The organism is Pedobacter borealis DSM 19626 (assembly GCF_000708285.2).
Taxonomy (GTDB): Bacteria; Bacteroidota; Bacteroidia; order Sphingobacteriales; family Sphingobacteriaceae; genus Pedobacter; species Pedobacter borealis.
Genome location: NZ_JAUG01000017.1, coordinates 1 through 57671 on the forward strand (window position 1 = coordinate 1; position 57671 = coordinate 57671).

At 37.7% G+C, this 57671-nt stretch carries 49 protein-coding genes (1 of these 49 running past the window's edge); 28 read left to right on the plus strand and 21 right to left on the minus strand.

Going from position 1 to position 57671, the window contains the following annotated elements; genetic code table 11:
• The first annotated feature begins 431 nt into the window (after positions 1-431).
• The gene (locus tag AW17_RS07130) at positions 432-3197 is read left to right on the plus strand and encodes a bifunctional aconitate hydratase 2/2-methylisocitrate dehydratase (protein WP_029275437.1); all 2766 of its coding nucleotides are present in this window, start codon (positions 432-434) and stop codon (positions 3195-3197) included.
• A 195-nt stretch (positions 3198-3392) separates the two neighbouring features.
• On the plus strand, positions 3393-5672 hold the full coding sequence (locus AW17_RS07135) for an aconitate hydratase (protein WP_029275438.1): 2280 nt from the start codon (positions 3393-3395) through the stop codon (positions 5670-5672).
• A 634-nt stretch (positions 5673-6306) separates the two neighbouring features.
• Here the strand turns inward: AW17_RS07135 and AW17_RS07140 are convergent.
• Both AW17_RS07140 and AW17_RS07145 read right to left on the minus strand, forming a co-directional pair.
• Positions 6307-6738 (minus strand): putative signal transducing protein, encoded by a 432-nt coding sequence (locus tag AW17_RS07140; RefSeq protein ID WP_029275439.1) that lies wholly within the window; start codon positions 6736-6738, stop codon positions 6307-6309.
• Between the two features lie 54 nt (positions 6739-6792).
• The gene (locus tag AW17_RS07145) at positions 6793-8130 is read right to left on the minus strand and encodes a GH1 family beta-glucosidase (RefSeq protein WP_029275440.1); all 1338 of its coding nucleotides are present in this window, start codon (positions 8128-8130) and stop codon (positions 6793-6795) included.
• A 100-nt stretch (positions 8131-8230) separates the two neighbouring features.
• Here AW17_RS07145 and AW17_RS07150 point away from each other — a divergent pair, with 100 nt between their 5' ends.
• Positions 8231-10774: a T9SS C-terminal target domain-containing protein gene (locus AW17_RS07150; RefSeq protein WP_029275441.1), complete on the plus strand. Its 2544-nt coding sequence runs from the start codon at positions 8231-8233 to the stop codon at positions 10772-10774.
• Between the two features lie 26 nt (positions 10775-10800).
• Here AW17_RS07150 and AW17_RS07155 read toward each other — a convergent pair whose 3' ends face one another.
• The 4 genes from AW17_RS07155 to AW17_RS07170 all read right to left on the minus strand — a co-directional run bounded on the left by AW17_RS07155 (position 10801) and on the right by AW17_RS07170 (position 17514).
• Complete coding sequence (locus tag AW17_RS07155; RefSeq protein ID WP_029275442.1) at positions 10801-12195, minus strand: c-type cytochrome domain-containing protein; 1395 nt, start codon at positions 12193-12195, stop codon at positions 10801-10803.
• A gap of 1 nt (position 12196) precedes the next feature.
• Positions 12197-13129 carry a sugar phosphate isomerase/epimerase family protein gene (locus tag AW17_RS07160; protein ID WP_029275443.1) on the minus strand — a complete coding sequence of 311 codons (933 nt, stop codon included), beginning with the start codon at positions 13127-13129 and terminating at the stop codon, positions 12197-12199.
• A 123-nt stretch (positions 13130-13252) separates the two neighbouring features.
• Positions 13253-14764: a DUF1501 domain-containing protein gene (locus AW17_RS07165; RefSeq protein ID WP_029275444.1), complete on the minus strand. Its 1512-nt coding sequence runs from the start codon at positions 14762-14764 to the stop codon at positions 13253-13255.
• 11 nt (positions 14765-14775) lie between these two features.
• Positions 14776-17514, minus strand: a complete 2739-nt coding sequence (locus tag AW17_RS07170; RefSeq protein ID WP_029275445.1) for a DUF1553 domain-containing protein — start codon at positions 17512-17514, stop codon at positions 14776-14778.
• A 220-nt stretch (positions 17515-17734) separates the two neighbouring features.
• Here AW17_RS07170 and AW17_RS07175 point away from each other — a divergent pair, with 220 nt between their 5' ends.
• A complete protein-coding gene (locus AW17_RS07175; protein ID WP_029275446.1) occupies positions 17735-18619 on the plus strand; it encodes an AraC family transcriptional regulator in 885 nt (294 codons plus the stop codon).
• A 290-nt stretch (positions 18620-18909) separates the two neighbouring features.
• On the opposite strand, the gene AW17_RS07180 is transcribed toward AW17_RS07175, so the two are convergent.
• On the minus strand, positions 18910-20724 hold the full coding sequence (locus AW17_RS07180) for a MutS-related protein (protein ID WP_029275447.1): 1815 nt from the start codon (positions 20722-20724) through the stop codon (positions 18910-18912).
• Positions 20725-20837: 113 nt separating this feature from the next.
• Here AW17_RS07180 and rlmH point away from each other — a divergent pair, with 113 nt between their 5' ends.
• Positions 20838-21311, plus strand: coding sequence for a 23S rRNA (pseudouridine(1915)-N(3))-methyltransferase RlmH (gene rlmH, locus AW17_RS07185; RefSeq protein WP_029275448.1), 474 nt, complete (start codon positions 20838-20840; stop codon positions 21309-21311).
• Between the two features lie 62 nt (positions 21312-21373).
• On the plus strand, positions 21374-21502 hold the full coding sequence (locus AW17_RS25100) for a hypothetical protein (RefSeq protein WP_256449212.1): 129 nt from the start codon (positions 21374-21376) through the stop codon (positions 21500-21502).
• A gap of 61 nt (positions 21503-21563) precedes the next feature.
• Here the strand turns inward: AW17_RS25100 and AW17_RS07190 are convergent, their stop codons facing one another.
• Both AW17_RS07190 and AW17_RS07195 read right to left on the minus strand, forming a co-directional pair.
• A complete protein-coding gene (locus tag AW17_RS07190; protein WP_029275449.1) occupies positions 21564-22106 on the minus strand; it encodes a DUF5606 family protein in 543 nt (180 codons plus the stop codon).
• 72 nt (positions 22107-22178) lie between these two features.
• The gene (locus AW17_RS07195; protein ID WP_029275450.1) at positions 22179-22640 is read right to left on the minus strand and encodes a peptidylprolyl isomerase; all 462 of its coding nucleotides are present in this window, start codon (positions 22638-22640) and stop codon (positions 22179-22181) included.
• Positions 22641-22873: 233 nt separating this feature from the next.
• Between AW17_RS07195 and AW17_RS07200 the strand changes: the two genes are divergently transcribed.
• Positions 22874-24055, plus strand: coding sequence for an asparagine synthetase B (locus AW17_RS07200; protein ID WP_083488645.1), 1182 nt, complete (start codon positions 22874-22876; stop codon positions 24053-24055).
• A 283-nt stretch (positions 24056-24338) separates the two neighbouring features.
• Complete coding sequence (locus AW17_RS07205) at positions 24339-25079, plus strand: porin family protein (RefSeq protein ID WP_029275452.1); 741 nt, start codon at positions 24339-24341, stop codon at positions 25077-25079.
• 68 nt (positions 25080-25147) lie between these two features.
• On the opposite strand, the gene AW17_RS07210 is transcribed toward AW17_RS07205, so the two are convergent.
• The 3 genes from AW17_RS07210 to lpxK are packed head-to-tail and all read right to left on the minus strand — an operon-like array spanning position 25148 to position 29004.
• Entirely contained in the window at positions 25148-27154 is a 2007-nt protein-coding gene (locus AW17_RS07210) for a putative porin (RefSeq protein ID WP_029275453.1), read from the minus strand.
• A 1-nt stretch (position 27155) separates the two neighbouring features.
• Complete coding sequence (locus tag AW17_RS07215; protein ID WP_029275454.1) at positions 27156-27971, minus strand: purine-nucleoside phosphorylase; 816 nt, start codon at positions 27969-27971, stop codon at positions 27156-27158.
• Positions 27943-29004 carry a tetraacyldisaccharide 4'-kinase gene (gene lpxK / locus AW17_RS07220; protein WP_029275455.1) on the minus strand — a complete coding sequence of 354 codons (1062 nt, stop codon included), beginning with the start codon at positions 29002-29004 and terminating at the stop codon, positions 27943-27945. Before lpxK ends, AW17_RS07215 begins: the two co-directional genes overlap by 29 nt.
• Positions 29005-29596: 592 nt before the next feature.
• Here lpxK and AW17_RS07225 point away from each other — a divergent pair.
• Genes AW17_RS07225 through AW17_RS07255 form a run of 7 tightly spaced genes read left to right on the plus strand, consistent with a single transcriptional unit; the run spans position 29597 to position 34926 of the window.
• Positions 29597-30724, plus strand: coding sequence for an NAD(P)/FAD-dependent oxidoreductase (locus AW17_RS07225; protein ID WP_029275456.1), 1128 nt, complete (start codon positions 29597-29599; stop codon positions 30722-30724).
• Between the two features lie 3 nt (positions 30725-30727).
• A complete protein-coding gene (locus tag AW17_RS07230; protein WP_029275457.1) occupies positions 30728-31441 on the plus strand; it encodes a methyltransferase domain-containing protein in 714 nt (237 codons plus the stop codon).
• A complete protein-coding gene (locus AW17_RS07235) occupies positions 31438-32490 on the plus strand; it encodes a type III polyketide synthase (RefSeq protein ID WP_029275458.1) in 1053 nt (350 codons plus the stop codon). Before AW17_RS07230 ends, AW17_RS07235 begins: the two co-directional genes overlap by 4 nt.
• Positions 32491-32508: 18 nt before the next feature.
• Positions 32509-32949: a 3-hydroxyacyl-ACP dehydratase FabZ family protein gene (locus AW17_RS07240; RefSeq protein ID WP_029275459.1), complete on the plus strand. Its 441-nt coding sequence runs from the start codon at positions 32509-32511 to the stop codon at positions 32947-32949.
• The gene (locus AW17_RS07245) at positions 32942-34219 is read left to right on the plus strand and encodes a beta-ketoacyl-[acyl-carrier-protein] synthase family protein (RefSeq protein ID WP_029275460.1); all 1278 of its coding nucleotides are present in this window, start codon (positions 32942-32944) and stop codon (positions 34217-34219) included. The genes AW17_RS07240 and AW17_RS07245 overlap by 8 nt, the downstream gene beginning before the upstream one ends.
• Positions 34212-34472 carry an acyl carrier protein gene (locus AW17_RS07250; protein ID WP_029275461.1) on the plus strand — a complete coding sequence of 87 codons (261 nt, stop codon included), beginning with the start codon at positions 34212-34214 and terminating at the stop codon, positions 34470-34472. Before AW17_RS07245 ends, AW17_RS07250 begins: the two co-directional genes overlap by 8 nt.
• Positions 34462-34926: a 4'-phosphopantetheinyl transferase family protein gene (locus tag AW17_RS07255; RefSeq protein ID WP_029275462.1), complete on the plus strand. Its 465-nt coding sequence runs from the start codon at positions 34462-34464 to the stop codon at positions 34924-34926. Before AW17_RS07250 ends, AW17_RS07255 begins: the two co-directional genes overlap by 11 nt.
• A 43-nt stretch (positions 34927-34969) precedes the next feature.
• Here AW17_RS07255 and AW17_RS07260 read toward each other — a convergent pair whose 3' ends face one another.
• From AW17_RS07260 to AW17_RS07285, 6 genes are all read right to left on the minus strand, one after another.
• A complete protein-coding gene (locus AW17_RS07260) occupies positions 34970-37159 on the minus strand; it encodes a peptidase domain-containing ABC transporter (protein WP_051691677.1) in 2190 nt (729 codons plus the stop codon).
• A 97-nt stretch (positions 37160-37256) separates the two neighbouring features.
• Entirely contained in the window at positions 37257-38417 is a 1161-nt protein-coding gene (locus AW17_RS07265; RefSeq protein ID WP_029275464.1) for an HlyD family secretion protein, read from the minus strand.
• A 183-nt stretch (positions 38418-38600) separates the two neighbouring features.
• Entirely contained in the window at positions 38601-40310 is a 1710-nt protein-coding gene (locus AW17_RS07270) for a hypothetical protein (protein WP_029275465.1), read from the minus strand.
• Positions 40311-40410: 100 nt separating this feature from the next.
• Entirely contained in the window at positions 40411-40644 is a 234-nt protein-coding gene (locus AW17_RS07275; RefSeq protein WP_029275466.1) for a hypothetical protein, read from the minus strand.
• 492 nt (positions 40645-41136) lie between these two features.
• The gene (locus tag AW17_RS07280) at positions 41137-41634 is read right to left on the minus strand and encodes a CPBP family intramembrane glutamic endopeptidase (protein ID WP_029275467.1); all 498 of its coding nucleotides are present in this window, start codon (positions 41632-41634) and stop codon (positions 41137-41139) included.
• A 92-nt stretch (positions 41635-41726) separates the two neighbouring features.
• Positions 41727-41957 (minus strand): hypothetical protein, encoded by a 231-nt coding sequence (locus AW17_RS07285; protein WP_029275468.1) that lies wholly within the window; start codon positions 41955-41957, stop codon positions 41727-41729.
• A gap of 259 nt (positions 41958-42216) precedes the next feature.
• On the opposite strand from AW17_RS07285, the gene AW17_RS07290 reads away from it, so the two are divergent.
• The 10 genes from AW17_RS07290 (at position 42217) to AW17_RS07325 (ending at position 51395) form a co-directional block, all read left to right on the plus strand.
• Positions 42217-42540 (plus strand): hypothetical protein, encoded by a 324-nt coding sequence (locus AW17_RS07290; protein ID WP_029275469.1) that lies wholly within the window; start codon positions 42217-42219, stop codon positions 42538-42540.
• 195 nt (positions 42541-42735) lie between these two features.
• Positions 42736-42909, plus strand: coding sequence for a hypothetical protein (locus tag AW17_RS24105; protein WP_157280234.1), 174 nt, complete (start codon positions 42736-42738; stop codon positions 42907-42909).
• A 135-nt stretch (positions 42910-43044) separates the two neighbouring features.
• Positions 43045-44445: a S41 family peptidase gene (locus AW17_RS07295; protein ID WP_029275470.1), complete on the plus strand. Its 1401-nt coding sequence runs from the start codon at positions 43045-43047 to the stop codon at positions 44443-44445.
• Between the two features lie 3 nt (positions 44446-44448).
• Complete coding sequence (locus AW17_RS07300; RefSeq protein WP_157280235.1) at positions 44449-45492, plus strand: sensor histidine kinase; 1044 nt, start codon at positions 44449-44451, stop codon at positions 45490-45492.
• 368 nt (positions 45493-45860) lie between these two features.
• Positions 45861-46625, plus strand: coding sequence for a sensor histidine kinase (locus tag AW17_RS07305; protein ID WP_167343647.1), 765 nt, complete (start codon positions 45861-45863; stop codon positions 46623-46625).
• Positions 46622-47347: a LytR/AlgR family response regulator transcription factor gene (locus AW17_RS07310; protein ID WP_029275473.1), complete on the plus strand. Its 726-nt coding sequence runs from the start codon at positions 46622-46624 to the stop codon at positions 47345-47347. Before AW17_RS07305 ends, AW17_RS07310 begins: the two co-directional genes overlap by 4 nt.
• Positions 47348-47645: 298 nt before the next feature.
• Complete coding sequence (gene pruA, locus AW17_RS07315) at positions 47646-49280, plus strand: L-glutamate gamma-semialdehyde dehydrogenase (RefSeq protein WP_029275474.1); 1635 nt, start codon at positions 47646-47648, stop codon at positions 49278-49280.
• Positions 49281-49499: 219 nt separating this feature from the next.
• Positions 49500-50132 (plus strand): sulfatase-like hydrolase/transferase, encoded by a 633-nt coding sequence (locus AW17_RS24865; RefSeq protein WP_245235019.1) that lies wholly within the window; start codon positions 49500-49502, stop codon positions 50130-50132.
• Positions 50059-51021 carry a sulfatase-like hydrolase/transferase gene (locus tag AW17_RS24870; protein ID WP_245235020.1) on the plus strand — a complete coding sequence of 321 codons (963 nt, stop codon included), beginning with the start codon at positions 50059-50061 and terminating at the stop codon, positions 51019-51021. The genes AW17_RS24865 and AW17_RS24870 overlap by 74 nt, the downstream gene beginning before the upstream one ends.
• A 113-nt stretch (positions 51022-51134) precedes the next feature.
• Positions 51135-51395 carry a hypothetical protein gene (locus AW17_RS07325; protein ID WP_029275475.1) on the plus strand — a complete coding sequence of 87 codons (261 nt, stop codon included), beginning with the start codon at positions 51135-51137 and terminating at the stop codon, positions 51393-51395.
• Between the two features lie 65 nt (positions 51396-51460).
• On the opposite strand, the gene can is transcribed toward AW17_RS07325, so the two are convergent.
• The 3 genes from can to AW17_RS07340 all read right to left on the minus strand — a co-directional run bounded on the left by can (position 51461) and on the right by AW17_RS07340 (position 54217).
• The gene (gene can, locus AW17_RS07330) at positions 51461-52117 is read right to left on the minus strand and encodes a carbonate dehydratase (RefSeq protein WP_029275476.1); all 657 of its coding nucleotides are present in this window, start codon (positions 52115-52117) and stop codon (positions 51461-51463) included.
• Between the two features lie 2 nt (positions 52118-52119).
• On the minus strand, positions 52120-53727 hold the full coding sequence (locus tag AW17_RS07335) for a SulP family inorganic anion transporter (protein WP_029275477.1): 1608 nt from the start codon (positions 53725-53727) through the stop codon (positions 52120-52122).
• A gap of 145 nt (positions 53728-53872) precedes the next feature.
• Positions 53873-54217, minus strand: a complete 345-nt coding sequence (locus AW17_RS07340; RefSeq protein ID WP_029275478.1) for a hypothetical protein — start codon at positions 54215-54217, stop codon at positions 53873-53875.
• Positions 54218-54758: 541 nt separating this feature from the next.
• Between AW17_RS07340 and AW17_RS07345 the strand changes: the two genes are divergently transcribed.
• The 3 genes from AW17_RS07345 to AW17_RS07355 all read left to right on the plus strand — a co-directional run.
• On the plus strand, positions 54759-56300 hold the full coding sequence (locus AW17_RS07345) for an acyl-CoA carboxylase subunit beta (protein WP_029275479.1): 1542 nt from the start codon (positions 54759-54761) through the stop codon (positions 56298-56300).
• Positions 56301-56391: 91 nt separating this feature from the next.
• A complete protein-coding gene (locus tag AW17_RS07350; protein ID WP_036669268.1) occupies positions 56392-57564 on the plus strand; it encodes an MFS transporter in 1173 nt (390 codons plus the stop codon).
• Between the two features lie 59 nt (positions 57565-57623).
• Positions 57624-57671: the 5' portion of a GNAT family N-acetyltransferase gene (locus AW17_RS07355; protein WP_029275481.1), read on the plus strand. Its footprint extends 360 nt past the window's final position; the window shows 48 of its 408 coding nt (coding positions 1-48); it begins with the start codon at positions 57624-57626; its stop codon lies off the right edge, out of view.

The window sequence follows — 57671 nt, forward strand, 5'->3', positions numbered from 1 at the left end:
TTTTGTGGCGTTTTAATCAAGTTTTCTGTTAAGACGGTCGTCACCCTGAATTTATTTCAGGGTCTTTCACGCTAAAAAGATGCTGAAATAAATTCAGCAGGACGATAAAGCGGGATTAGGCGTAAATAAGATATAATTTTCAGCAAATAATTATCGAACTCAGGTTAATTGATAAACCCAGCCATAACTTATGTGTTTTTATGACCTTTAATCCCCCTCTTTTTTACTATTTAGAATAATTCCAAATTACTTAATCGCCTGCCCAAATTACAATTAAGGGTTGTTTTTTGCTATTTTTGTTTAAACCAAAAAACTCGGCCCTATTGGCTCAGTAAACGCAAATTAATATACAAAAACAGTATTCTTTTTTGTAAAAAGCGGGTGTAGATTTTGTTGCACAATCTTATAACAAAAAGAATAAAATAGCTAAGATGAGTATTTATAACGATTATATCCAGGAGATTGAAGACAGAAAAGCTCAAGGTCTTCATCCCAAACCTATTGATGGAGCAGAATTACTGAGTGAAATCATCGATCAAATCAAAAATGTAAATAATTTTAACAGGGCAGATGCTGTTAATTTTTTCATATACAACACCTTGCCGGGCACTACCGGAGCTGCTGGTGTAAAAGCAGAGTTTTTAAAAGAAATTATTTTAGGTGGAACTATCGTTGCAGAAATCACACCTGATTTTGCTTTCGAACTGTTATCGCATATGAAGGGCGGATCTTCTATCAAAGTTTTGTTAGACATTGCACTGGCCGATAATGGCGACAAAGCCCATAAAGCTGCAGATGTACTTAAAACACAGGTTTTCTTATACGATGCCGATACCGATCGTTTAAAAGATGCTTACAACAATGGCAATGCCATTGCTAAGGAAATATTAGAAAGTTATGCCAGGGCTGAGTTCTTCACTAACCTTCCCGAAGTACCAGAAGAAATCAAAGTGGTAACTTTTATTGCTGGTATTGGCGATATTTCTACAGATTTATTGTCTCCTGGTAACCAGGCACACTCTCGTTCAGATCGCGAGTTGCATGGCAAATGCATGATTACGCCAGAGGCTCAGGAGGAAATTAAAGCGTTACAGGCGCAACACCATGATAAAAGTGTAATGCTGGTAGCTGAAAAAGGTACCATGGGTGTAGGTTCTTCACGTATGTCGGGGGTAAACAATGTTGCACTTTGGACGGGTAAAAAATCTAGCCCTTATATTCCATTTGTGAACATAGCCCCAATTGTAGGTGGTACCAATGGTATTTCTCCAATTTTCTTAACAACAGTTGATGTAACAGGCGGTATTGGTATCGACCTTAAAAACTGGGTAAAGAAAACGGATGAAAATGGCAATGTTATCCGTAACGAAAATGATGAGCCGGTTTTAGAGCAGGTTTATTCTATAGAAACGGGTACAGTACTTACCATTAATACAAAAACTAAAAAATTATACAATGGAGATCAAGAGCTGATCGACATTTCAAAAGCGTTGACACCGCAAAAAATGGAATTTATCAAAGCTGGTAGTTCTTACGCTATCGTTTTTGGTAAAAAAATCCAAACTTTTGCAGCTAAAACTTTAGCTATCGAACCTTCGCTAGTGTTCGCCCCTGCTAAAGAGGTATCTATTGAAGGGCAAGGTTTAACGGCTGTAGAAAAAATCTTCAATAGAAATGCGGTGGGTTTAACACAGGGCAAGGTTTTACATGCTGGCTCTGACGTTCGTGTAGAAGTAAACATTGTAGGTTCTCAAGATACAACAGGTTTGATGACCGCTCAGGAATTAGAAGCGATGGCTGCTACAGTTATTTCTCCTATTGTTGATGGCGCTTATCAATCTGGCTGTCATACTGCATCTGTTTGGGATAAAAAAGCACAGGCAAACATCCCTAAATTGATGAAGTTCATGAACGACTTCGGCGTAATTACTGCCCGCGACCCTAAAGGCGAATATCATTCAATGACAGATGTTATTCACAAGGTACTGAACGACATTACTATTGATGAGTGGGCAATTATCATCGGTGGTGATTCGCACACGCGTATGTCTAAAGGTGTAGCTTTCGGTGCAGATTCTGGTACGGTGGCATTGGCATTGGCAACTGGTGAGGCTTCTATGCCGATTCCTGAGTCGGTAAAAGTAACATTCAAAGGTCAAATGAAAGAACACATGGATTTCCGTGATGTAGTTCATGCGACGCAATTGCAAATGTTGCAACAATTTGATGGCGAAAACGTATTCCAGGGCCGTATCATCGAGGTACACATTGGCACTTTATTAGCTGATCAGGCTTTTACCTTTACAGACTGGACAGCTGAGATGAAAGCAAAAGCATCTATCTGTATTTCGCAAGACGATACTTTAATCCAATCGTTAGAAATTGCTAAAAACCGTATTCAAATCATGATAGACAAGGGTATGGACAACCATAACCAGGTTTTACAAGGATTGATCAATAAAGCAAACAAACGTATTGAAGAAATTAAAACCGGTATCAAGCCAGCTTTAATGCCAGATGATAATGCCAAATATTATGCAGAAGTAGTTATTGACCTGGATATCATCAACGAGCCAATGATTGCCGATCCGGATGTAAACAATGCAGATGTTTCTAAACGTTATACGCATGATACCATCAGAGACTTAACCTTTTATGGTGGCGATAAAAAAGTAGACCTTGGTTTCGTAGGTTCTTGTATGGTACATAAAGACGATTTGAAAATCGTTTCTCAGATGTTGAAAAACGTAGAGACACTAACTGGTAAAGTAGAGTTCAAAGCACCGTTGGTAGTTGCAGCCCCTACTTACAACATCATCGATGAGTTGAAAGCAGAAGGCGATTGGGAATATTTACAAAAATACTCTGGATTTGAGTTCAGCGATGCTTTACCTAAAGCTGCAGCGCGTACCGAATATGAGAACATCATGTACTTAGAACGCCCGGGCTGTAACCTTTGTATGGGTAACCAGGAGAAAGCGGCTAAAGGCGATACTGTAATGGCTACGTCAACCCGTTTATTCCAGGGCCGCGTAGTGGAAGATAAAGATGGTAAAAAAGGAGAGTCTTTATTGGCATCAACACCGGTAGTGGTTCTTTCTGCTATTTTAGGTCGTATTCCAAGCATTGAGGAATATAAAGTAGCGGTAGAAGGCATCAACTTAACCAAGTTCACGCCTATTTCTACAAAACAATAAGAAACAAATAAACATATTTTTTGTTAATAAAGCACAAAGGCTGTCCCATAATAGGATAGCCTTTTTATTTACACTAACAATTGAATAGAATGGTTTTAAATAACATAATTTGACAAATCTTAAAAATAAGTATATTAAAAATTGTTTAATTTAGTTAGTGTTGTTATTGACAATAATTTTTAAAAAAAATAAAGTATGGCTTTTGATATAGACATGATTAAAAAGGTTTATGCAAGCTTTGGCAGCCGCGTTGAGGCTGCGCGTAAAGTGGTTGGCAGACCTTTAACATTATCTGAAAAAATATTGTATACACACCTTTGGGATGGAGATCCTAAAACGGCGTTTAAACGTGGCTCTGACTACGTAGATTTTGCACCAGATCGGGTTGCGATGCAGGATGCAACAGCTCAAATGGCATTATTGCAATTTATGCAGGCTGGTCGCCCACAAGTGGCTGTGCCTTCTACAGTTCATTGCGATCACTTAATTACGGCTAAAGAAGGTGCTGCAATAGATTTACCTCATGCTAAAACCGAAAGTGCCGAAGTTTTTGATTTCTTATCTTCTGTATCGAACAAATACGGTATCGGTTTCTGGAAACCAGGTGCTGGTATTATTCATCAGGTCGTTTTAGAAAATTATGCTTTTCCAGGTGGAATGATGATCGGAACCGACTCGCATACCGTAAATGCGGGTGGTTTGGGTATGGTTGCTATTGGAGTTGGTGGTGCTGATGCCTGCGATGTAATGGCGGGTTTACCTTGGGAGCTTAAATTCCCTAAATTAATCGGCGTAAAATTAACAGGAAAATTAAACGGCTGGACTGCCGCTAAAGATGTAATTCTTAAGGTTGCGGGTATCCTTACCGTAAAAGGTGGTACAGGTGCAATTGTAGAATATTTTGGCGATGGTGCTATTAACTTAAGCTGTACGGGTAAAGGTACCATTTGTAACATGGGTGCCGAAATTGGTGCTACTACTTCTACTTTTGGTTATGATGACAGTATGGAACGTTATTTACGCGCAACAGGCAGAAATGAAGTTGCTGATGAAGCAAATAAAATAAAGGAATATTTAACAGGTGATGCTGAAGTTTATGCTGATCCGGAAAATTATTTCGATCAGGTTATTGAGATCGATCTGGATACTTTAGAGCCTTACCTAAATGGCCCTTTCACACCAGATTTAGCTACTCCGGTTTCGCAGATGAAAGTTGAGGCAGAGAAAAACGGCTGGCCTTTAAAAGTAGAATGGGGATTGATCGGTTCTTGTACCAACTCTTCTTACGAGGATTTATCAAGAGCAGCCTCTATCGCAAACCAGGCTATTGCAAAAGGTTTGGTAACCAAATCGGCATTCGGTATCAACCCCGGATCTGAGCAGGTACGTTATACTGCAGATCGTGATGGTTTCCTAAAAACTTTCGAAGATTTAGATGCAACAATTTTCACCAATGCCTGCGGACCATGTATTGGGATGTGGGACCGTACCGGGGCAGAAAAAGCAGAAAAAAATACGATCGTACACTCGTTTAACAGAAACTTTGCTAAACGTGCAGATGGGAACCCTAATACTTTCGCTTTCGTGGCTTCACCAGAAATGGTTGCTGCAATTGCAATTTCAGGTAATTTAGGCTTTAATCCATTAACTGACACTTTAACAAACGATAAAGGCGAACAGGTTAAATTAGATCCACCTACAGGTTTTGAACTGCCAACAAAAGGTTTCGCTGTAGAAGATGCAGGTTATCAGGCGCCAGCAGCTGATGGTTCATCCGTTCAGGTTTTGGTTTCCCCAACTTCACACCGTTTACAATTGTTAGATCCATTTACCCCTTGGGAAGGCACCGACTTAAAGGGTTTAAAACTTTTAATCAAAGCCAAAGGTAAGTGTACAACAGATCATATCTCAATGGCTGGTCCATGGTTAAAATTCCGTGGTCACTTAGATAACATTTCTAACAACATGCTCATTGGGGCGGTTAACTATTTCAACGATAAAACAGATAACGTTAAAAATGAATTAACGGGTGAATATGGCCCGGTTCCTGCAACGCAACGCGATTATAAAGCTGCTGGCATAGGCTCTATTGTTGTTGGTGACGAAAACTATGGCGAAGGTTCATCACGTGAACATGCCGCTATGGAACCTCGCCATTTAGGTGTTCGTGCTGTATTGGTAAAATCTTTTGCCCGTATCCACGAAACTAACCTGAAGAAACAAGGTATGTTAGGTTTAACCTTTGCAGATAAAGATGATTATGATAAAATCTTAGAGGATGATACCATCGATATCGTAGGCTTAACAGAATTTGCTCCAGATAAACCATTAACATTAGTATTACACCATGCTGATGGTACCCAGGAGCAATTCGTGGTTAACCACAGTTATAACGATCAACAAATCGAGTGGTTTAAAGCTGGTGGTGCGCTAAATATTATTCGGGCTGAAGCAGCGGCTAAGGCATCGCTTTAGTAGACTGAAGTCCGAAATTTGGATAAAAACAATATCAATCCCGTTCTGTTAAATCAGAACGGGATTTTTTTATTACTAAAATTCATCACTCCAGTTTACAAAGTATATTAGAGACGTCACCCTGAATTTATTTCAGGGTCTATATTGCAGGAAAGATGCTGAAATAAATTCAGCATGACGATCGTATTAGGCAGCGTAAGGATATAGTGAAGCATGAGAACAAACCTTAATAGCTTTACTGGCCCTGCGCTTCAAAAGATCAAATAAGCATTTTCTTTTTTTCGGAAAGCAGTTGCAGCAGTTCTTGGGTTGGGGTTAGTCCCGCTAATGCTGCTGCTGGTTGAAGGAACCAGCATTCGCGTATATCGGGGTTTAGATGGCAGAGACAGAGGTGCTTTTCACACAAAGATTCCCTGGATGCCATGAGGGGAAGTTTGCCTTCCTTGCAGGAAATGAGCTTTCTAGCCCTGGGTGGAGCGGCATCCCTGAAGCGCAGCTTAAGGATACAGCGAAGCACGGGAGCAAACTTTTAATAGCTGCTACTGACCCTGCGCTTCAAGAAAAGACTTGTATAATTAGATTGCTTCACACCATCACAAAAGCCCCTTCTTCGTTCGCAATGACGAGCTTTGTATTATTCAAACTCATAACCGCAATTGTAGCAATGATGACATTTATTGGCCTTAATGGGTGTAGTTAGGGTTAAAAAGGCAAGTATGGTTGCCCAAATACTATATTTTTTATCGGTAGCCATTCCATAATCCACATTGGTAGATCCACATTTTTCACAAACTGTTTTATCTTCCACTGGTTCTTCTTCACCAACAATTTCATCTGATGATTCAAAAGCCAAACTATTGTCTTCAGCTAGTAAAGCATTAATGGCTTCTACATCTCTTTCAAAAACAATGAGTTTTACCCCGCCAATGGCCTGATTGTAATTTAAGGTTGCAACATTTTCATCCGCAAGGAAACAGGCAAATCCACTATCTTCCAATTTAGCTTTAATAATATTGGCCTCCATTGGATTGTAATAGGTGCTGTAAACTACTGTTCTATCATTCATCAACCAAACTTAAGAATTTGTTTAATAATGAAGAAGAAAACAGCCATATATCAACTAACTTTTTAGGAAATTTTGCCACCAATAGCCCGAATCTTTAATGCTGCGCTCCTGGGTTTTAAAATCGTTATAAATCAATCCAAAGCGGGCAGTAAATCCTTCAGTCCACTCAAAATTATCCATTAATGTCCAGGCCATATAACCGGTTACATTTACACCTTCCTTTTTGAGCTTTAGCAGTGCATTTAAATAAAGTTTAAAATATTCGATCCGTTCAGGGTCTTCTACCCTACCATTGATCAATTTATCATGATAAGCAGCACCATTTTCGGTGATTAGGATATTTTTGACATTGGGGTAAGCGGCAAACTGTTTCACGATATTATAGAAACTATCAGCATTTACCTCCCATCCCATTGCGGTATGGGGCTTTTTTCTGCTCTTGGCTTTTACCTCCCAGGCCTGAATAACCGGAATAAAGGCATTATACTTAACCACCAAAGGGAAATAATTTTGAAGACCAATAAAGTCAAAATCAAATTTCATCCGTTCGTGAAGCCGCCAGGTACCATATTCGATCTGAAATTTCTCTAACACATCCCAATTGGCAGTGGGAAACCCCATGCCCTGTGTAGGTTCTACAAAAAGGCGGTTCATTAGGCAATCTACCCGTTTTGCAGCAAGGATATCGCTATCACTCTGGGTACTTGGAACTACTTCCGAGCAAGAAAAAGTAGTTCCGATATTAGCCTTGCTAATTTCTGCACGTAAAATCTTGCCCCCATCTGCCTGGGCCAGTGCAGTATGTAATACTGCTGAAAAGAAATTACCTAACCCTGTTTTCCCCGGGGCATGAACGCCTAACATATACCCCAAAGAAGTATAACCGAAAGGCTCATTCAACACAATCCAGTTTTTTACCTTATCGCCGTATTCTAGCGCACAGATACTCACAAAAGCATTAAATGCAGCATTGATGCTAAAGCTTGTCCAGCCGCCCTCATCTTCTAGTGCCTGCGGCAAATCCCAATGATAAAGGGTAATATAGGGGATAATTCCATGGGTTAAACATTCATCGATAAGATTGTGATAAAAACGGATGCCTTCCTGGTTAATCTCTCCCCTACCTGCAGGTAAAATGCGCGACCAGGCAATAGAAAACCTAAACACTTTAAAGCCCAGCAGTTTAACTAAAGCTACATCTTCAGCATACCGGTGATAAAAATCGCAAGCAGGATCTAATTTGTGATTCTTTTTTATTTTTCCATTTTTCGCCGTAAAGGTATCCCAAATGGAAGGGCCTTTACCATATTGGGTGGCTGTACCTTCTATTTGAGCCGCAGCGGTAGCCACACCCCACAAAAAATTCTGACCAAAATCGCTTGCATTAATCATTCGTTATCAATTAATTGCCATAAGTTGCGAGTTTAATATTAATAAATCGTTAACAATTGAAATGATTCGAAATGAAAACATTTTTTAATATTTTTACGCTATGCGCTACTCCTCATTAATTCCTTTCCTATTAGTATTGTTAAGCCTCTCTGCCTTTGCAAAATTTAGCCCTCCTGTTAATGATGAACTGATAAACGCCATAAATATTACCAATACAAGTGCGTATTGCAGTGGCGATGCCGAATTTAATAATTTAGAAGCTACCCCGAGCAATTATAATAAAGGTTTAAACTGGCCAGCTATTGGAAAAGATGTTTGGTTTAAGTTTACGGCATCTAAATTTGATGTAAACATTTCTGTTAGTGGAAAAATTAACGCCAATAGTACAAACACTTTAATTGATCCGTTGGTTGCCTTATATTCATTTGATGCAGCAACTGGTTCTATAAGCGAGTTACCCGGCACGCTGGCCACCTCAAACAATGTTAATTCTTTATACAAGGGCGCTTTAACGGTAGGACAGATTTACTATGTCAGGGTAAGCGCAGCAAACGATGTTACGGGCACTTTTAAACTTTGTATCGATAATTATTTTCCACCCATAAAACCAGGGCAAGATTGTGGAACATTTTCGGTACTATGCACAAAAGAAACATTTACCCAGTTAAATGTAACTGGCTCCGGAGCAAACAATCACGAATCGGCTGGAACCTGCTTAGGTACAGAATCTAACTCTGCCTGGTATATGTTTAAAGCCTCTGCACCCGGCAACTTCACTTTTGTAATCACACCTACAGTAACCACAAACGACATTGACTGGATTTTTTACGATTTAGGTGTGAACGGAGATTGTAGTAAAATAAATGCGGCGAATGCTATCCGATGTGCATCGGGCAGTGGCGTAACCTGTAGCCCCACCTATTATAAAACCGGCTTGAGCATGACTGAAACTGATTTGTCTGAATCGGCTGGTTGTCCGCCTGGTCAAAATGGCTTTGTAAAATATGTAGATCTAGAAAAGGATCATGTTTACGCGCTACTAATCGATAATTACACTGGAGGGAATAATGGCTTTACGCTAGAATTCGGTGGTACGGCAGATTTTGCTGGTCCAACTGCCGAGATTGATGTTAAGAAACTAAATCCATGTACCGATAGCCAGGCATATATCTTCGAAAGCAGAGCACAGAATTTCGCTGCTTTAAAATGGTCTTTTGGTGAAGGTGCAAGCTTGGCTTCGGCCACAACGGCTGGGCCATTTACGGTAACATACAATACCCCTGGAGAGAAAGTTGTGGTTTTAGAAGCAAAAGGCACAAACGGGTGCAATGTTGTAACTACACAAACTTTTATTGTAGCAAACACACCTGAAAAACCTGCTATAATGGCTTCAAATGTTAATTTATGCCAGGGAGATGTATTAAAATTATCAACTCCTTTTTTAAACTTAGCAAGCTACCACTGGTCAGGACCGAATGGTTTTAGTTCAACACAACAAAATCCCGAAATCCAAGTAAGCGGAACAGAAATAGTTGGAACGTACAAACTTTATGTTCAGGTTGGAGATTGTGTGAGTGAGGTAAATTCGGTCGATATCTTGTCGGTCGATTTAAAACCTGAAGCAATGTTTTCGATTGAGGTTAATAATAAATGCGAAGCAAACCAGTCCTTTTCGTTTATCAATGCTTCTAAAAATTACACAAAGCTCACCTGGGATTTTGGCGCGGGTGTAAAAAGTCAGGTTGCCATCAATAACGACAGTAAAATATTAACTTTCAATGAGACAGGGCTTAAAACAATCACGCTGACAGTTGAAACCAATAATGGTTGTGTTTCTACTTTTACAAAAGATATTTTGGTAGAATTGAAGCCGGAAAAACCAGAAATCAGCATCAATCAGGCATTGTTTTGTTTAAAAGACATCATAAAATTAGCTGTACCGGCACAAGAAGGTGTCACTTATGCGTGGAGCGGGCCAAACAATTATAACGCAACTACAAATGCCATTGAAATTCCGGTAACAGATCTTAATCTGGCAGGTACGTACCAGGTTGTGTTAACATCAGGCTCTTGTAGCTCCGAACCAGCAATTATCGTTGTCCCGGCCATTGCCAGAATTCCTGTAGCTAAATTTTATACCGAACCTACCTTTAAGGTTAAGTTTTCTGCTCCAGTACCCATAACATTTACCAATGCATCGCTTTACGGGGATTTTTATGAATGGAATTTTGGCGATGGTTTTACCTCTGCAGAACAAAACCCCACCCATATTTATCAAACCGATGGATTATTCAGAATTACTTTAACTGCATTTTCTAAAAACGGCTGTGCAAATTCAATTACCCAAGGCGACCTGATTATCAAAAAAAATGCATCTACATTTGTTCCAAATGCATTTTCGCCAAATGGCGATGGGATTAATGATGAATTGGTTGTTGGTGTAACGAACCTCAAGAAATATAACATTCATATTTACAACCGCCTGGGCACCCAGGTTTTCTTTACCAATAACATATTTGAAAACTGGAACGGCACTTTTAAAGGTAATGAACTCCCTGTTGGTGTGTATTATTACGTAATATTAGGCACTAACATAGCGAATAATATTGTTAAATATTCGGGTTCAATAACCCTCCTCAGGTAATTCAATAATGTATCCCGTTATAAACTTTAAGGTGCCTTAAATACTGTAGTGTCTTGAGCAACTTTAGGTACCGTGTAATTTCCGGTATCTAAACTAACTTTAGGCAATAGTTTCTTTATGCTGGCTAAATCTGCTTTACCTATCCCGGTATGATATACGTACAGAAATTTTAAATTTTTTAGTTTCTTTAATTGATTAATCCCTTTTGCAGTAATTTTTGTTCCAACCAAACTCAATGATTGTAACTGATCTAAATCTTTCAACGATGCTAAACCTGCATCTGTGATCTGGCTATTATTTAGGTTTAACCTGGTTAGGTTTTTGCAATCCTTTAGTGCAGTTAAAGTTTGATCGTTTACTTTATTATTTTCTAGCTTAAGCCAAAGGAGCTGTTTTTCGATTGATTTTATCAGATCCAAAACATCTTTACCCATCGATTGTGCATTGATAAAATTGGCCGAAAGGTAATTGGTATGCTGGGCAACCGGGAATATGGTAATCCCTGCATCAGTAAACTTTTTCAATACTTTATTATCAACTGCCGAAACCTCTTCAGTTGGAATTTCGCTGGCTTTGATTTGTTCGGCCCCACTTTCGCCTTTTTGTAGGCTGGCTAAAATTGTTTTTATATTTTCTGGCTGAGGAAGATCTTTAAACTTCTTTTTAAAATCAACACCGGTATCAATCCACCATTTTAACAAGGCAATCTCATTGGTGGTAAGTTGTGGTTTTTCTTTAGGTGCCATATGGTCTTCATCACTTAATGGCAATAAAATCCGTTTCATCAACTCACTATCGTCGGCTTTACCCTTTACAATAGTATGTCCGTCTTCTCCACCTTTTAAAATATATTCTTCCTGGTCTAACCTTAGCTTGCCTTTCTGCTTTTCGCTGCCATGGCAACTATAACACCTATTTTGAAAGAGTGGTTGAATAGCATTTTGGTAAACAAAGGCTTCCTGAACATTAGGAATTGGTGGAATAGCTGCACCGCCTTTTGTACTGCCCGATTTTAACGGTGCGGTTAAATAATCAGAACCATGGGTTAAAGAACCTCCTAAATGCCCTGTAATTGAAATGAGCGCTATGAGAACCACCGCTATTGTACCTAGTATGGCATTTGATTTAACCTTTTGGTAAATAATCCATAATATAAAAGATAAAACAGCAACACTGATTCCCATCCATTGGTGATTACTCACGAGTTTACCGTCATAATCGCCACCATTGGCCAATAAATAACCAGTAATGCAAGATACTACAGCACTTAACGCACCTAAAAGCAGCATAATAGGAATGGCTGGTTTTAGGTTGATAAACTTTGCAGCAGATGATAAGAGAATACAAATACAGCCAAGCAACAAAATTCCGATAGGAAGGTGTACAAAAACTGGGTGAAAGCGGCCGAAGAACTCTAACATCTTATTGATATCTCTTTCTTAATAAATTCATCATGTAAACATTTATTGCCCATTGATCGGCAAGGGGTTGGCGCGTATAAGGCAGGGTAGGCATATAATCAGCCGGACCAAATTCGGTAAGAATAGTCATACGTTCGCCGTTTTTCTTTTTACGTGCTATAATTTTATCCCACCAGGCCAGGTGCGCTTCTACCACTTTTGTCCATTCTGGTGCCCGTGGATCATTTACCTGTGGCCCTTCGGGGTGCCCAACCCGCGAGTGGATATGTTCTGCCTTTTCTAAAATAAAATCGATGGTTTGTTTCTGATCAGATAATAAACTTTCGTGCACATTGCACCAATGCGAAATATCTAAAGTGAATTTCAATTCTGGATTTTTCTCAGCAAAATTTTTAGCAACATGTGCAGCAAACATCATACGGCTACGATGCGTTTCGTGATAAACCGGTATGCCCGACGATTTGCTCTTGGCCGTTGCGTAATCGATGATCTGTTTATTTTCTTCGTAAGTGAAATAATCTTTTCCCGAATGGCAATTGATGTAAACAGGTTTTTGATAAGTATTGGCACAAATAGCATCTAAACTTTTTTTGAAAGAAGCTAAGTGCTCAGTTATGTTCGACTGTGATCCGGCGCATAAAAATCCGATTTCCAGTTTATATTTCTTAACCGCATCAAAAAGTTCTTTTATCGCTTTGTCCTCACCAGGCCACCATACTTCAATGCCTTCATATCCTTCTTTTTTGGCTGCTGCGCAAAACTCATCTCTTGTACCTCCAAAACCCCAATCGGTTTGCATAAATAATAATTCGTAACCCGCTTTTGCTTTAATACTTTTAAGTTCGTTGGCGCTCATGTTTTGGATGGGGGCTAAAATTGATGCCGCCGTTACAACAGCTGTATTTTGTAAGAATTTCCTTCTGGTTTGGTTCATTGGTTCACTTGTTGTTGGTTCATTTGTAGATTGGGCATTAGTTTATTGGTAACTGCCAATTGAAAATTGGTCATTGGGTTAATCGGTTAATAGACTGTAGACTCAGGACTTCCGACTCCTGACTTAAGCTACAATCTCTGATATGACCTTACCTGCTACATCAGTTAACCTAAACGGTCGTCCCTGGAAAGGATAGGTAAATTGTTCGTGATCGAAGCCCAACTGGTTTAAAATAGTGGCTTGAATATCAAAAGCATCAACTTTTCCGCTTACGGCACTATAGCCAATTTCATCTGTTTCGCCGTGTGTAAATCCTTTTTTCACACCTCCGCCGGCCATCCATATGGTAAATGCTTCTGTATGGTGATCTCTACCTTTAAATGGATTTTGAATACCATTTCTGTTTTCCATCATTGGCGTACGCCCAAATTCGCCACCCCAAACTACCAGGGTTTCTTCTAATAAACCGCGTTGTTTTAAATCGAGCAATAAAGCGGTAATTGGCCTGTCAATGGTTCTGCATTTATTCTTCAGTCCGATATTAAGTGAATTGTTTGGGCTATCTCCGTGTGCATCCCAGCCCCAATCGAATAACTGAATATAACGTACGCCTTTTTCTACCAGTTTACGGGCAAGTAGTACATTATTGGCAAAACAAGCTTTACCAGGTTGCGTACCATACATTTCGTGTATGTAGGCAGGTTCATCATTGATATTCATCACCTCTGGTGCCGAAATCTGCATGCGGTAAGCCATTTCATACTGTGCTATCCGCGATAAAATCTCGGGATCGTTATACTCCTGATATTGTTGCTCGTTGGCTTTATTAATGGCATCGATAGAGGCTTTTCTCAAATCGCGGTTCATTCCATCGGGATCTTTAATAAACAGTACCGGATCTCCTTCACTCCGGCATTGTACACCTTGATAAACAGAGGGTAAAAAGCCACTTCCCCAAACGCTTTTTCCGGCATCCGGGAAACTTCCCCCACTGGTAAGCACTACATATCCTGGTAAATTCTGGTTTTCTGATCCTAAACCATAGGTTACCCAGCTTCCCATACTTGGCCTGCCCAATCGCGGTGAACCTGTATGCACCAAGAGCTGCGCCGGAGCATGGTTAAATTGATCTGTTTTTACAGCTTTCAAAAAGCTTACCTCATCTACCATGGTAGAAAAGTGCGGTAAATTATCACTCACCAAGGCTCCTGACTGGCCATATTTGGCAAAATTAGCCTGTGGACCCAACATTTTAGGTACCCCGGTTATAAAAGCAAATTTTTTCCCGGCGAGTAATGATGGAGGGCAGTCCTGGCCGTCCATTTTCATGAGCTCTGGCTTAAAATCAAACAATTCTAATTGAGATGGAGCACCTGCCATGTGCAAATAAATTACACTTCGGGCCTTACCTACAAGTGGTGGCGATTTAGGCAATAACGGGTGTGCAGGATCGTAAGCGATCTTTGTTTGTGGACTCGAAAAAAGATTACCGCAGCTACCCAATAACGAACCCATTGCCAAAGCACCCAAACCCATCGCACTTTCTTTTAAAAAATGGCGTCGCGAGTGCAGGCGTGCATTTGCTTCATGTGCTTCTTTAATTAACCTATGTGCGTTTAATTCGTCTCTTGTCATAACCGATCAAATCAATTTTTGGTAACCACTTCATCCAGGTTAAGCATTGCATTGGCTACCAGTACCATTGCTGCTTCTTCTGGCTTAAATTTCTTTTGTTTATCGCCCATAAATGCCGATACACTTGCCGAATTTTTTCTAAACTCGCCAAAAGCCTTGTCATACAGGTCTTCGAATACTTTTAACCTATTTTGAGGGATCGTTTTATATAAGATCAATTCATAGCCCTTGGCAATTTTAGATCTGCTGGTGCTTCCTCCTACTTTTTCCATGCGTAGCGCCAGTTTTCTTGCCAAATCGATATAAACACTATCATTTAAGGTTACCAGGGCCTGTAATGGGGTATTGGTTCGTATACGGCGCGGACTACAAACCACTCTCGATGCTCCATCAAAGGCAATAGCTGATGGATATGGGGCTGTTCTTTTCCAATAGGTATAAATTCCCCTGCGGTATTGTTCTTCCCCACCACTTAGCACCCATTTAGCGCCACTATAAGGCGAAAACCAAATTCCTTCAGGTTGCCAGGGCATTACTGGTGGTCCGTACATTTTATTACTTAATACCCCGCAAACGGCAAGACTCTGATCTCTGATTTGCTCAGCACTTAACCTGATCCGCGAACCCCTGGCGTAAAACTTATTAAACAGATCTTTTTCTTTCAGCTCTTCGGTTACCTTACTATCTTGTCTGTAAGTAGCCATCATCACCAGTTCCTTCAACATTTTTTTAACGCTCCAGTTGTATTTGTACATAAACTGATAAGCCATAAAATCTAAAAGTTCCTGGTGGGTAGGCGCCATTCCCTGGGTGCCCATATCTTCTAAAGTTTCTACCAAACCGGCGCCGTATAACTGCTCCCATAATCGGTTCACCATTGTTCTCGATACAAGAGGGTTTCTTTTATCGGTAAGCCACATGGCTAAACCCATCCTGTTATTAGGTGCATTTTTAGGCATAGCAAAAGCCAAAGAATTAGGTACACCAACTTTAACTTCTTTGCCTTTCGAAGTCCACGCACCGCGCTCAAACACATAGTTTTTGCGCTGCATGCTCAATGGATTTTCGACCATAATCGGCGTTGTTGGCACTTTTGCATTCATTAAATCAGTAAATCTTTTTTTATTGGCCACATACTCAGGCTTGCCTTTTCCGGGAAACTGTTTGGTAAAATAAAACCAATCGAAGTACACCATAAATTCGTCAGGATTTTTTACCGAAGGATTGGTGTACTTTAAATACACATCCTTTACCCCGCTTTGCTTTGCAAAATCTACTTCTACATTTTCATAATCTTTAGTTTGGGCGAGTTTCCACGATTTTACAACAGGGCCGTTTGGTGAGCCTAAATGTAAACTCATTGTACCATCAGGTTTACTGCAGTTGTAGCGGAAAATCAATTGGTCAACATTTTCAAGGTTTACAGATTTTAACCTTGCAGATGAGCTATTTTTAAAATAAAGTGCAATGTTATGATTACCGATTACTGAATTCACCAATTCATCGGCCGTTGTAGAGTTTATTGCCGGCTGACCAGTTTTTAAGAATAAATCAACTTCGGCAGCTCTTTCTTTACCCGCAACAGTTTTAACCCAGCTGGTTAAATGATTGAGCTCGTTTTTAAGACTATCATTAAAATCTTTAAGTAATGGGTATTCTGCAGAAACGTCTTCATCTCTTGTATTATTAAAATACGACATGAATTTATAATACTCATCATGTTTAAAGGGATCGTATGGGTGGCTATGGCATTGTACACAAGAGAAAGTTGTACTCATTAACCCTTCCCACGTGGCATTTACACGATCTAAAACCGCCGCCGTTCTAAATTCTTCATTATTGGTCCCCCCCTCATCGTTGGTTGGCGTATTTCTGCTAAAAGCCGTAGCAATATATTGGGCATCGGTTGGATTTGGAAATAAATCTCCGGCAATCTGATCGGTAATAAATCGATCATATGGCATATCGCGGTTAAAGGCTTTAATCACCCAGTCGCGATAACTCCAGATATTTCGGTTAGGATCACTCTCGTAGCCTTTAGTATCAGCATAACGTGCTATATCCAGCCACATCGATGCCCAGCGCTCGCCAAATTTAGGCGAAGCCAGCAAACTATCAACCAGCACATTGTAGGCTGCCTGTTCGTCTTTACTGCTTAAATAAAATTTGGCCAGTTTATCTGATGGGTAAGTACCGATCAGATCTAAACTTACCCTTCTCAATAGGGTAGCCTTATCAGCAGTTTTAGATGGCTCAAGTTTATTTTCCTCAAGCTTTGCAAAAATAAATTTATCCAGATCGTTGCGTATCCAATCATTATCCACATCTGGCAATTCAGTCGGCTTTACACTAACATAAGCCCAATGGTTGCCCCATTTTGCGCCTTGTTTTATCCAGCCACTCAAAATATCAATTTCATCATTATTTAAAGCGGGGTGCTTATATGGCATCCTTTCTTCAGGATCGTTTGATTTTAAGCGTTTGATAAATTCACTATCCTCCGGATTGCCTGGAATAATTGCCGGTTTGCCGCTTTTGGTTTTAGCCAAAGCCTCTTCCCTAAACAACACGCTAAAACCGCCTTGTTGTTTAACCCCACCGTGACAGGAGATACATTTTTTATTTAAAATGGGCTTAACCTGCGTGTTAAAATCGATCGGTTTCTCCGACGAGAAAAGCGAAAAGGCTATTAAGGTAATCACAACCAGCACAAAGCCTGTTGCAAATAATATTTTCTTTTTCAATAACATTTTGGTTAGAATAAATTTAAGCTAATCTTTAGGCCTCTTAACTTGTACACTAAGTTAAATTATGCTAAACATTTATCAAAAATTACAACAGAGGCGACTGTTAGACTTAAATCGATAAGATTTCGCTTCCTTTAAACCAAATATCAATAAAAAAATAAAACACAAAAATGTATTAACTTGCTCAAAAAATGGATTATCTTACTTTTTATTAAGATTAGCAATGGAGAAACGCCAAGTAGGACAGAAAAATAGTTTTGATTTTCAAAAAGCCTTTATCATTCCCAGGAATGTACTTATAAAACAGTGCACTAAAAATGAAATCATAAACAATTTATTTATTACAGATATTGGTTATTACCGTAAGGCATTGAATCACTATATAAAAAGAAATAATGGTTCAGAACAGCATATTTTGATTTATTGCGTAGAAGGAAAGGGAAACGTAGAATTTCAGGATACTAATTATCATATTGAAGCGGGTAATTTTATTATTATTCCGAAAGAAACAGCACATACTTACCAAGCTGACCCAGCGTTACCATGGACTATTTATTGGTTCCATTTTTCAGGAACTGGTGCTGATCAATTGGTTGCTTCGTTACAGAATTATAAGGCTTATGCGGGTTTTAGTGAAGAACGGAACATGTTATTCGATACTATTTACAACCGATTAGAAAGAGGTTTTAGTAGAGAAAATATAATTTATGCCAATTTATGTTTTCACCAATATATTGCTGAAGTTGTTTATACCGATAAACATCTCGTTAACGATAAAATTATGGAACCGGATAAAGTTGAAGAGGTTATAGATTTTATGCGGAAAAATATTGAAAAGATGCTTAGTTTAAAGGAAATGGCACTGGCTGTTTACCTTTCACCTTCCTATTTATCGGCCATTTTTAAAAAGAAAACCGGAACCTCACCAATCGATTATTTTAACCAGCTCAAAATTCAGAAAACAACACAATATTTACTGTTCACCAACCTGCGGATTAACGAAATTGCACAAAAAGTCGGCATTAACGATCCTTATTATTTTAGCCGGCTCTTTTCAAGTATCATGGGCATTTCGCCGAAACAATACCGTGATAATAGGTTTAATTGATGTTCTTTTTTGTGGGCAGTCGAATCTTAGATGTGCAGTCGGATGTTACCATCCGCCTGAACACTCATATCATATTCATCATTTCAGTCCTGGCAGATGGTAACATCTGCCAGGATACTTATTTATAAACCTGAGTTCGATAATTACCTGTGCAGTCAGATGTTACCTGTTACCATCTGACTGGCAGTAAATACATGCGATTTAAAGCCTTAAACTTAGCATCAGTGTCAGATGGTAACATCTGACACCACGAAAATAGCAATATCCGACACTATGGAATTTATTAAAAATTAATCCAAGGTTAAACCAATTTCCTTCAATAAAATAGCTGCATTAAAGGTTTTACAAGGCCCTTGTTTTAATAAATAATCAAATTTCATTTCACCTTCGGTGATCTGGATATCAAAATGGAAATTACGGACGGTTTCGGGGTGATCGACAATCAGATCTGCCAGTTGTAAATCGTGTGTAGCAAAAAGTGCAGGAGTTTTTTCGGTAATCAGCTTTTGTATAAAAACCTTCGAGCCCAAATATTTATCCCTACTGTTTGTACCCCGCAGCATTTCATCAATCAATACAAAAGTATCTTTGTCTTTAACTACATTATCTAAAATCATTTTCAGGCGGTTTAACTCTGCCTTAAAAGTTGAGGTACTTTCGTTCAGCGAATCTTTAATCCGCATATAAGTATTGATCGAAAAAACCGATAATTGCATGGTTTTGGCACAAACCGGTGAACCAGTATAAGCCAATATCATATTAATACCCAAAGTACGTAGAAAAGTGCTTTTGCCGGCCATATTAGAGCCCGTTACAATATCTACAGTTGGTTTGGCTTCTAAATGAAAATCGTTATCCACCCGGACCTGCTCGTTAATAAGCGGATGGCCAATATGGGTGGTGGCTAATGCAAATTGATCGGTTACCACCGGAAAAACCCAATCTGGCTGATTATAGGCTGTTGTGGCCAATGATATCAGCTCTTCAAAATCGCCTAAATGGTCAAGGGCCGAAATCACATCCTCTGATGAAGATTTATACCAAATGTCTAAACTGATGCAGCATTTTAAATCCCAAAGTAAAAGTGCGTTCAATATACCACCAACCAGGATATTCAGCCTGGCATCAAAATTCTGGATAATTTTGGATAAGCCCTTAATTTCTTTGCTTACCGGGATTTTTGAATCTAATAAACTTAAGGTGTATGAACTTTGCCAGTTTTGATTCTCTGTCCATAAAATAGCGCTGGCATAACCATTTAACAGATTCGAACTTCCACCAAAGGTGTAAAAAACCTTATTAATTTTTGAGCCTAATAAAACGTTCCACCCGGTATGTATTACAAATAGAAGTGCCAGTATTTTCCAAAAAGCAGCGCTAATAAGAAGTGCCGCTAAAATTAAACCAACAGAAATATAAGGCACCAGCTTTACATAAAACCTCAAAAAACTGCCCTTTAAAAACTCCAACTGTGCACCCAATTGGTGTTTAAGCTGTATTTTAATCTGCTCTATTTTATCGGGGTCGTAACCATGCAGATTAGCCCTGAAACTATAAGTTTCTGCTATCTTATCTGTTATTTCTTTTATGGCTTCCTGGCGGAGTAATATCTGATCCCTCGTCGGTTTTTCTGCGAATTTTTTAGCCAGGAGGTTATTTCCGCTTTTGGTACTACAACGGTTGATCAGTGCAAACAGAGATGCGCTTCCAAAAATATCAAGATCGGAGGTATAGGGATGCAGTTCAGATTCGAAAGCCTTACCATGATCGTAACCATTCGCTGTTCCGTTTAAAACATTCCATTCATTCTGATAAACCCACAAGAGTTGCTTTTTAAAATCGATTTCGCGGTCTAGCTTACTTTGCCTACGTACAATAAAGGCAAAGGCAATAATGGGCACCAATAATGCAAGTTGAATTAATGTACGTAAATCATCATCTGCAGAACGTAACAGTAGAACAAAAAATAAAATTTCGGCCAGGAACAGGCCTATCCGGATGAAGGAAAGTTGATCGATTATTTTTTTGGTCTCTGCTATATCAGCAGTAACCTGCTTAATTTTTTGGTCGTAATCGGCTATTATTTCTGCTTGTTGTTTTAACATGATATCGCTTCCGTGTATATATTTTCGAAGGTATAAGATCGATAGATTGTCTTTTTTGTTACAATTTTCTCTAAGTTTGAATCTCGAAATTCTAAAGATAGGCAAAATATTAAATGAAGATTACACTGATCGCCATTGGCAAAACAGAAGATAAATATCTAATTGAAGGAATTGATAAATACATCAACCGTTTAAAACACTATATTAATTTTAGTTTTGTGGCTTTGCCAGATGTAAAGAATGTTAAAAACCTAAGCGAGGCCCAGCAAAAGGCAAAAGAAGCAGAGTTGCTGCATAAACAAATTAACAATGGCGATGTTGTTATTTTATTGGATGAAAAAGGAAAAAAATATTCATCCGTAGAATTTTCAAACTACTTAAATAAACAGATGGTTGGTAGTATACAGCATTTAATTTTTATTATTGGCGGGCCTTATGGATTTGATGAAACCATTTACAAAAGGGCAAACGGGTTAATTTCGCTGTCTGACATGACCTTTTCTCATCAAATGATCAGATTATTTTTTGTAGAGCAGCTTTACCGGGGATTTAGCATTTTAAAAGGAGAACCTTATCATCACGCTTAGAGATGGACAATGTAAATGATATGGAAAAGGCGAATAAAAATCATCATTAAATAAAAGAAATTATGCTATTAGATAAATATAAACGGGAATACAGATATAAAAGCAATCAGAACGGCAACAATAAATACCTATGGATCAGCATTATTGCATCATTGGTTATTATAGCTTTGCTTTATTATTTCTTCGATTAAACCCCACAAAAAAACACCAGACAAATTGCCTGGTGTTCGCTATAATTTGGGTAAATAAAGCTTAAACGCCTTTTTTACTGGTCATACTTGCTTTTTTAGCTGGTGCTGAAGTTTTAGTAGTTGCTTTAGCACTTGCTGATGCCTTAGATCCTGTAGTTTTTTGTTTTTTATCTGAAGCTGCTTTTTCTTCTGATAACTTAACCTCTGCTGGTGTACCCGGAGTTTCCGGAGTTTCTTCAGTAAACAATGGCAGGTCTTTTAATAAGTTATACCAAGTGATAATTTTCTTCATATCAGAAGCATAAACTTTCTCCTGATCGTGGCCTGGTGCTACTTCAAGGAAATAAGCGCGTAAATCACCTTTCAAATCCGGAGTAGATCCTTTTGCTGAAATTTTAGCAAAAATATCTGCCAATTTAATTTCCTCATCTTCGCCATACACGGTAATATCTTCTAACGAAGCTAATTTTGTGTTGGTGATGTTGGCAACAACTTTAGTTTTTTGAGCATCTAAGCCTTCTAAAATGTAACCTACTTTATTTTGTCCAACCAGTTTAAATAAACCCGGTCTGCCAGATACGGCAACAATTCCTCTTAAATTCATATTATGTGTGTTTAGCGGTTAGTGTTTGGCGTTTAGCGTTGTAATACGCTCACCGCCAAACGCATCGCGTTCTTAATCTTCTAAAACTTCTATGTTTAAAATTTTATCACCTTGGCGAATATCATCTACAAGGTCTACATTCTCAACTACTTTGCCAAAACAAGTATGGTTACGGTCTAAGTGAGCGGTATTTGTTCTGCTGTGGCAGATAAAAAACTGTGAACCACCAGTGTTGCGGCCAGCGTGAGCCATAGATAAAACCCCACGATCGTGATATTGATTTTCTCCGTCCAGTTCGCAATCAATTTTGTAACCTGGGCCACCAGTACCTGCTAAATGTGCTTTAGCCGGGTCTTTTGAATTTGGGCATCCGCCCTGAACCATAAAGTTAGGAATTACACGGTGAAAAGTTACACCATCATAAAAGCCTTCTTTAGCTAATTTTTTAAAGTTTGCAACGGCTTTCGGCGCATCATTATCGTAGAATTCTACAGTCATTTCGCCTTTTTCTGTTTTTATTATTGCTTTACTCATATCAATATCGGTACTAATTTTAAATTGTATTCACCAAAAAAACAATCGTATTTTTTTAGTAGAGGGCAAAAATAACAAAATTGTATAACTTATAACATCATTAAATTTTTCTATACAGTTTAAATGCGGTATTTTAGTGTTTTAAGCATACCGATTTGACAAAGAAATATTATATCCTGCTCATTTGCCTGCTTTGCTCTCTGGGGCTAAGGGCTTCTTCTTTGTTAATTTACATGGATGAAGACCAAAAGAACCACCTTAAAGCATATGGTATTGCCTATTGGACAATCAGCAAACAACTAGAGGTTGATTGGCTTTTAAACTATCGCGGCGGAAGTTTTTTAATTAAATACAATAAAACAGTTGAAGACGAGCTTAAAATCCGTGGCGTATCTTACGAAGTAATGGCCGATGGAAAGGTAACCAACCTTTTAAACGAAATCAGCGACCCTGCGGTGAATATGGAGATGGTTAAGCTGGAGAAAACACCAAAAATTGCGGTTTACTCTCCAAAAAGCAAATTACCCTGGGACGATGCCGTTACACTCGTTTTAACCTACGCCGAAATCCCGTACGATGTAATTTATGATGATGATATTTTACAGGATAAATTAAGCAAATACGATTGGCTACACTTGCACCATGAAGATTTTACCGGACAGTACGGCCGTTTCTGGGCCAATTTCAAGCACGCAACCTGGTACCAGGAAGATGTTAAAAACCAGGAAACCTTAGCTAAGCGCATGGGTTATAAAAAGGTTTCTGAAATGAAATTAGCCGTTGCCAAACACATTAAAGAATACTGTGCTGGTGGAGGCTTTTTGTTTGCGATGTGCTCAGGCACCGATAGTTTCGACATTGCCCTTGCTGCTGATGGGGTAGATATTTGCGCCCAAATGTTTGATGGTGATGCTGCAGATCCAAATGCACAAAGTAAACTGGATTTTAATAAAACCTTAGCCTTCCAGAATTTCAAGTTAGATAACAACCCAATGAACTATGAATTTTCGGATATCGACGCTACTCAAACCCGGACACTGAACCAAACCAACGATTACTTTACTTTATTCGATTTTTCGGCCAAATGGGATCTTGTTCCAACCATGCTTACCCAAGATCATGATAAGGTGATTAAAGGTTTTATGGGGCAAACCACAGCTTTCAGAAAGAGTTTAGTTAAAACAAGTGTAACTGTTTTGGGTGAAAATAAAGGTGCTGCAGAGGTAAGGTATTTACATGGAGAAATTGGCAAAGGTCAGTTTACTTTTTATGGCGGGCACGATCCGGAAGATTATCAGCATGCTGTCGGCGATCCTCCAACAGATTTAAATCTACATCCTAATTCACCTGGCTATCGTTTGATCTTAAATAATGTTCTTTTTCCGGCCGCGAAAAAGAAACCACAAAAAACATAATTTTAGCGTAATCGCCTTTTGGCATCTTTTCTTTTAGGGTTAAAAAACAAGTAATTATACTGGATATTCCTATTATGTAGACAGTAAATCACATCTATCGGCATAACTAATTGCTATCGTAATTATACTCAAACCGATCAAAAAATCCCCTGTAAACCAGCAGGTTACCAAACAAACTGTAACAGACTTGATACTTTGGCACAGCTTTTGGAATTGAGGCTTGTAATTAACAACAGGTTTAAGCCTGAAATTTTAAACAAGATTCTTCTAAAAGAAAAATATTATGAAAAAGTTACTATTAAGTGCATCAGTTTTATTATTAGCAACAGGTGCATTTGCACAAACAAAAATGACTAGTGAAACTGCTCGCTTCGGAATAAAAGCTGGCGTTAACCTTTCTAAGTTTCATGCCGGGGGCGATGATGCCGCAGCCAATAATTTTAATGATAATGCAAAAAACAATGTTGGCTTTAATGTGACCGCATTTGGTGATTTTGGTGTAGGAAATAATTTCTTCATTCAACCAGGCGTATCATTACAGAACAAGGGTAATAAATTCGAATCTGTAAATACTACAACGGGTGCGAACAGTACTGTTACCACTACATCTTCGATTAAAACCAATTTAATGGCTATTGAAGTACCCGTAAATGCGGTTTTAAGAATTCCTACTGGTGATGCCGGCGCAGTTCAGATCAGTGCTGGTCCGTATATCGGTTTTAACATCTCAGGTAAAGACAAAGGAGAAAACACGGTTACAACAGTGAACAACTCCAACAATACCAGTGCTACCGTTACGACTTCTAATGATAGAGACTTATCGTTTGGTAGTGCCAGCGATAAAAATTATAACAGTACCGAATTTGGTGCAAACTTTGGTTTAGCATACCGCACAAATTCAGGATTTTTAGTAGGTGCTAACTATGGTTTAGGTTTAACAGATTTGACTCCGAAAGACAGACAGGCTAATAGCAATAAATTAACTAACCGTGTGTTAGGTTTCTCAGTTGGTTATTCTTTCTAATCGCAAAGCCTTAAAAACAAAAAACCTTCCCGATGTAAAATCAGGAAGGTTTTTTTATGCTTTATTATTTAGTCGTAAAAGTTCCAGCTCACGCCAAATTTTAATAGGGCATCTTGCATGGGGTATCTATTAACCGTGTAATAACCCGGTTGGAATAAACCCTGATTCACAAAATCATATTTAACAAAAATATTGGCCCTTTTTAAATTTGCTTTAAAAAAGACATCAATTACTGGTTTTGATACCAGGTTGGTTGGATTGCGCTCATCAATATAAAACTGCGCTGTTGCAGGTGAATATAAGTAGTTTGCATATTCAGAATTGTACCTCACATCAAATCCCACGTTAGCCTTTAATACTTTAAAAAAAGTATTATCAAAATAAATACTGTTATAAGTATAAAGTTCAGGTGTTCTTAACACTGCATTTTTATCTGTTTTTTGATAAGCGATATAATTTTCCATCACAAACTTACCAAACCTCGATTTCTTTGATACATCCAACCTGATTAAGCTAATATCGGCAGTAGCCTGTTTTGGTAAAATGGCAGTTGTACCATTGGTATGGTCGGCGGCAAAATAAACGTAGCTACTGGTTAAAAAATATTTGGCTCCGGCAGTAAAACCATACTTATCATTGATATAGTTAAATGATAAATTGGCAATTTTAGTGTTCTTAAAATCGCTGTTTGTCCATTGGTAATGGTTGCCATGATAGTAATTAAAAATAGCCGCTGGCGATTGGTTTTGTACATAAGCACCCAACTCGATCCTTCCTATGGTTTTACCTAAAAGGATTTTACTTTTTGCTTCATATAAGTAATCGCCTGCATTTTCACCTTGCAAAATTTGCTGTACATCTAAATTGAAATCGATATTATTAGAGAACCGATAGCCCGCTGCACCTAAAATGGTAATGTTTTGATAAGCAAACCTACTGCGCTCGTAATTGGTTGCATCTTGTTTTATACCAAGATATTCGTGTTTATAATAATCGTGTTTAATCCCCGCATCAACCTTCAGTTCATTTTTTATAACCGAACTATTTTTTGGTCTTAAAAAGAAACTATAAATAAATTCATTTTTGATATGTTTTACATGGGTCGAATCATTCGTAAATATTGTGCTCGCAATTCCAGGAGGCAGTACATGATTAACATCCGTTCCATTTTTGTAGAAATCGAAACTGTCGTTATTATACTCAAACGTATACGAAACCTTGTTGGTTGGTAAAACAGCATTGTTAACATTTGCAGAGGTATCTATCCTTCCTACATAATAAGTTTGCTTTAAGAAAACGGTGTTTTTACGGTACAAATTTCTTGAGTCTGATAAATTTACCGGTTCTGCCTCTCTTGCAATTTTGGCATAATCAGGGTCGAATAAACCTGTAGCTACGGTAGAGCCATTCTCGTAGGCACGCATGGTATTAAAAATTGCCGATGCCCACATATTGTAACGTTTGCTTGGCGATTGATACCATGAAAATACGGCAACGTTCAAATTATCGCCACGTTGTCTGGCGTAAAAGCCTCTGGAATCGCCACGGTTAAAATTAACGCCGACGTTCCAGTTTTTTTTAATATTCTGTGTGTGGATGGCTCTAAAAAGCTGCTCTTTTTGTCCGGCACTAACAAAATACAAGCTGGTAAAAGGGGTTCTGGCCTGATAGTAAATAATATCTTCAGGCGTTAAAGCGTAATAATCAAGCGAATGAAATCCTGCGTCAAAGCCAATCCTTTTACTAGGCTCGTATAATAATGGCCTTGCTGCCAAGCCCATATTACCATTGTTTATGGTTGGGTGCAAGGGCTGTAAAAGCGGGCTGTAATTCTGGATATTCGTAGTTGAGGTATCTAAAGGCAGCAGTACAATACTATCTTTAGTTAACGACAGCTTGGTAAACCTGATATATTTTGCGGTAAAAACGACAGAATCCTTCCCCGAGTCTAGTTTCTTCCGAACAGAATCCAATTCTTTGTTGGTACCAACACTTGTTTTTAAATCTTGTGCAAAGGTTTTGTTAATGCCTAACAGCAGTAAGAGAAAAAAACAGATTTTAACGACTTTATGCATTTTATAGTTCAGAAATTAAGCGGGTTAAAATCTCCGTCATTTTAGGCTCGGCTTTGGCGGCTGCTGCTAAAATTTCTTCTAAATTAAAAGGTTGCAGATCTTCCGGAAAACCCTCATCCGTTAACACGGAGATGGCAAAAACAGGTAAACCAGCGTGGTTGGCCACAATAACCTCAGGCACGGTACTCATACCAACGGCATCAGCGCCAATTAAACGCAGGTATTTATACTCAGCTTTGGTTTCTAAATTCGGTCCGGAAACGGCAACGTATACCCCTTTATGACAGTTAATATCTACATCTTTAGCTATTTCCAGCGCTTTAGCTATGATATCGCGTTTATAGGGCTGGCTCATATCCGGGAAACGGGGCCCTAATTCACTTTCGATTAAACCACGCAATGGGTTATCTGGCTGCAGATTAATATGATCGTCGATAATCATTAAATCACCCTTTTTAAACTCAGGATTTAACGAGCCCGCAGCATTAGATACAATTAAGTTTTCTATACCCAAACCTTTCATTACCCTAACCGGGAAGGTAATCTGTTGCATGCTGTAACCTTCATAATAATGTAGGCGCCCTTGCATGGCAATAATTTTCTTCCCGTTCAATGTTCCAAAAATCAGTTTCCCACTATGAAATTCTAAAGTAGAAATTGGAAAATTTGGAATATTAGAATACATCAATTGATGCTCAACTTCGATTTCTTTTACCAAGCCACCCAAGCCAGTACCTAAAATAATCCCTATTTCTGGCTTAAAATTCTCTGTTTTACGTTTTATATATTCAACGGTTTCTTCTATTGCTCTTAACATAGTTTAAAATGAGTTCGTCAAAGGTAATCTTATCTTCTTCAAATAATTCAACCTCTATGGGTAAATAATATACAGGTAAATCTACCAGTAAATCTTCAAATCCGGTAGCTCTTAAACGCTTGCTATCCTTTTCTGTTGTGATAATGATTTTATCTTTTTTAGCACCGGCCATAAAAACCGATTTAAACTTCTTAATATCGTCATTTTTAAAAGCATAATGATCCCGAAATTCCTGGTGTTTAATGGTTTTAGTATATTTTTCAAGCTCTTCTATTAACGGAGCGGGGTTTGCAATTCCGGTGAGCAGGAAAATTTCGAAATCTCTAATCGACCCGAGCGTGCGACTTTCGTTACGGTATAAATGGATAAGATTGCCATACTTGAGATAAGAATGTAATACCGGTTGATTGGCATTTGGCTGCAGTTCATTTATAGCGGCCTGCTGGGCAACATGTAACAAAGGAACCGGCGATTTTGTGACCAATAATATATCGGCCCTTTTACGCGAGGAGAAAACATCTCTTAAATTTCCCGCCGGCAATAAAAACTGTAAAGTACCCAACTTGCTAAATTCGAAAAGCAAAATATTAAAACCTGCTCTTACTGCGCGGTGCTGAAAGGCATCATCAAGGATAATTAAATCATGACTCTCTTTCAATTGCTTAATCCCATTCACGCGGTCTTCGCAAACAGCAACGGTAACATTTGCAAATTTTTGATGGTACTGTAAAGGTTCATCCCCTATCGTTTCGGCAGTTGCTGCGCTATCAGCTACAATGAAGCCTTTTGTTTTCCGGCCATATCCCCTACTGAGTATGGCGATTTTATAACCGGCCAGCAACTTCACTAAATATTCTGTTGTTGGTGTTTTGCCCGATCCGCCAACGGCTAAATTGCCTACACAGATTACCGGCAAATCGAACTTTACAGATCGCATCAATCCCCAATCATAAAGTTTTTTACGGAGGAGAATAGCCATTCCATAAATGATCGAAAAAGGAAGTAGTAAAAGGCGTAGATAGTTCAGTAGCATATCGTGGCTTCAAAAATACTGATTATTTAAAAAAGAAAGGCATGGCCCAGTTAAGCAACCGTTAACCAGATGAAATGGTTTGCCGGAATTTTATGTTAATGAGCATAATTGCAAACCAGGTAGCTAAATTTTTAAAGATTTTTTAGAAAAGCTTGTCAGTAGTATAATTAATGATAGTCGGGCTTTCCGCTAAACCTTTTGTTATAGAAAAACAAAAGTGTATCGCTGCAATCCCGTTTAATTAGAAGCAACCGTGCTACTATTAAAGGTTTTGAACCTTCTAAAAGAAACAATCATCGTTTACAAAGGATAAAATCGTGTAGTTATTTTCAGCTAACGCTCGTTTCTAACGAGTGTTGAATATATCATCGTTTTAAACGATGGAATCGTATAGCTATTTCTGCGCTCGTTTGGAAACGAGCGCAAACGAAACTGTCAGATGGTAACATCTGACAGCACCTTGTTCGGACAGCACATTGCACACCCAACTCGGTGCCCTCTGTGTTTTTCTCTCCATGATCTCAGTGGTTAAAGAAGCTTAAATGGAACAAACCCGAATTTTAAATGTTATATTGGGATTCCATCTTATCATATGCAGGCCGAAACAGAAATTTTAATTATTGGTGGTGGATTGGCAGGTTTAACAGCTGCACTTCACCTGAATAAGGCGGGTTTAAATGTTACGTTGATCGAAAAAGATACCTATCCCCACCATAAAGTTTGCGGCGAATATATTTCGAATGAGGTGCTCCCTTATTTTGAATGGCTCGGTTTGGATATTGAAAATCTGGCACCCACATTAATAAGCGAATTGCTTTTCACTTCCCTTTCTGGCAAAAGCATAAAAACTAAATTATCCCTTGGCGGCTTTGGTTTAAGCAGATACACCATCGATCATTATCTCTATACCGAACTGATCAGGAGAAAAATAAACATAATTCATAATCGCGTAGTACAGATTAACTTTGCCAACAATCAATTTACGGTAACAACTGCTAAAAACGCTTTTGTTGCAGCTTACGTTATTGGCGCTTATGGAAAAAGATCAGCAATTGATGTTAAGCTAAACCGGAATTTCATCAATAAACAATCACCCTATCTGGCAGTTAAAGCACATTATAAAGCCGATTTTCCCAATAATCTGGTAAGCCTTCATAATTTTGAAGGTGGCTATTGTGGCGTTTCGAAGGTTGAAAATGACCGATTGAATATCTGTTACCTAGCTAACTATGAGCGTTTCAAAAAACACAAAAACCTGCTTGCCTTCCAGGAAAACGCACTCTATAAAAACAGGCATTTGAAAGCTATTTTCGAAAATGCTACCTGTTTATTCGATGCACCATTAACCATCAGTCAGATTTCTTTCGAAACTAAAGAACCTGTGTATAACCATATTTTAATGATTGGCGATACTGCCGGATTAATTCATCCACTTTGTGGCAATGGTATGGCCATGGCCATTCACAGTGCCAAAATTGTTTCAGAACTTTTACATCAAAGAATGGAGGGAAAAATTGGTTCGCGTGTAGCATTGGAAAAAACTTATACTTTACACTGGAACAAGGAATTTAAAAGCCGCTTAAAAATGGGCAGTGTATTATCTTCTTTATTGAGGAACAATAAATTCGAGAGTTTGGCCATGAATGCGTTAACTAAAATGCCCTTTCTTCTCCATAAAATAATTAAACAGACACATGGTAAACCGATCAATATTTTATAATAAATGCCAGTAGATACCACATATAGAAGTACAGCGCCTGAGATTATGGATGACTTTGCCATGGAAGGTGAGATATTACGCGATGCACTTGATAAAATAGCCAGCATCAATCAGCTCCTTGGTGGTAATAAAGTTACACTAGAAGGGATTAAAAGCTTAATCAACAGCAAACCAAAGGACGAGGTTATTCGTATTACTGATATTGGTTGTGGAAATGGCAATATGTTGCGCACTTTGGCAGATTATGCAAATAAACAAGGTTTACGTTTTATTTTAAAAGGGATAGATGCCAATAGCTTCACCATCAATCATGCGCAAAGTTTATCTAAAAACTACCCCAATATAACCTATGCCTGTAACGATATTTTTGATGACTTAAGTAAAACAGAACCGTGCGACATTATGCTTTGTACTTTAACCCTACATCATTTTAAAGATGAAGAAATTATTGATCTGCTTGAGAATTTTAAAAGGTTGGCAACAATGGGCATTGTAATAAACGACCTGCAAAGAAGTGCAGTGGCATATTACCTGTTTAAAGCATTGTGTTATGTATTCCGTTTAAATGATATGTCGAGAGAAGATGGGTTAGTATCAATTATGCGTGGGTTTAAAAGGGCAGATTTGCTTAATTACAGCAAACAATTAAAGCTAAAATCGAGTTCAATAAAATGGAAATGGGCTTTCCGCTACCAATGGATAATTAAAACAATATGAGCGTAACCGTAAAAGCAGTAAGTAAAGCCTTGCCCGAATTTTGGCGGTCAACCGATGAGATTTTGCCATTTCTAGATATTTGGCTAAAAAATCAGGATGATCGCTTGATCCGAAAGGTAAAAAAGATTTTTGAAAGTGCCGCAGTAGATAAAAGATACTCGATCATGTCGCCCGAAGAGGTTTTTAGTGATTTAAGTTTTGAGGAGCGAAACAACATTTATGTAAGGGAAGGGATAAAGCTGGGTGCCAAATGTTTGGAAACCGCACTCGAAAAAGCCAACTGGCAAGCTCAAGACCTAGATTATATCATCACGGTGAGCTGCACCGGTATCATGATCCCTTCTTTAGATGCTTATCTGATCAACTTACTTAAACTCCGCCAGGATATCGTGCGCCTGCCGGTTACCGAAATGGGCTGTGCCGCTGGTGTATCAGGCATGATTTATGCCAAGAATTTTCTAAAAGCCAATCCCGGTAAACGGGCCGCGGTTGTTGCGGTAGAATCACCAACGGCAACCTTTCAATTAAACGATTTTTCGATGGCCAACATTGTAAGTGCAGCAATATTTGGCGATGGTGCCGCCTGTGTACTGTTAAGTTCGAATGAAGAAGATAGTGGGCCAGAGATTTTGGCTGAAGAAATGTACCATTTTTATGATGCTGAAGAGATGATGGGATTTAAACTTACCAATACCGGATTGCAAATGGTACTGGATGTGGCAGTTCCAGAAACCATTTCGAATCATTTTCCAGCTATTATTCATCCTTTTCTTTCCAAGAATGGACTCGACATTAATAATATAAACCATTTAATCTTCCATCCGGGTGGAAAAAAGATTATCCAGATTGTTGAAGAATTATTCGGCCAGCTAGGCAAAAATATAGACGAAACGAAAGAAGTTTTAAGGCTTTATGGAAACATGAGCAGCGCAACGGTTCTCTATGTTTTAGAACGGATTATGGATAAAAAGCCAATACCTGGAGAAAAAGGACTAATGTTAAGTTTTGGTCCTGGATTTTCGGCACAACGCATACTTTTACAATGGTAATCATTCAACTAATCACTAATGAAAAAAGAGATCTTAGCTAAACTCCCTTACGGCAAATCTTTTCTATTTGTTGATGAGTTGCTGCATGTTGACGAAAACGGCGTAACCGGGACATATACCTATCTTGAAAACCTTCCATTTTACGAGGGTCATTTTAAAGACCGTCCGGTAACGCCCGCGGTGATCCTCACTGAAACCATGGCACAGATTGGATTGGTTTGTTTAGGTATTTACCTGTTAAAGAATGATACAAGTCAAAATGTAGCCATAGCCATGACTTCAAACGCTATTGACTTTTTAAAACCGGTTTACCCTGGTGAGCAGGTTACGGTAACGAGTGAGAAAGTTTATTTTAGGTTTAATAAACTGAGTTGCAAAGTAAAAATGGAAAATGCAGCAGGCGAAATGGTTTGCAAAGGAAATATTTCTGGAATGTTAATTTCGAAAGAAAATGGATAACAGGGTTGTAATTACCGGCTTAGGCGTATGCGCACCCAATGGCACCACCATTGATGAGTTTTCTGAGGCCATAAAAAAAGGGCTTTCAGGCATCCGCCATCAGCCCGATCTGGAAGCCTTAAACTTCTCTTGTCAGATAGCAGGCAAACCAGTACTTAGCGAAGAGCGGATCAGCCAATATTTTACACCGCTTGAATTACGAAACCTAAACAGTACAGGAATTATATATGGTGTTATTGCTGGTTTGGATGCCTGGAAAGATGCGGGCTTAACCATCGAAAATAATGAAGCGCCCGACTGGGACAGCGGTACTATTTTCGGAACAGGCACTTCGGGTATAGATAAATTTAGATGGGCAATTAATAAAATAGATGCGCTCGAAATCAAAAAGCTAGGAAGTTCTGTAGTGATACAAACCATGGCCAGCGGCGTAAGTGCATTTATCAGCGGCAAGCTCGGCTTAGGTAATCAGGTAAGCACCAATTCATCTGCCTGCGCAACAGGAGCAGAAAGTATATTGCTGGCTTACGAAAGAATTAAGACAGGTCAGGCGATAAGAATGTTAGCAGGAAGTACCAGCGATAGCGGCCCTTACATCTGGGGCGGTTTTGATGCCATGAAAGTTTGCACCTTTAAACACAATGATGAACCTGAAAAAGGTAGCCGCCCTATGAGTGCAACGGCAAGTGGTTTTGTACCAGGAAGCGGCGCGGGTGCTTTGGTATTAGAATCGCTCGAAAGCGCGGTGGCTAGAAAAGCCAAAATATATGGCGAAGTACTCGGAGGCCATATCAATTCTGGCGGTCAGCGGGGCTTAGGTACGATGACTGCACCAAATCCTACCGCTGTACAGCGATGTATCCAAACAGCATTAAAAAATGCGGGTATTGAAGCCCGGGAAATCGATGTGATTAATGGCCATCTTACTGCAACAACCAAAGATGCCCTGGAAATAGAAAACTGGAAAGCAGCACTACAACTACCTGCAGATGATTTTCCGTACATCAATTCTGTAAAAGGTCTGATTGGCCATTGTATTGCAGCATCAGGGAGCATAGAATGTGTAGCCTCAATGCTTGAGCTTTCAGAAGGATTTATTTTTCCCAATATCAATTGCGAAGACCTAAGCCCCGAGATTACCGCTTTAATTGATGCGAAATGCATTCCACAAACCTTAATTCATAAACCATTTAATATCTTAGCTAAAGCCAGTTTTGGTTTTGGTGATATTAACGCCTGCATTATTTTTAAAAAATATACCCATGAATAAAGAAGAGATCATCGAAGCCTTAAAAACAATAGTTGAACCTTATAGCGAGGAGGTATTAGCCTTGGCACATATTGACGAAAACACCGATTTTATAAACGATTTAAAAATAAATTCGGCCAACCTGGTTGATATTGTTTTAGATATTGAAGAGAAATTCAATATCGAAATAGACAACGATTCGATGGCTAAAATGCTTACAGTAAAAGCCACCACCGAAATTATAGCTCAAAAACTGGAAGCGCATGCTGGGTAACGATATCGTAGATCTGGATCTGGCTAAAATCCAAAGTAACTGGAGGCGTAAAAATTATCTCGATAAAATTTTCACCGCCGAAGAACAGTTATTGATTTCATCAGCAAAAAGGCCTGATGAAATGGTATGGCTGTTATGGAGTATGAAAGAATCGGCTTATAAAATTTATAACCGTAAAACCGGAATCAGAAATTTCGCCCCTAAAAGTTTAGATTGCACTATTTATCCAAATATCGATCAGATAAAAGGCACAGTAAGTATAGACAACGATACCTATTTCACTAAAAGTGATATACAGCTACAATATATTCATACCATTGCTGCTCCTGTTTATAATAAGCTAGAAAAAATCAAAGTAACCATTTACACATCACCAAATCATCCAAGTGATTATAAATGCACTAAACCAGGTTGTGTGAGTCACCATGGACAATATTTGGCTTTGGTGTATTAATTCCAGAGTTGACAACTTACTAGCAAGGAGGCAAGAAAAGTTGTCAACTCTTATAGAAAGAGGGTATCATTAAGCTCGTTAGGTCATCATCACCAAATTGCTGTTTCCATAAATTGGCGTAATGGCCATTTGCCATCATCATTTCAGTATGACTCCCCTCTTCCACAACCTTTCCTTTATCTAATACAATAATCTGATCAGCCTTTCTAATCGTAGGTAACCGATGCGCAATGATGATGATTGTTTTCTTTTGCATCCTCAACAAATCTATTGTTCGCTGCACATACTGCTCAGAAGCCGAATCTAAAGAGGAAGTGGCTTCATCCAGAATTAAAATTTCAGGATTGCGGTACAGTGCCCTTGCTATTGCAATCCTTTGTTTTTGTCCGCCTGATAAAGAGGCTCCGTTTTCACCTAAATATGTCTGAAAACCTTCTGGCAAAGCTTCAATAAAATTGATAATCCCCAGTTGTGTACAAATACTAATAATCTGTTGCATATTTGGTTCATAATCGCCAATGGCAATATTTTCGATTACATTTCCTGCAAAAAGGTCAATTTTTTGTGGCACAACGCTTAGTAAATTTCTTAAAGAGGCATTGTTCAAATACTTAAGCGCATGATTTCCGATAAAAATATTGCCTGATTGTATGGGATAAATATTTTGAAGTAACGACATTAAGGTAGACTTCCCAGATCCGCTCTCTCCTACAATTGCGGTAAAACTTCCAACCTTAATTTTTAGGCTTAAATCATCAAACACATTTACACGACTGCCATATCTAAAAGCTACATGTTCAAACCTGATATCGCCCATTAATTCTTTCGTAAGGAAAATGCCCGACGAATTTTGTTCAATCTCCAGATCCATAATTTCGAATAAACGATCAGAGGCGATCATGGCATCCTGGATAGATTTATTTGCTCCAATTAAGGAAGTAGCCGGGCCAGTAAAGTAACCAATAAGGGTATAGAAAGAAAATAATTCCCCAGGGGTAATTTCGCCATCTAAAACATAACCTGCACCTACCCAAAGCAAAATGATAGTGAGCATACGGGCAATAACCTCGGTAGATGTTCCGGAAAAAACAGAGTTTAATCCTGATTTATAAATTGTTCTGAGCAGGCCAATAAAATGAGTTTCTGTTTTTTCGTTGGTAAACCTTTCAAGGCCAAATCTTTTAATTGTGGCTACATTATTTAAGCCCTCAACCAATTGCGATTCCAACTCGGCCGATTCCTCCATCAACTTCCTTTGCATTTTCTTGTTTAGTTTATTGCTGATGAAATAAATCAATAAATACAATGGAATAACAGCCAACATCATTAAGGCGAGTTTCCAATAGTAACTGAACATTAAAATAAAAGAGAATACAACAATAAAGCCGTTTACAACCAGGTTAATGGAAACATCGTTTATAAATGCCCTTATTTTAACGGCATCGTTTACCCTCGAGATAATTTCGCCCACCCGCATGGTATCGAAAAACTGCTGAGGCAGTTTTAAGAGGTGCTTGTAGTAGCCCAATATCAACCGGGCATCTATCTGCTGCCCCGTGCGGATGGTAAAAATAGTTTTAGCCGTTCCAATAAATAATTGCAACGCTAAAATAGCCACCATCATTAAGCTCATTAAATTAAGCAGGTTCCGATTACCTTCTACCAGAACATGGTCGGTTATTTTTTGAACAAAAATTGAGGTAGATAGTCCAAGTATGGTATAAATTAAAGCACCAAAAAGTGCTTGTGTTACAATACTTTTATGCGGTTTAATCAGGTTCCAAAAACGGCTTTTGGTATCAACCTTTTCATTGCCTTGCTTAAAACCCTCATCAGGCAACAACAGCACCAGTACGCCTGTCCATTCGCTTGTAAATTCATCAATAGTTTTGCGGTGCTTTTTCCCATCACCCGGGTCCATTACTTCAATGTATTTATCGGTTACTCCATAAATAACTACATAATGCTGTAATTGTTTCTTTACCACCACATGCACAATGGCTGGCAATGGAATTTTAGAAAGACTATCTAAACTGCCCTTTACGCCTTTTGCTTCAAACCCCAGTTTATTTGCAGCTTCTATCAAACCTAAAACATTGGTTCCTTTTTGATCGGTGCTGGCCAATTGGCGGATGCGTGCAACAGGCATTTTTAATTTATAAAACGCAGCTATAGATGCCAAACAAGCGGCGCCACAATCGGTAATATCGCGTTGTTTTATTAGTGTAGACATTAGAAGAGAGATATGAGATTTGAGACTGGAGAACTGAGATTGGTGATTTGCGCGTTTTCGGCTTTGGCCCTTAAGCTGATCTTAAACCCTACGCCTTTTACCCTACACCTTTTAACGGGTTTAACCAATCGTCAACTTTATCATAAAGCAACTGATACAAGTTTCGTTCTGCAATAGTAAAGTGTGCATTAAAGGTCATCCCCTTTTTTACCATTCCTTTATAACCGTTTTTTAACTTTAAATAATCCTTGTCCAATTTACACTTCACTTTAAAATAAGGGCTTTGGTTAATCAATATAATATCGTCGGAAATGTCGGCTACTACACCAGCAAGCAAGCCCCATTGGTTATAGTTAAAAGCATCGATCTGAAACCTGACGGTTTGGCCAGCTTTAATTAAACCGATATCTGCAGGTTTAATATAACAGATGGCCAGCAAAGCACTATCAGGCGATATCTCGCCGATTTTCTGATTGGCGGTAATGAACGAACCCAATTGTAAACCTGACAGGTTTTGCACCGTTCCGGATACCCCTGCGTTTAAATGATATAATTTCTCCTGTTCAGTTAGCTGGATTTTCTGACCATCGAGATCTTTTAATTCTTTTCTATATTGATTAGATTCTGTTTGCCACTGTGTTTTGTACTTTTTAGCCACCAAATTAAAATCAGAAAGCGCCTGATCGTAATTAAACTTATATTGCTCATACTCTGCTTCGGTAACAACCTTCTTGCTATACAATGTTTCATACCTTTTATAAATTTTGTAGGCCTGTTCGCGTGCATTTAGTGCATTTTGAATCTGTTCCGCATATTGTTGCCAACTTGCCGCATACAGGCCGGTTTGCAATGCAGGCTGCTCTGCATTGCTTAGGTCGACCAGTTTTAAAACGAGGAGCGCATCATTTAACAAATTTTTTAATTCACCAGAACGATTATTCAAAATCACATTTTGTGTTTCGGGTATAGTAGGGTCTATATTTAAAAGGAGCTGGCCTTTTTTAATTTTTTTGTTATCAGTTAAATTAATCAGTGTAATTTTCCCAGCCACAGGTGCCAGCATTTCTGTTCTTTCGATATTACTCTGTAAAGAACCATTCCCTTTAACGCTTACTGTTGTGTAAATAAAAGGTAGTGCGGCAAAAGCAACAAGAGTGAATAATATGGTGGCAGAATAAATAATTTGTGTCCGTACCTTGGTATGGTGTAAAAAAATGATGGAATTATCTTCAAAATTGGTGTCTTCTATAAAAGGCATAATCATCAATTGGCTTGGTTAAGGCCAAGTTTGTAATTATTAATTTATACCAGAAAAAAGATACACGAAAAGGGGGATTGTAGGGATGAAACTGTTTTTGACTTTTAGAAAATAAAAAAACCGATAGATGCACAAATAGGCACTATCGGTTTTACAAAATTTTAATAAAAATCAGCTCTCTGTTTATTTCTTAAATATAATGCCTAGCCCTATAGCATAATGGCTAGGGGTAATACTTAGGGTATTTAGAATAGAGTTATTTACACCAGAATTAAATCCTGAAGATAAAAATATTGCTTTTTTATGGGTTAACTCATAGGATAGCCTAAGTCCATATTTAAAAGTATTATTACGGACCTTACCCTCATTATAACGAACAACTATCTGTTCAAAACCAGCGTAAGGTGTAAATGTTAAATTTCTTGAATTTTTATTTAAAATAAAATCGTTTGAAATATTCAAATCATATGTAGAAAGATTGATATGTTTATCGTTACGCAGGTTCGTATTTACCTGAAATCCTAAGAATAGATTTTTATACAATCTATAATTAATACCTAATCCAAAGCCATAATTAATACTTTCTGAAACGTGATAAAATTGATCCTTTATTAATACGGGAAACTTTGTCAAGCCTAATGCGGTACGCACATTATCTTTATTAAAATAGTCAAATACCCTTCTTCCAAACTGTCTCTTTATTTTTTGATTATCTAAATTAGCTATTCCATTATTACTTTTTATTGTATCAAGCGATTCACTAGATAATCTTTCCATTCGCCCATCCTTTTCGGCTTTTTGAAACAAACGACTATTATTCTCCCATTCCTCATTATTTTTGGGTTTATTAATTAATAAAACATCATCCCGATGTTGAACAATATCTTTATATGAAATCTTATCCACATTTATGCTATCGATTTCGGTTCGGATAAAATCAACTGTAGTGTGAGGTGATTCTTTTTTCAATTCGGACGAAGCGAAAGTGTGGGTTTCTTTTAAGTACCACTTCTCCCCTATTTTTTCATAAGCAACCCGATAATTTAACATTTTAAGAGGCAAAAAGCCAGCCCTTACCAGGTTGTAAGTATATGTGTTTGCGGCAACAAATGCGTAGGTGGCTGTATCTATATACAATGTTGCCTGGATTTTATCATACTGCTTACTGGTATCACGTGTTGTTATATTAATTACAAATACTTTATGATTATCATATATCTCCTTACCTGCAAGTAAATAATCAAACTTCTTTTTTTTAGCAATTTTATGAAGGATATAATTATTATGAGCAATATCCTGGAAATCAACAACATTATAGTTCGATGTATGTTTCAGATACTTAAGAGTTTTATCATACAACGTATCCATGTGATTTTGTACCACAGCAACCGTGGTTTTTTCATTTGAATCGTAGGCCGGTACATAAGCTTTTATTAAAGCATCCGATTTAAAGTATTCAGACTGGTTACGCCATGATTGTGTTCTCAATATTCCTTTGATAATAATAGGCTTATTAGGGTAGTTGTAAACAATTTTTTTAATTGCTTTTTTTATAATATCATCACCTGCTCCAATTATAACTTCCTGTAATTCAGTACTGCTTTCGGTTAATCTAACATCATAAAAATGATTAGGCTGATATATTAAACGAATATTAAAATAGCCTACATGACTAAAGTTTATTCCAAGCGCGGTTAAAGTCTTTAATGGGGCAGTTATTTCAAAATAACCATCATGATCTGTACGTGTATATACATTACCTACTTTTACGGTCGCTCCTGATAATTTTATGTTATTTTTTGCATCTACTACCCTACCTTTTAAAGTTACGGACTGTGTATAAGCATTGCTTGATACTAATAATAAAAGATAAATTATAAGTGTAAATTTCATATTTAACAATAAGTGATCTGAAGAATTATTTTAAAAATAGATAAAGAAGGAATTGGATATAATTTAAAATTATTTCCAATTCCTAATTAATATTAGTCAATTAGATTGGAATAATAGCTGCACCGGCTCCTGCGCCAATTAATCCTGCGGTAAACCAGTTATCACTACCTGATACCACCTCACCATTTATCGTAACCTCGCCAGAAACAAGAGCAAGAGTGGCACCAACAACAAAACCAATTAGCGCTCCAAAAAGGCCACCTCCTACAGTTTCATTTATTTCCTTAGCATCCATCTCCTGAACACCGAAGTCTTGTAATTTTAATTTTTTCATTTTAGTTTTTAAAGTCTATTCCCTACTCTTTTAAGGCTTTTCAGGTTCCGCCTATGTTGGCCTAACATGAAACAAGTATTGGACATTAAATTTCAATCAAAAAAAAAGATACACTAAAAGGCTTTTTATAAGTACAAAAAGAGATAATAACATTAGAACACAGCTTAAATGGTCAATGTCAAATCCGAACATCAATTCAAATACAGATTAAGCTATACATAAGATAATACAAATATGTATTTTAAAATAGTTTGTCATTTTAGTATAAATATCGACTATAATTGTAATTGAAAACTATGAAAAAAAATATCTTCTAAACTGTTAATGCAAGAAAATACCGAAATCTTTAAAGCCTTGTATTGCTCCGTTTATAAAAGATGTTCTCTGATCAAAAAGATATATACATACGAGAATGGCAATAAATAGGATATTTACCATTCTTTGATTTTTTTTGACAGCTGTTTTTTCCATGGCGAAAAGCATATTTCAGACTTACTTAATATTTAATAAGTCACTAAAAAGAACTAATGAGTTATGTATCAAATGAATGATAAAAACAATTATAAATTTATTTAGCTTCAATCCTTCCCAATAAATGTAAGCTGTAATTAATACAATTCCTGCAAAAAAGCCATATAACATATATGCAAAACTTGAAAAGTGGACTAATCCAAATAAAGAACTTGAGATCAATATTATCATCCATTTTTTAGCATTTTTCTTTTTCAGGATATCATAAGGTGCTTTCTGAAAGAAATAAGTTTCAATTATTGGAGCTAAAAAACACGATAAAACTAATTTATAAGAAAACTCTTTATTGGTTATTCTACTAGTGTAAATAATTTTAGTTCCATACTTAAATTCGATTAATTCAGTAAAATAATCAAATAAAAAACTGACGATGAATAAAAAAAAAGAAAATGTTATAATAAATGCAGCTGGATTTTTCATTATACTTTCCAACCTTATTTTAACTGTACTATTGAACATATAGAGAATTTAAAACTTATATAGGATTAACGAAATTGTAAATTAAAGGAGTTATCTCTAGGATATCTAAAAGATCATCCTAGAGATAAAATTTACTTTTTCAATCCAGATGGTAGTGATTGTTGGTAACGCCCCCCTTCTTGCCCTGCATGATACCATATTTCTACCCAAGCATCTAATACATGCCCTACTAAATAATCACCTAAACTGAATCCTCCTCCGTTTGTCATCTTAATTTCTTTAGCATCCAGTTCCTGAATACCAAAACTTTTTAATCTTGAGCTTTTCATTTCGTTTAATTTAAATTTTTGGTTCTTACTCATTAAGGCTTTTCAGATTCCGCCTATGTTGGCCTAACATGAAACAAGTATTGGATATTAAATTTCAATCAAAAAAAAAGATACACTAAAAGGCTTTTTATAAGGACAAAAATAGATAATAATAGCTGAAATAGCCAATACTGAATCAAACAGGCGTCAATCCAGGTCTTACATTAACCTACGTACAAGATAAGACAAATATGTATTTTAAAATAGTTTATCATTTAAGTATAAATATCGACTATAATTGTAATTAAAAACTATGAAAAAAATCTTCTATTTATTGCTCTTATTTCCGTTTTATAATTTACAAGCCCAGAACTGCAATTGCGGTGATAATTTTTCTTTTATGGTGCAGCACATTAAGAAAAATTATGTAGGCTATGCCGATAAAGTTAATCAGAAAACACAGAAACGGTTTGAATATCTTACAGACAGCTTGCAAAAAGTTGCCGTAACAACAGGCAGCAATAAGTGCATAGCTGTATGTAGAGAATGGCTTAGCTTTTTTAAGGATGGGTACATGAACATATCCTTTAACGAAAGTAGCCCGAAAGACGAGATCCGGGACTTTTTTTCGACCTGATGTAGCAATACCCGCCAATATTACCGATTGGATTGATTTTGTACAGAAGTATAAAACTAAATAATGGTCACTATTTAAGCCCTACAATCTATTGGTTTGGTACAGACAAAAGGCTGTTTGGTGTATATTTTTTGGTAATTGCATTCAGAAATAACACTTTTAAACACATTTATTTAACTATCTGTTATTACAATTATGAAAATCAAAAAATTAGAAAAAAAGACTGTGTTTGTTTTTAAGAAAAACAACCTTACCAATTTGACGAAAGAGCAAATGAGAAGAATTTACGGAGGGGATTCGATTATTACTGATGATAGAGGTGGGGCATCTTCACGAGTATGTCATGAGGCGCAAACACAGTCACAGTAAACATATCTAGTTTATCTCAAAATAGCGAATCACTTAAAAATTTCAGCAATTAAATACTAATTTAAACTTTCCAAAAAAAAATCACAAAGAAATTAAGATAACAATTCTTTAGAAATCAGTTTTAACAGTAATTTCATGAAATACATTTATTCTTTCCTTTTTCTCCTTTTAGCAGTTACCACCACTCAAGCGCAAAATTGCGATTGCTCTGAAAATTTCAATTTTATGATACAACATATTAAAAAAAATTATGTTGGCTTCAATGATAAGGTTGTAAAACACAATCAACAGCAATTCGATCACTTAACCGATAGTCTTCAAAAAGAAGCAAAAAACACAAGCCCTAATAAATGTATTTCTTTATGTAAAAAATGGCTTGATTTTTTTAAGGATAGGCATATGACTATGACGTTTAATGCGGGTCTGCCAAAGGATTCCATACTTTACTTTTTCTCAAAAGAAGAAAAAACGAGTTGGACTGAAAATAATTTTAAATCTTATTTAAACAACCATAAAAACTCTATTGATGATATTGAAGGTATCTGGAATCATGAATCCAATAACTTCAAATATGGCATTATTCGTGATAGTCTAATTCATGATGAGTTTATTGGTTTTGTAATTAAAGCCGATGGAGTATTTTGGACTCCACAACAAATCAAGTTCAAACTAAAAAAAACAAATCAGACTTATAGTTTCAAATATTTTCTTGCCAGAGACCATTCAAATTATCCAGCCAAAATAAGCCTACAAAAAGATACCATTGATCTAAAAGAACTTGGTAGGTTCTACAAAAATGCACCGCCAGAATATAAATTCCAATTGGCAACCAACAGCCCTAAATTTGAAAAGTTAGATAAAAAAACGAGTGTTTTAACCATCCCAAGCTTTGATATTGCATTACGACAAGAAACAGATAGTTTGATGATCAAAAACGCTTCAGCATTGGAAAATACAGAACACTTAATTATCGATTTACGAAATAACCGTGGAGGAGCAATTGGTGCATTTGAAAAGATTTTACCCTACCTATACACTAATCCAATACTAACAGAAGGCGCAGAGGTATTGGCAACAGATGATAATATTAAAGATGGCTTTGAAGAAATACCTACTGATATACCAGAAGATGTTCAAAATACACTTAAGAAAGACTTAGTGAAACTAAAAGCACATCGTGGAGAGATGTATTTATTATATCCTGTTGATACAATTAGATATAACACAATATTAAAAAAACCATCACGAGTTTCTGTCTTAATGAATAAAGAATCAAGCAGTAGTGCTGAACTATTTGCATTACAAGCCAAACAGAGTACCAAAGTCAAACTCTATGGCATCAATAGTGCTGGATCAATTAACTATGTTGAGCGCGTAGAAACTCAAATGCCATGTAAATTTTTCACATTAATTTATCCACCTACAAGATTACTAAGGGCAAATAAAGACAAAGCTAATGAGGGTATTAAACCTGATGTAGAAATTTCTATGGATGTTAAGGATTGGGTAAAATTTGTTAAAGACTATAAATTATAAATTTTGCACTTAACAGAAAAAAAGAGAGCACTATTATATCATATCAGCTTTTGGCTAAGCTATGTGGCATTTGGTGTAATCATGAAAGCTTCGAGGGATCCAGATTATACTGTTAATATCGGGACAAATTTAATTTTAGATGTATTCCTAATAAATTTCCCTACTTTATTTGCATTTTATGCAAGCTGGTACACTTACTCAAAATATTTACAGCCAATAAACTTAACCAAGCTAAGTTTATTATTACTTATTATATTTATTGTTTATACCGTACTTTGGTATCTCATCGATTACTGGATTGCACCTAAATTAAGTATCATTTATGTCCTTTCAGAATTTAAGTTAATTCAATTTATAGCATCAATACTCTATATTTTTATCCAATGGAGTCTTATAGCTTTTGGCTTTCAATACTTTAAGAAAACCCTCAACAATGAAAAATTACTAAGAATATTACAAAACGAAAAATTAGAAATTGAATATGCCTTTTTAAGGGCTCAGATAAATCCACATTTTTTAAATAATACGTTAAACTTTTTTTATGCTAAATCATTGCCGTTATCTGAGGAGCTATCGAATGGAATTATGACTTTATCGGAGATTATGCGCTATTCGTTACAAATGGATCAAAATAATCAGTTGATGCCCCTTAATGACGAAATAGAACATATTAGAAACATTATCAATATTAATCAATTGCGCTTTAACAATAGCCTTCATATAAATTTAACAGTTGAGGGGGATATACAAGATGCTACAATTGCTCCCCTAACCTTAGTTACACTTCTCGAAAACATATTAAAACATGGAGATTGTACACAGCATGATGCCAAAGCAATGATTAATTTAAAAATTGCTGAAGATAACACCCTCACAATTATAGCTTTTAACAAGAAAAATAACACGCTAAGTGAAACTTCTCATGGAACCAGTCTTGAAAATTTACAAAAACGGCTTAAAAGTTACTATGGAAAAAAATTCAATTTAAATATAAATGATCAAGATATTTTTTATGAATTGAATTTAAAAATCCCGATTAAAAAATGATAAATAAATTGAATTTTCTAAAAAAACATCGTTTAATATTTTATCATATCGGCTTTTGGCTGACTTATATTATGCTTAGCATTCTAGCTGGTTTTTTTACTTCGCCTAAGACTTATTCGACTGGTATATTTTATTTCTTTTTCACTTATTTACCCGATATATATGCATTTTATTTATGTTGGTGTATTTATACGCTATATACCTATCCTTTAAAAACACGATCCTTAATTATCAGCTTAATTTTAGCTCATGCCTCTTATGCTGTTTTTTGGTACATCACCGCGTATTACATTCGACCTTTCGTTTGGACGGATGGCCCTACGCCCCGGCTTTTTAAATTCTTCGATTTTATAACCCTAAACTTATACATGTTTATTAAATATGCACTTTTATCCTTTAGTATGTTTTATTTCCGTCAATCCATAAAACGTGAAATAGAATTGAGAATAATCGAAAAAGAAAAATTTGATACAGAAAATGCTTTTCTCCGTGCGCAAATTAATCCACACTTTTTAAACAACACCCTCAATTTCTTCTTTGCAAAATCGTTACCCTTATCTCAAGAGCTTGCTGATGGTATTATGACGCTGAGTGAAATTATGCGTTATTCATTAGAGATCGACAAAGACGACCATATGACCTTGATTGATGAAGAGATTGGACACATTAATAATGTAATTAAAATAAATCAACTGCGTTTTAACCATAAACTGCAGATCGATTTTAAAATTGAGGGAAGCACCCAGCATGTGAGGATCATCCCCCTAATATTGATTACTGTAGTTGAGAATATATTAAAACATGGCAATTGTACAGATAAAAATTACCCTGTTAAAATTTTCTTAAACATTAATGAAGCAGATAGTTATGTGTATTTAAACACGTATAATCTAAAGAAAAAGGGGCCAAAGGAACTTTCGAGTGGAATCGGTTTGAATAACATTAAAAAAAGACTCATCCATCATTATAATAAAAATTTTATCCTAAACATTACTGAAAGTGAAAGCGATTATTTATTAGATCTGAGTATTCCTTTTAGTCCAGTCGGTAACCAAAATAAATCGGTTACGAAAATAAAGCTTTTGGAACAACTACACTTGCAAACAATTAAACCTCAACCATACGCCACATGATTAACTGCATTATTGTTGATGACGAAGACCATGCCATTGAAGTAATACAACATTACCTAAAATCTGTTGCGGCAATACAGATCACCGCAACATTCATCAATCCGATTGATGCCCTGAGTTTTTTAAGCAGTAACCCGGTAGATCTCATTTTTTTGGATATTCATATGCCAGAGATATCGGGCATTGATTTCATCCAAACGATGAACAACAAAGATGTGCAGGTGATACTTACCACTGCCTATAAAGAGTTTGCCACTGCAGGTTTTGATCTTGATGTGGTTGATTATTTAGTTAAGCCTATTCCTTTGCCCCGTTTTTTACAAGCCATAAACAAGGCTCAAAAGATTATTAACACTAAAAAAAACAGCACACCTGTTAGCCAGCAAGATGATGATTATTTCATGGTTAAAACAGAGGCTAAAGGTAAAATGCTAAAAATTAATATTGCCGAAATTGATTTTGTTGAAGGCATGAAAAATTATATTGCTTTTCACCATAATGGCATTAGAACGCTTGCGCTTCTAACCATGAAAGATGTAGAGGAAAGATTGCCCAAAGCGCAATTTATCCGTGTGCAGAAATCGTTTATAGTAGCGCTTAATAAAATCACCTCTATAGATGGAAACAGGATTATTTTAAAAGGAATTTCTGCGGAAATATTGATAGGAGAAACTTACCGCAAAGATTTTTTGGATATGATGAAACAAAAGCTGATCTCTTGAGCATTGAGCGAGAAGCAGGGAGCAGAGCGTACAGCGTTAGCCATTAAACAGATATATTTCTTCTAATACATATTGTAAATCTGCGGCTTTTTCAGCGAAATCTGCGGGAAACAATTTTTAATGCGATAACAAGTCATTGTCATTTTGGAATAGCTAAATTTTAACCACAATAACCCTATAATTAACTCGTCTTACTATTCCATAACACAGTCAAACGTTTGCTCTATTTTCTTTACAGAATAATGGAATTGCCTACCCCAAAAAGCATTATCTTTGTCCAAATCATAAAAAATAAAATATGCTTAAAGGATTTTTTAACGTACCTACCCCGGTTAACGAGCCCATTAATAGCTATGCGCCAGGCACAAAAGAACGTTCGCTTTTAAAAGAGGCTATTGCCGAGGCGCGTTCTAAACAATTGGATATTCCGATGTTTATTGGCGGACAAGAGGTACATACTCAAAATAAAAAGAAAGTAGTAGCTCCACACGATCATCAACATGTACTGGCGACCTTTAGTTATGGCGATAAAAGCCATGTAAAACAGGCCATAGATGCTGCTTTGGCTGCCAAGGCAGATTGGGAAGCTTTAGCCTGGGAGCATAGGGCCGCTATTTTTATGAAAGCTGCTGATTTGACTGCTACAAAGTACCGTTACCAAATAAATGCAGCAACCATGCTTGGGCAAAGTAAAAATGCCTATCAGGCTGAAATTGATGCCGCTTGTGAGTTGGTTGATTTCTTGCGTTTTAATGTAAGTTATATGCAGGATATTTATGGTCAACAGCCGCCAGTATCGCCAAATGGCATGTGGAACAGAACAGAACAACGTCCTTTAGAGGGTTTTATATTCGCTTTAACGCCTTTCAACTTTACCGCAATTGCTGGTAATTTACCTGCTTGTGTAGCCATGATGGGTAATGTGGTGGTTTGGAAGCCTGCTGATACGCAAGTTTATGCAGCCAATGTAATTATGCAGATTTTCCGCGAAGCAGGCTTACCTGACGGCGTAATTAATCTTATTTTTGCAGATGGTCCTGAAGTTGGCGATGTGGTTTTTAATCATGCTGATTTTGCAGGCATTCACTTTACCGGCTCAACAAAAGTTTTTCAGGAAATTTGGAAAACAATTGGAACAAACATCCATAAATATAAATCCTATCCACGTATTGTTGGCGAAACTGGTGGCAAAGATTTTATCCTGGTTCACCCGAGTGCAGACGTTGCCGCTTCGGTTACTGCAATTGTTAGGGGCGCGTTCGAATATCAGGGACAAAAATGTTCTGCTGCTAGCCGTACTTATATCCCACAAAGCCTGTGGCCTGAGATTAAAAAATTAATGATCAGAGATTTAGCTTCATTTAAAATGGGTGGAACTGAAGATTTCAGCAATTTCATTAATGCTGTAATTGATGAACGTTCTTTCGATAAACTGGCTAAATATATTGATCAGGCTAAAAAAGATAAAGGAGTTGAAGTTATTGCCGGTGGTAATTATGATAAGCGTAAAGGTTATTTCATAGAACCAACTGTTTTAGTGGTTGATGATCCGAAATATACCACCATGTGTGAAGAACTTTTTGGCCCGGTATTATCTGTATACGTATACCAAGATGAAGAATTCGACCAGATTTTAGAAGTAATTGATACCACTTCACCTTATGCTTTAACAGGAGCTATTTTATCACAAGATAGGTATGCTATAGAGAAAGCCAGTTACGCATTACGCAACTCAGCTGGTAATTTTTACATTAACGATAAATGTACAGGTGCCGTAGTTGGGCAACAGCCATTTGGTGGCGCCAGAGGATCAGGCACAAACGATAAAGCTGGTGCAATGATTAATTTGTTGCGCTGGGTTTCTCCACGGACTATTAAGGAAACTTTTAATCCGCCAACTGATTACCGTTATCCGTTTTTAGCAGAAGATTAATATTAAATATAAGGCCAAGCATTACACTGTTTGGCCTTTTTTATGCACATATAGTCCTCGTTTGTCACAAAGTGATTCCTATGGAACAACGAGGATTATGAAGAAAAGTGATTGTATTTCTTAATTTATACTCCACATTAAAAATGTGGCTCTCGTGCACCCTTGTTATAAACGAGACGATTGTATTAATTTTAAAAAACATAAACACCTTTTCTAACTATGAACCACAAATTTTTACTTTCTCTTATTGTCTGTTTTGCAAGCTTTAATTTTTATGCCACAGCACAAAAGAAACCCAATGTAATTATCATCTATGCCAACGATTTAGGTTATGGCGACCTCAGCTGTTATGGCGCAACAAAAATAAAAACCCCAAATATTGACGCATTGGCAAAACAAGGGCTACGATTTACCAATGGTCACGCAACCGCATCTACCTGTACACCATCGCGCTATTCCTTAATGACGGGAAGATATGCATGGCGTAAAAAAGGAACAGGTGTTTTGCCCGGCGATGCTGCATTGATTATCCCAACAGATAATAGTTCTCTACCATCAATTTTTCAGCAAGCCGGATATAAAACAGGTCTCGTTGGCAAATGGCACTTAGGTTTAGGCAATGCAGTAGAAAAAGACTGGAACAAAGAAGTAAAGCCCGGGCCAAAAGAAGTAGGTTTCGATTATTCGTTTATTTTGCCGGCTACGGCAGATAGGGCGCTAACAGTTTTTATGGAAAATCAATTGGTAGTAGGTTTAGATCCTAACGATCCGATTACAGTTGATTATAAAAACCCAGTCGGTACTGATCCAACAGGAAAAGATTCACCCAGAACTGTTAAAAATGCCTGCTGAAGCTAATCATGGGCACAACCAAACCATTGTAAACGGTATTGGCCATATTGGTTATATTCAGGGAGGCAAACTTGCCCGCTGGACTGATGAGGAAATTCCGTTTACCTTTTTAACCAAAGCAAAAAATTTTATCGAAGATCATAAACAAGAGCCGTTTTTCCTGTATTATGCTTTAACAGAACCGCATGTACCGCGTTTACCTGCCACCATGTTTAAAGGGAAAAGTGAATTGGGCAATCGTGGTGATGTAATTTTACAACTCGATTGGGCAGTTGGCGAAATAATAAAACAATTAAAATACCTGGGCCTTGATAAAAATACGATGATCATTTTCAGTAGCGACAACGGTCCTGTAATTATGGATGGCTACGAAGATCAGGGTTTCGAAAAATTAAACGGCCATACACCTGCAGCTAGTTTACGTGGAGGTAAATACAGCATTTTAGAAGGCGGTACACGCGAACCTTTTATTATTTCGTGGCCAGCAAAAATTAAACCAGGCGTTTCTGGAGCCTTAGTTTCACAGATTGATTTTTTGGCCTCTTTTGCCAGCTTTTTCAATGTAGAAAGCAAAAATGCAATTGACAGTAAAAATGTGTGGGATGCTTTTACCGGAAAAGACCAAAAAGGCCGTAATTTCTTTATCGAACAGAATGACCAACTGGCAATTGTTAAAGATAACTGGAAATATATCAGGCCATCAAGAGGAGAAGCTTTTTATAAGCTTACCCATACCGATAGTGGAAACCTACCTACAGCGCAACTGTATAACTTAAATGATGATTTGGGCGAAAAGAATAACCTTGCCCTAAAATATCCTGAAAAGGTGAAAGAATTGGAAACTTTATTAAGTACCGAATTAAGTACCGAAGAAGCGAAAGCTAAATAAAACAGATCGGTTGATCGATTTCCCTGACCAACTCGATTTATACAACACCAATTTAAAGATGCAAAACCAATCTTCTTTTATACTGTTTTATATCAATAGCTTAAAAGAAGATCATGGAAAACACAAAAGATAACAACAAAAATCTGGGCAATAAAAACGCTGATAACGGTGCCGATAAAAACAATATGCCCGATCAGCAGGTGCCGCGCCACCGGAGCAACGATAACGAAAAGAAAAATAGTGTTCAAACTGAAGCGGGTAACCTCGGCAGAGATTTCGGAATGGGCGATTTTGGTTCGGAAGAAGCAAGAACAGATGCCGAAAAAGGCAATAAGGGAGAAGCTGGAAATATGCCCAATACCGCAGAAAAATAAAAGCCCCCGATGTAAAATCGGGAGCTTTTCCTAACAACTAAAAAATAGCACTTATTATGGTGCTTTTATCCTACTTTAAACGCAGGGGCAACATCATCAAGACAAGTACAGGTTACTTTTAAGTCTTTAATGATTCCTGTTTTTAAACTGTAAACCCAGGCATGTACCGCTAACTCCTGGCCACTGGCCCAGGCACTTTGTACAATTGATGTATTGGTTACATTTGCAGCGCCCTCAATGGCATTTAATTCAACTAAGCGGTCAAAACGCTGATCGGGATCTTTGGTTGTTGCCATTTCACGTTCGTGCGTACGGTATACATCGCGGATATTTCTCAACCAGTTATCAATAATTCCAACCTGTTTATTGCCTAATGCAGCTTTCACGCCACCGCAGCCATAATGACCACAAACGATAACGTGTTTAACCTTTAATACATTAATAGAATAATCCAGCACTGAAAGTAAATTCATATCGGTATGCACCACCACATTGGCGATGTTTCTATGTACAAAAATATCGCCTGGTCTGGTGTTGGTGATCTGGTTTGCAGGTACACGGCTATCAGAGCAACCAATCCACAAGACCGGTGGGTTCTGACCTTCAGAAAGTTTATCAAAAAAGGTAGGATCATTGTCCATCGTATCTTTAACCCAGTCCTTATTGCCTTGTAACAGACTTTCGTATGTTATATCTTTCGTATCTATTGTTTTTGCGCACATATTTATAACTTATTAATATCTTCTTCTACTTTTATATTTAATTTTGGTACTGTATAATGTTTTTGGATGTTCTCCAACATTACAATAATACCTTTTGTATAGGCATTATGTTTGTAATTATAAATGGTTTCCAATACATCAGGATCTATATACCTGGCATTCGAACCATCAATAATTACGTTTGTTTCTTTCGGAATATTTGTTAAAACTACTTGTATCGCTGCTTTGTTCAGAAAAGAAACTTCTTCTGCCAATTTAATTCTGATATGTTTTTTGTCGCCTTCGTTCGTAATTCTATAAAAGAACGGGTTACGCATATTGGTACGCAATAAATAGAAAATCGAAACCAACATACCAACAGCCACGCCTTTTAACAGATCGGTAAATAAAACTGCTACAACCGTAACCACAAATGGAACAAACTGGTCCCATCCTTTATGGTACATGTGCTTAAATAAACTGATGCGCGTTAATTTATAACCCGTTACCAAAAGAATGGCAGCCAAACACGACAACGGAATCATGTTAATTAAACCTGGGATAAACAGTAATGATAACAATAGCCAGCTGCCGTGAAAAATAGCCGACATTTTCGTTCTACCACCAGCATTTACATTTGCCGAACTACGAACAATTACCGATGTCATAGGTAAACCACCAACCATACCACTGGTGATGTTGCCTAAACCCTGGGCGATTAATTCTCTGTTTGTTGGCGATACACGTTTAATTGGATCTATTTTATCAACTGCCTCTATGCTTAATAAAGTTTCTAAACTTGCCACAACAGCAATAGTTGCAGCTGTTATATAAACATTTTTATTAGCCAACTGAGAGAAATCGGGCATGGTAAACAGGCCTAAAAACTCGCCAAAACCACTTACCACTGGAATTTTCACCATCTGATCGGCACGTAGTGGATGATCGGTACCAGCAAAAAGTATAGTTCCAAGAACACCTAAAGTTACTACCAATAATGGTGCGGGTACAACCGCTAGTTTTGGAAATTTAGGCCAAACAATCAGTATAGCTATCGATAATAAACTGATAACCACCGCAGCCAAACTAAAATGGCTTACTGCTGCTGTAATCGCAGAAAAAGTATTTTCGTGATCTTGCTGAAAGAATCCTTCGTCGCCACTGAAATTGGTATCAACACCCAATGCATGTGGCAACTGTTTTAAAATCAAAATCAATCCGATGGCTGCAAGCATCCCCTCAATTACACTCGATGGGAAGTAATTACCAATGGTTCCGGCTTTAACCAGTCCTAGAATCATCTGGAATACCCCTGCCAATACAACAGCGAGTAAAAAGGTTTGATAACTCCCCAAAGATGTTATGGCACCCAAAACAATAACGGTTAAACCCGCTGCCGGGCCACTAACGCTCAATTGCGATCCACTGAAAGAGGCAACCACTACCCCTCCAATAATACCAGTGATTAAACCAGCAAATAACGGTGCACCTGAGGCCAGTGCAATACCTAAACACAATGGCAAAGCCACTAAAAACACTACAATACTTGCAGGTAAATCTTTCTTTAAATTCTTTTTAAGAATATATTTCTTCACGTCCGAACCTGAAAAGGCCGGGTTAAACTTTTGCATAACGATATAATTATCTAGTAAATTTTAACGAATAAATCGCGGAGGAATCTTAAAAGCGATCAAGGAACAAGCATATCGTATAAATATTTAACACAACATACCCGCTCAAGTTACTGATTGCAATAAGTTACCCCAATAAAAAAGACTAAATAAAGTTAGGCGGCGGTGTTGGTACCGTAGGGTGATATGGATCTACATATCTTTTGAAATGTTCGATGAAACTGCTCTTCAGAAAGAAATGGCTTGAAGAGAATTCGTAAGAAAAGATAGGATGATTAAGTTCAACGAATTTGAAGTCGGTAAATTTTGCAGTGTCTTTGGCGGTATCTTTTCCGCCCTCATGCTCTAACTCGATTTGCATGATTACAGCGTTCATAATTTCCTTATCAATACTCGTACAAAATACCGGCGCACCAGATATACCCATCTTCGCCATGAAGATGAACATGAATGAGGCAACGATTAAATACTTGTATTTCCTTAAAAACATCTAAAATCCTAATGTTGTTTTAATACTAACGGCTACAAAAATAAACGGATTATTGGTTTTTCAATGCTTTAAGCTGTAAAAAAAATGTAATATAACAGAAAGGCGATTACATTCGACATAAAAAGCTGTTTCTTGCACTGATCTAGGTTAGGTAAACCCGATTATCGGGAAGAGCTTCCGATCCTTCATCGGGACTCGTACCAAAAAGCGGGACCCAACCTGCCAAAAGCCCAGAACCAACCGTTTCCTATAACCTCAGTTCGATTATTAATCTACCCTTTAAGGAATAATCTTTAGGCTTTTTTGCATTTTATCGTCACCCTGACCTGTAGCGCAGCGGAAAGCTACGCAGTAAATTTATTTCAGGGTCTTAATGGGCAGAAAGATGCTGATCCCGAACATTCGGGACAGCATGACGATCGCGACTCTAGCCAGCCATCTGCTTTACTCAACATCGCATGCTGGACCAGGATAAAATAACACCTCGTTTACCTTGTATTACCGCTAGTAATTTTTAATTTTAAAATCTCGTAGCGTTGCAATGGACAAAAAAATAGCATTACTTAAAGATAAAATCAACCAGGCAAACCTTGGCGGTGGACAGACCAGAATCGACAGTCAGCATAAAAAAGGTAAACTTACAGCCCGCGAGCGCATTCATTTTTTAATGGATGAAGGAAGTTTCGAAGAAATTGGCATGATGGTTACGCACCGAAGTACTGACTTTGGAATGGAACGCGAAAAATATCTTGGTGATGGTGTAGTAACGGGCTATGGAACAATTAATGGTAGGTTAACTTATGTATTTTCTCAGGATTTCACCGTGTTTGGAGGTTCACTCTCCGAAACCCATGCAGAGAAAATTTGCAAGCTTATGGATATGGCCATGAAAAATGGTGCTCCACTGATCGGTTTAAATGATAGTGGCGGTGCCCGTATTCAGGAAGGGGTTGTTTCTTTGGGCGGCTATGCCGATATCTTTTATAAAAATGTACAGGCTTCGGGTGTAATTCCGCAGCTATCGGCCATTATGGGGCCATGCGCAGGTGGAGCTGTTTATTCGCCGGCCATTACCGATTTTATTTTAATGGTAGAAAATACTTCTTATATGTTTGTTACGGGCCCAAATGTGGTTAAAACGGTAACGCACGAAGAAGTAACCTCAGAAGAATTAGGAGGTGCCAGCACACATGCTACAAAATCGGGCGTTACCCATTTTGCCTGTGCCAACGAAATTGAGGCGATTAACCATGTAAAGAAACTACTGCGCTATATGCCGCAAAACTGTGAGGAAATAGCCGATCATTTACCTTATGAAACAGCTGATGAAAGCCGACCAGAATTAAACACTTTTATGCCAGAAAACGCTTCACAACCTTACGATATACGTGAAGTGATTTCTGCCGTGGCCGATATGGACAGCTTTTTAGAAGTGCATGCAGCTTATGCTGAAAATATTGTGGTAGGCTTTGCCCGCCTTGCAGGGAGAAGTATCGGTATCGTAGCCAATCAGCCCGCTTATTTGGCAGGCGTTTTAGATAGCAATTCTTCTACCAAGGCAGCACGTTTTGTCCGCTTTTGCGATTGCTTTAATATTCCATTATTGGTATTTGAAGATGTTCCAGGATTTTTGCCGGGTACAGATCAGGAGTGGAATGGCATTATCACCAATGGTGCAAAATTATTATACGCTTTTAGCGAGGCTACTGTACCACGTATTACTGTAATTACGAGGAAGGCTTATGGTGGCGCTTATGATGTGATGAACAGCAAACATATTGGTGCAGATATGAACTACGCCTGGCCAAGTGCAGAAATTGCTGTAATGGGTGCTAAAGGTGCTGCAGAAATTATTTTTAAAAGAGAAATTACTTCAGCAGAAAACCCTGAAGAGAAATGGTTGGAGAAAGAAAAATTATATTCAGATATCTTCGCAAATCCTTATCGCGCGGCCGAACGCGGCTTTGTTGATGAGGTGATTGAACCAGCCCAAACCCGTGCAAAGTTGATAAAAGCCTTTAAGATGTTGGAAAATAAGGTGGTGAATAATCCAAGAAAGAAACATGGAAATATACCTTTGTAGAATATAGTCCATAGTCATTGGTCCATAGTCTGAGAGGATATCAATCTCGGCCATCAAGACTCATGACTGAGGACTTCCGACTTAATACTAAATGCAGAGTACTCAGAAATTATCACGCGCCGATATCCTCCTCATGGCTTTTTGCACAGGCCTGATTGTTGCAAATATTTATTACTGCCAACCACTGGTGATCTTAATTGCGAAAGATTTTAACCTCACCGAAACCGATGCAGGAAAAATCACCTACCTCACGCAGATTGGCTATGCCCTGGGTCTTTTTCTTTTAGTGCCGCTGGGCGATATGTTTGAGCGTAAAAAACAGATCCTTGTGATTACTGGCCTGGCTATTCTGGCGCTGTTGATCGCTGCTGTTTCGCATACCTTCTTTGTATTAGAAGTTGCTTCTGTCTTGATCGGAGGCTGTTCTATCGTCCCCCAATTGATTTTGCCCTTAGCGGCTAATTTAAGCACCGATGAAAATCGTGGGGCCAATATTGGGATGATTATGAGTGGTTTGCTGGTCGGAATTTTAGCTTCGCGGGCGGTAAGTGGCAGTATTGGCTTTTGGCTAGGTTGGAGAGCCGTTTATTATATTGCAGCCGGAATTTGTGGCCTGCTTATTCTTTTAATGGCCAAGCGTTTTCCACCAAGTTATCCTGCCTTTAAAGGCACCTACAAAGAACTCATGCGTTCGATGTTCAGTTACATTAAAACCCAACCTGCCTTAAGGGAGACTTCGATTATTAACTTCCTGGCTTTCGCCATTATTAGCGCATTTTGGACTACAATGGTATTGTTTCTGGCTAACCCACCCTTTAATTTCCAAACCCTGCAGATTGGGTTATTTGGAATTGCTGGCGCAGCAGGCGCATTGGCAGCGCCATTGGTTGGAAAGTTAAGCGATGGCAACAATCCACGCAAGAACTTAATGATTGGTTTTATATTACAAATCGTTAGTATCGCCTTGTTTTATTTTACTGGCAGCCATTTATACCTGTTTGTAATTGGCATTGTACTTATAGACATCGGTCAGCAAGCTATACACGTAACCAACCAGACCCGAATTTACAACCTAATACCAGAGGCCAGAAACAGACTGAACACCATTTTTATGTCGGTTAGTTTTATTGGTGCCAGCTGTGGCTCAGCTTTGGGTTTGTGGCTTTGGGACCAAGGTGGATGGGCATTATTCTGTTATGGAATGACAGGAATAATTGTCCTTAATATCTTAATTTATCAGTTCTACGGGAGAAAAAACAAATAACTAATCAATAAAAATTTAATGAAATCTAAAAACACAAGGCTTTAGCTTTTTATATAATTATGGTTCAAATTGAACAAATATTCCCTTCTCTAACCTGGCGGATCAGG

Coding starts and splice junctions, on each gene's coding strand:
- AW17_RS07265 (WP_029275464.1), bottom strand. CDS start 38,417: ATGCCTTTTATAGAAGACACCAATTTTGAAGATAATTCCATCATTTTT.
- AW17_RS07175 (WP_029275446.1), top strand. CDS start 17,735: ATGGAGAAACGCCAAGTAGGACAGAAAAATAGTTTTGATTTTCAAAAA.
- AW17_RS07295 (WP_029275470.1), top strand. CDS start 43,045: ATGAAATACATTTATTCTTTCCTTTTTCTCCTTTTAGCAGTTACCACC.
- pruA (WP_029275474.1), top strand. CDS start 47,646: ATGCTTAAAGGATTTTTTAACGTACCTACCCCGGTTAACGAGCCCATT.
- AW17_RS07215 (WP_029275454.1), bottom strand. CDS start 27,971: ATGTTAAGAGCAATAGAAGAAACCGTTGAATATATAAAACGTAAAACA.
- AW17_RS25100 (WP_256449212.1), top strand. CDS start 21,374: ATGCTATTAGATAAATATAAACGGGAATACAGATATAAAAGCAATCAG.
- AW17_RS07270 (WP_029275465.1), bottom strand. CDS start 40,310: ATGAAATTTACACTTATAATTTATCTTTTATTATTAGTATCAAGCAAT.
- AW17_RS07200 (WP_083488645.1), top strand. CDS start 22,874: ATGGATGAAGACCAAAAGAACCACCTTAAAGCATATGGTATTGCCTAT.
- AW17_RS07290 (WP_029275469.1), top strand. CDS start 42,217: ATGAAAAAAATCTTCTATTTATTGCTCTTATTTCCGTTTTATAATTTA.
- AW17_RS07340 (WP_029275478.1), bottom strand. CDS start 54,217: ATGTTTTTAAGGAAATACAAGTATTTAATCGTTGCCTCATTCATGTTC.
- can (WP_029275476.1), bottom strand. CDS start 52,117: ATGTGCGCAAAAACAATAGATACGAAAGATATAACATACGAAAGTCTG.
- AW17_RS07345 (WP_029275479.1), top strand. CDS start 54,759: ATGGACAAAAAAATAGCATTACTTAAAGATAAAATCAACCAGGCAAAC.
- AW17_RS07180 (WP_029275447.1), bottom strand. CDS start 20,724: ATGTTAAAACAACAAGCAGAAATAATAGCCGATTACGACCAAAAAATT.
- AW17_RS07240 (WP_029275459.1), top strand. CDS start 32,509: ATGAAAAAAGAGATCTTAGCTAAACTCCCTTACGGCAAATCTTTTCTA.
- AW17_RS07160 (WP_029275443.1), bottom strand. CDS start 13,129: ATGAACCAAACCAGAAGGAAATTCTTACAAAATACAGCTGTTGTAACG.
- AW17_RS07245 (WP_029275460.1), top strand. CDS start 32,942: ATGGATAACAGGGTTGTAATTACCGGCTTAGGCGTATGCGCACCCAAT.
- AW17_RS07280 (WP_029275467.1), bottom strand. CDS start 41,634: ATGTTCAATAGTACAGTTAAAATAAGGTTGGAAAGTATAATGAAAAAT.
- AW17_RS07350 (WP_036669268.1), top strand. CDS start 56,392: ATGCAGAGTACTCAGAAATTATCACGCGCCGATATCCTCCTCATGGCT.
- rlmH (WP_029275448.1), top strand. CDS start 20,838: ATGAAGATTACACTGATCGCCATTGGCAAAACAGAAGATAAATATCTA.
- AW17_RS24865 (WP_245235019.1), top strand. CDS start 49,500: ATGAACCACAAATTTTTACTTTCTCTTATTGTCTGTTTTGCAAGCTTT.
- AW17_RS07165 (WP_029275444.1), bottom strand. CDS start 14,764: ATGACAAGAGACGAATTAAACGCACATAGGTTAATTAAAGAAGCACAT.
- AW17_RS07130 (WP_029275437.1), top strand. CDS start 432: ATGAGTATTTATAACGATTATATCCAGGAGATTGAAGACAGAAAAGCT.
- AW17_RS07250 (WP_029275461.1), top strand. CDS start 34,212: ATGAATAAAGAAGAGATCATCGAAGCCTTAAAAACAATAGTTGAACCT.
- AW17_RS07210 (WP_029275453.1), bottom strand. CDS start 27,154: ATGCATAAAGTCGTTAAAATCTGTTTTTTTCTCTTACTGCTGTTAGGC.
- AW17_RS07145 (WP_029275440.1), bottom strand. CDS start 8,130: ATGATTAATGCAAGCGATTTTGGTCAGAATTTTTTGTGGGGTGTGGCT.
- AW17_RS07305 (WP_167343647.1), top strand. CDS start 45,861: ATGTTTATTAAATATGCACTTTTATCCTTTAGTATGTTTTATTTCCGT.
- AW17_RS07285 (WP_029275468.1), bottom strand. CDS start 41,957: ATGAGTAAGAACCAAAAATTTAAATTAAACGAAATGAAAAGCTCAAGA.
- AW17_RS07190 (WP_029275449.1), bottom strand. CDS start 22,106: ATGAATTTAAGAGGAATTGTTGCCGTATCTGGCAGACCGGGTTTATTT.
- lpxK (WP_029275455.1), bottom strand. CDS start 29,004: ATGCTACTGAACTATCTACGCCTTTTACTACTTCCTTTTTCGATCATT.
- AW17_RS07205 (WP_029275452.1), top strand. CDS start 24,339: ATGAAAAAGTTACTATTAAGTGCATCAGTTTTATTATTAGCAACAGGT.
- AW17_RS07275 (WP_029275466.1), bottom strand. CDS start 40,644: ATGAAAAAATTAAAATTACAAGACTTCGGTGTTCAGGAGATGGATGCT.
- AW17_RS07170 (WP_029275445.1), bottom strand. CDS start 17,514: ATGTTATTGAAAAAGAAAATATTATTTGCAACAGGCTTTGTGCTGGTT.
- AW17_RS07230 (WP_029275457.1), top strand. CDS start 30,728: ATGCCAGTAGATACCACATATAGAAGTACAGCGCCTGAGATTATGGAT.
- AW17_RS07150 (WP_029275441.1), top strand. CDS start 8,231: ATGCGCTACTCCTCATTAATTCCTTTCCTATTAGTATTGTTAAGCCTC.
- AW17_RS07260 (WP_051691677.1), bottom strand. CDS start 37,159: ATGTCTACACTAATAAAACAACGCGATATTACCGATTGTGGCGCCGCT.
- AW17_RS07140 (WP_029275439.1), bottom strand. CDS start 6,738: ATGAATGATAGAACAGTAGTTTACAGCACCTATTACAATCCAATGGAG.
- AW17_RS07195 (WP_029275450.1), bottom strand. CDS start 22,640: ATGAGTAAAGCAATAATAAAAACAGAAAAAGGCGAAATGACTGTAGAA.
- AW17_RS07135 (WP_029275438.1), top strand. CDS start 3,393: ATGGCTTTTGATATAGACATGATTAAAAAGGTTTATGCAAGCTTTGGC.
- AW17_RS07325 (WP_029275475.1), top strand. CDS start 51,135: ATGGAAAACACAAAAGATAACAACAAAAATCTGGGCAATAAAAACGCT.
- AW17_RS07310 (WP_029275473.1), top strand. CDS start 46,622: ATGATTAACTGCATTATTGTTGATGACGAAGACCATGCCATTGAAGTA.
- AW17_RS07335 (WP_029275477.1), bottom strand. CDS start 53,727: ATGCAAAAGTTTAACCCGGCCTTTTCAGGTTCGGACGTGAAGAAATAT.
- AW17_RS07225 (WP_029275456.1), top strand. CDS start 29,597: ATGCAGGCCGAAACAGAAATTTTAATTATTGGTGGTGGATTGGCAGGT.
- AW17_RS07155 (WP_029275442.1), bottom strand. CDS start 12,195: ATGTTAGAGTTCTTCGGCCGCTTTCACCCAGTTTTTGTACACCTTCCT.
- AW17_RS24105 (WP_157280234.1), top strand. CDS start 42,736: ATGAAAATCAAAAAATTAGAAAAAAAGACTGTGTTTGTTTTTAAGAAA.
- AW17_RS07235 (WP_029275458.1), top strand. CDS start 31,438: ATGAGCGTAACCGTAAAAGCAGTAAGTAAAGCCTTGCCCGAATTTTGG.
- AW17_RS07255 (WP_029275462.1), top strand. CDS start 34,462: ATGCTGGGTAACGATATCGTAGATCTGGATCTGGCTAAAATCCAAAGT.